This window comes from Klenkia marina (assembly GCF_900101025.1).
Classification (GTDB): Bacteria; Actinomycetota; Actinomycetes; order Mycobacteriales; family Geodermatophilaceae; genus Klenkia; species Klenkia marina.
Genome location: NZ_FMUH01000006.1, coordinates 169,505 through 226,441 on the forward strand (window position 1 = coordinate 169,505; position 56,937 = coordinate 226,441).

55 protein-coding genes (2 of these 55 only partly in view) are annotated in these 56,937 nt (G+C 75.2%); 31 read left to right on the forward strand and 24 right to left on the reverse strand.

Translation table 11 applies throughout. From position 1 onward, the window contains the following. The 5 genes from BLP29_RS17140 to BLP29_RS17160 all read left to right on the forward strand — a co-directional run. Positions 1 to 1,031, forward strand: the 3' portion of a protein-coding gene (locus BLP29_RS17140) for an amidohydrolase family protein (protein WP_092806765.1). The gene continues 67 nt to the left of window position 1, outside the view; only the last 1,031 of its 1,098 coding nucleotides appear in the window; its start codon lies off the left edge, out of view; the stop codon is at positions 1,029 to 1,031. A 62-nt stretch (positions 1,032 to 1,093) separates the two neighbouring features. Then, positions 1,094 to 2,296 (forward strand): M20 metallopeptidase family protein, encoded by a 1,203-nt coding sequence (locus BLP29_RS17145; RefSeq protein ID WP_092806767.1) that lies wholly within the window; start codon positions 1,094 to 1,096, stop codon positions 2,294 to 2,296. 10 nt (positions 2,297 to 2,306) lie between these two features. Then, on the forward strand, positions 2,307 to 3,560 hold the full coding sequence (locus tag BLP29_RS17150; protein WP_243470053.1) for a YibE/F family protein: 1,254 nt from the start codon (positions 2,307 to 2,309) through the stop codon (positions 3,558 to 3,560). Then, positions 3,557 to 4,177, forward strand: a complete 621-nt coding sequence (locus tag BLP29_RS17155; RefSeq protein ID WP_243470054.1) for a class I SAM-dependent methyltransferase — start codon at positions 3,557 to 3,559, stop codon at positions 4,175 to 4,177. Before BLP29_RS17150 ends, BLP29_RS17155 begins: the two co-directional genes overlap by 4 nt. A 21-nt stretch (positions 4,178 to 4,198) precedes the next feature. Next, positions 4,199 to 4,531, forward strand: a complete 333-nt coding sequence (locus tag BLP29_RS17160; RefSeq protein WP_092806769.1) for a TraR/DksA family transcriptional regulator — start codon at positions 4,199 to 4,201, stop codon at positions 4,529 to 4,531. A gap of 2 nt (positions 4,532 to 4,533) precedes the next feature. On the opposite strand, the gene BLP29_RS17165 is transcribed toward BLP29_RS17160, so the two are convergent. The 4 genes from BLP29_RS17165 to BLP29_RS17180 are packed head-to-tail and all read right to left on the reverse strand — an operon-like array spanning position 4,534 to position 7,794. Further along, a complete protein-coding gene (locus tag BLP29_RS17165; protein WP_207798565.1) occupies positions 4,534 to 4,833 on the reverse strand; it encodes a hypothetical protein in 300 nt (99 codons plus the stop codon). Then, the gene (locus BLP29_RS17170) at positions 4,830 to 5,858 is read right to left on the reverse strand and encodes a prenyltransferase (RefSeq protein WP_243470055.1); all 1,029 of its coding nucleotides are present in this window, start codon (positions 5,856 to 5,858) and stop codon (positions 4,830 to 4,832) included. Before BLP29_RS17170 ends, BLP29_RS17165 begins: the two co-directional genes overlap by 4 nt. Beyond that, a complete protein-coding gene (locus BLP29_RS17175) occupies positions 5,855 to 6,565 on the reverse strand; it encodes a class I SAM-dependent methyltransferase (protein ID WP_092806771.1) in 711 nt (236 codons plus the stop codon). The genes BLP29_RS17170 and BLP29_RS17175 overlap by 4 nt, the downstream gene beginning before the upstream one ends. Next, the gene (locus tag BLP29_RS17180) at positions 6,559 to 7,794 is read right to left on the reverse strand and encodes a glycosyltransferase family 4 protein (RefSeq protein WP_092806773.1); all 1,236 of its coding nucleotides are present in this window, start codon (positions 7,792 to 7,794) and stop codon (positions 6,559 to 6,561) included. The genes BLP29_RS17175 and BLP29_RS17180 overlap by 7 nt, the downstream gene beginning before the upstream one ends. A 57-nt stretch (positions 7,795 to 7,851) precedes the next feature. Here BLP29_RS17180 and BLP29_RS17185 point away from each other — a divergent pair, with 57 nt between their 5' ends. The 3 genes from BLP29_RS17185 (at position 7,852) to BLP29_RS17195 (ending at position 10,648) form a co-directional block, all read left to right on the forward strand. Further along, on the forward strand, positions 7,852 to 8,559 hold the full coding sequence (locus BLP29_RS17185; protein WP_092806775.1) for a hypothetical protein: 708 nt from the start codon (positions 7,852 to 7,854) through the stop codon (positions 8,557 to 8,559). A gap of 58 nt (positions 8,560 to 8,617) precedes the next feature. Next, complete coding sequence (locus BLP29_RS17190) at positions 8,618 to 9,379, forward strand: hypothetical protein (RefSeq protein WP_092806777.1); 762 nt, start codon at positions 8,618 to 8,620, stop codon at positions 9,377 to 9,379. A gap of 117 nt (positions 9,380 to 9,496) precedes the next feature. Then, positions 9,497 to 10,648: a DUF4192 domain-containing protein gene (locus BLP29_RS17195; RefSeq protein ID WP_092806779.1), complete on the forward strand. Its 1,152-nt coding sequence runs from the start codon at positions 9,497 to 9,499 to the stop codon at positions 10,646 to 10,648. Here BLP29_RS17195 and BLP29_RS17200 read toward each other — a convergent pair. Further along, positions 10,628 to 12,724, reverse strand: a complete 2,097-nt coding sequence (locus BLP29_RS17200; protein WP_243470056.1) for a S9 family peptidase — start codon at positions 12,722 to 12,724, stop codon at positions 10,628 to 10,630. The two genes, BLP29_RS17195 and BLP29_RS17200, sit on opposite strands and share 21 nt — an antisense overlap. A gap of 54 nt (positions 12,725 to 12,778) precedes the next feature. After that, on the reverse strand, positions 12,779 to 13,468 hold the full coding sequence (locus tag BLP29_RS17205) for an iron-dependent transcriptional repressor DtxR (RefSeq protein WP_092806782.1): 690 nt from the start codon (positions 13,466 to 13,468) through the stop codon (positions 12,779 to 12,781). A 133-nt stretch (positions 13,469 to 13,601) separates the two neighbouring features. Between BLP29_RS17205 and BLP29_RS17210 the strand changes: the two genes are divergently transcribed. Beyond that, positions 13,602 to 14,786 (forward strand): acetoin utilization protein AcuC, encoded by a 1,185-nt coding sequence (locus tag BLP29_RS17210; protein WP_092806784.1) that lies wholly within the window; start codon positions 13,602 to 13,604, stop codon positions 14,784 to 14,786. Further along, complete coding sequence (locus tag BLP29_RS17215) at positions 14,779 to 17,475, forward strand: bifunctional acetate--CoA ligase family protein/GNAT family N-acetyltransferase (protein WP_092806786.1); 2,697 nt, start codon at positions 14,779 to 14,781, stop codon at positions 17,473 to 17,475. The genes BLP29_RS17210 and BLP29_RS17215 overlap by 8 nt, the downstream gene beginning before the upstream one ends. A gap of 1 nt (position 17,476) precedes the next feature. Here BLP29_RS17215 and sigB read toward each other — a convergent pair whose 3' ends face one another. After that, positions 17,477 to 18,460 carry an RNA polymerase sigma factor SigB gene (sigB, locus tag BLP29_RS17220; RefSeq protein ID WP_092806788.1) on the reverse strand — a complete coding sequence of 328 codons (984 nt, stop codon included), beginning with the start codon at positions 18,458 to 18,460 and terminating at the stop codon, positions 17,477 to 17,479. 232 nt (positions 18,461 to 18,692) lie between these two features. Continuing rightward, positions 18,693 to 19,139 (reverse strand): D-aminoacyl-tRNA deacylase, encoded by a 447-nt coding sequence (dtd, locus tag BLP29_RS17225; protein ID WP_092806790.1) that lies wholly within the window; start codon positions 19,137 to 19,139, stop codon positions 18,693 to 18,695. A 76-nt stretch (positions 19,140 to 19,215) separates the two neighbouring features. On the opposite strand from dtd, the gene BLP29_RS17230 reads away from it, so the two are divergent. Genes BLP29_RS17230 through BLP29_RS17240 form a run of 3 tightly spaced genes read left to right on the forward strand, consistent with a single transcriptional unit; the run spans position 19,216 to position 20,415 of the window. After that, entirely contained in the window at positions 19,216 to 19,800 is a 585-nt protein-coding gene (locus BLP29_RS17230; RefSeq protein WP_092806793.1) for an HhH-GPD-type base excision DNA repair protein, read from the forward strand. A gap of 58 nt (positions 19,801 to 19,858) precedes the next feature. Further along, positions 19,859 to 20,194 carry a DUF3099 domain-containing protein gene (locus BLP29_RS17235; RefSeq protein WP_243470057.1) on the forward strand — a complete coding sequence of 112 codons (336 nt, stop codon included), beginning with the start codon at positions 19,859 to 19,861 and terminating at the stop codon, positions 20,192 to 20,194. Next, positions 20,191 to 20,415: a DUF3039 domain-containing protein gene (locus BLP29_RS17240; protein WP_091249592.1), complete on the forward strand. Its 225-nt coding sequence runs from the start codon at positions 20,191 to 20,193 to the stop codon at positions 20,413 to 20,415. Before BLP29_RS17235 ends, BLP29_RS17240 begins: the two co-directional genes overlap by 4 nt. A 1-nt stretch (position 20,416) precedes the next feature. On the opposite strand, the gene BLP29_RS17245 is transcribed toward BLP29_RS17240, so the two are convergent. The 5 genes from BLP29_RS17245 to ppgK all read right to left on the reverse strand — a co-directional run bounded on the left by BLP29_RS17245 (position 20,417) and on the right by ppgK (position 26,919). Beyond that, positions 20,417 to 21,550, reverse strand: a complete 1,134-nt coding sequence (locus BLP29_RS17245) for a YihY/virulence factor BrkB family protein (protein WP_243470058.1) — start codon at positions 21,548 to 21,550, stop codon at positions 20,417 to 20,419. Positions 21,551 to 21,606: 56 nt separating this feature from the next. Then, entirely contained in the window at positions 21,607 to 24,090 is a 2,484-nt protein-coding gene (locus BLP29_RS17250) for a VanW family protein (protein ID WP_092806797.1), read from the reverse strand. Between the two features lie 133 nt (positions 24,091 to 24,223). Beyond that, positions 24,224 to 24,439, reverse strand: a complete 216-nt coding sequence (locus BLP29_RS17255) for a DUF7455 domain-containing protein (RefSeq protein WP_092806799.1) — start codon at positions 24,437 to 24,439, stop codon at positions 24,224 to 24,226. Positions 24,440 to 24,801: 362 nt separating this feature from the next. After that, positions 24,802 to 26,028, reverse strand: a complete 1,227-nt coding sequence (locus BLP29_RS17260) for an RNA polymerase sigma factor (RefSeq protein ID WP_279385463.1) — start codon at positions 26,026 to 26,028, stop codon at positions 24,802 to 24,804. Positions 26,029 to 26,175: 147 nt separating this feature from the next. Further along, complete coding sequence (gene ppgK, locus BLP29_RS17265; protein WP_092806801.1) at positions 26,176 to 26,919, reverse strand: polyphosphate--glucose phosphotransferase; 744 nt, start codon at positions 26,917 to 26,919, stop codon at positions 26,176 to 26,178. A 63-nt stretch (positions 26,920 to 26,982) separates the two neighbouring features. Between ppgK and BLP29_RS17270 the strand changes: the two genes are divergently transcribed. Further along, entirely contained in the window at positions 26,983 to 27,804 is an 822-nt protein-coding gene (locus tag BLP29_RS17270; protein ID WP_092806803.1) for an inositol monophosphatase family protein, read from the forward strand. A gap of 34 nt (positions 27,805 to 27,838) precedes the next feature. Here BLP29_RS17270 and BLP29_RS17275 read toward each other — a convergent pair whose 3' ends face one another. Both BLP29_RS17275 and BLP29_RS17280 read right to left on the reverse strand, forming a co-directional pair. Beyond that, complete coding sequence (locus BLP29_RS17275) at positions 27,839 to 28,375, reverse strand: LytR C-terminal domain-containing protein (RefSeq protein ID WP_092806805.1); 537 nt, start codon at positions 28,373 to 28,375, stop codon at positions 27,839 to 27,841. A 73-nt stretch (positions 28,376 to 28,448) separates the two neighbouring features. After that, positions 28,449 to 29,495, reverse strand: coding sequence for a phosphotransferase family protein (locus BLP29_RS17280; RefSeq protein ID WP_092806807.1), 1,047 nt, complete (start codon positions 29,493 to 29,495; stop codon positions 28,449 to 28,451). A 275-nt stretch (positions 29,496 to 29,770) separates the two neighbouring features. Here BLP29_RS17280 and BLP29_RS17285 point away from each other — a divergent pair, with 275 nt between their 5' ends. The 6 genes from BLP29_RS17285 to BLP29_RS17310 are packed head-to-tail and all read left to right on the forward strand — an operon-like array spanning position 29,771 to position 33,367. Next, positions 29,771 to 30,070, forward strand: a complete 300-nt coding sequence (locus BLP29_RS17285; protein ID WP_092806809.1) for a DUF4193 domain-containing protein — start codon at positions 29,771 to 29,773, stop codon at positions 30,068 to 30,070. Between the two features lie 19 nt (positions 30,071 to 30,089). Next, entirely contained in the window at positions 30,090 to 31,001 is a 912-nt protein-coding gene (locus BLP29_RS17290) for a hypothetical protein (RefSeq protein ID WP_092806811.1), read from the forward strand. A 9-nt stretch (positions 31,002 to 31,010) separates the two neighbouring features. After that, the gene (dut, locus tag BLP29_RS17295) at positions 31,011 to 31,499 is read left to right on the forward strand and encodes a dUTP diphosphatase (RefSeq protein ID WP_092806813.1); all 489 of its coding nucleotides are present in this window, start codon (positions 31,011 to 31,013) and stop codon (positions 31,497 to 31,499) included. A gap of 1 nt (position 31,500) precedes the next feature. After that, the gene (locus BLP29_RS17300) at positions 31,501 to 32,211 is read left to right on the forward strand and encodes a DUF3710 domain-containing protein (RefSeq protein ID WP_092806815.1); all 711 of its coding nucleotides are present in this window, start codon (positions 31,501 to 31,503) and stop codon (positions 32,209 to 32,211) included. Next, positions 32,208 to 32,585, forward strand: coding sequence for an OB-fold nucleic acid binding domain-containing protein (locus BLP29_RS17305; RefSeq protein ID WP_092806817.1), 378 nt, complete (start codon positions 32,208 to 32,210; stop codon positions 32,583 to 32,585). Before BLP29_RS17300 ends, BLP29_RS17305 begins: the two co-directional genes overlap by 4 nt. Continuing rightward, positions 32,582 to 33,367 carry a DUF3159 domain-containing protein gene (locus BLP29_RS17310; protein WP_243470059.1) on the forward strand — a complete coding sequence of 262 codons (786 nt, stop codon included), beginning with the start codon at positions 32,582 to 32,584 and terminating at the stop codon, positions 33,365 to 33,367. Before BLP29_RS17305 ends, BLP29_RS17310 begins: the two co-directional genes overlap by 4 nt. 93 nt (positions 33,368 to 33,460) lie before the next feature. Here BLP29_RS17310 and BLP29_RS17315 read toward each other — a convergent pair whose 3' ends face one another. Together BLP29_RS17315 and BLP29_RS17320 are read right to left on the reverse strand one after the other, a co-directional pair. After that, entirely contained in the window at positions 33,461 to 34,126 is a 666-nt protein-coding gene (locus BLP29_RS17315) for a potassium channel family protein (protein ID WP_092806819.1), read from the reverse strand. After that, on the reverse strand, positions 34,126 to 34,794 hold the full coding sequence (locus BLP29_RS17320) for a potassium channel family protein (RefSeq protein WP_092806821.1): 669 nt from the start codon (positions 34,792 to 34,794) through the stop codon (positions 34,126 to 34,128). The genes BLP29_RS17315 and BLP29_RS17320 overlap by 1 nt, the downstream gene beginning before the upstream one ends. Positions 34,795 to 34,918: 124 nt before the next feature. On the opposite strand from BLP29_RS17320, the gene BLP29_RS17325 reads away from it, so the two are divergent. Then, a complete protein-coding gene (locus tag BLP29_RS17325; protein WP_092806823.1) occupies positions 34,919 to 36,943 on the forward strand; it encodes an APC family permease in 2,025 nt (674 codons plus the stop codon). Next, positions 36,933 to 38,180 carry a class I SAM-dependent RNA methyltransferase gene (locus tag BLP29_RS17330; RefSeq protein WP_243470060.1) on the forward strand — a complete coding sequence of 416 codons (1,248 nt, stop codon included), beginning with the start codon at positions 36,933 to 36,935 and terminating at the stop codon, positions 38,178 to 38,180. Before BLP29_RS17325 ends, BLP29_RS17330 begins: the two co-directional genes overlap by 11 nt. Here the strand turns inward: BLP29_RS17330 and BLP29_RS17335 are convergent. Beyond that, on the reverse strand, positions 38,177 to 39,991 hold the full coding sequence (locus tag BLP29_RS17335) for a glycosyltransferase family 39 protein (protein WP_092806825.1): 1,815 nt from the start codon (positions 39,989 to 39,991) through the stop codon (positions 38,177 to 38,179). The genes BLP29_RS17330 and BLP29_RS17335 overlap by 4 nt on opposite strands. A gap of 163 nt (positions 39,992 to 40,154) precedes the next feature. Between BLP29_RS17335 and BLP29_RS17340 the strand changes: the two genes are divergently transcribed. From BLP29_RS17340 to BLP29_RS17365, 6 genes are all read left to right on the forward strand, one after another. After that, positions 40,155 to 41,459, forward strand: a complete 1,305-nt coding sequence (locus BLP29_RS17340) for an alpha/beta hydrolase (protein WP_092806827.1) — start codon at positions 40,155 to 40,157, stop codon at positions 41,457 to 41,459. Continuing rightward, the gene (locus BLP29_RS17345; protein ID WP_092806829.1) at positions 41,456 to 44,008 is read left to right on the forward strand and encodes a bifunctional lysylphosphatidylglycerol flippase/synthetase MprF; all 2,553 of its coding nucleotides are present in this window, start codon (positions 41,456 to 41,458) and stop codon (positions 44,006 to 44,008) included. The genes BLP29_RS17340 and BLP29_RS17345 overlap by 4 nt, the downstream gene beginning before the upstream one ends. Beyond that, a complete protein-coding gene (locus tag BLP29_RS17350) occupies positions 44,005 to 44,757 on the forward strand; it encodes an SGNH/GDSL hydrolase family protein (protein WP_092806831.1) in 753 nt (250 codons plus the stop codon). Before BLP29_RS17345 ends, BLP29_RS17350 begins: the two co-directional genes overlap by 4 nt. A 1-nt stretch (position 44,758) precedes the next feature. Beyond that, positions 44,759 to 45,190, forward strand: coding sequence for a hypothetical protein (locus BLP29_RS17355; RefSeq protein ID WP_243470061.1), 432 nt, complete (start codon positions 44,759 to 44,761; stop codon positions 45,188 to 45,190). 61 nt (positions 45,191 to 45,251) lie between these two features. Then, complete coding sequence (gene dxs / locus BLP29_RS17360) at positions 45,252 to 47,162, forward strand: 1-deoxy-D-xylulose-5-phosphate synthase (RefSeq protein ID WP_092806833.1); 1,911 nt, start codon at positions 45,252 to 45,254, stop codon at positions 47,160 to 47,162. Beyond that, positions 47,149 to 47,430, forward strand: coding sequence for a thiamine-binding protein (locus tag BLP29_RS17365; RefSeq protein WP_207798566.1), 282 nt, complete (start codon positions 47,149 to 47,151; stop codon positions 47,428 to 47,430). Before dxs ends, BLP29_RS17365 begins: the two co-directional genes overlap by 14 nt. A gap of 91 nt (positions 47,431 to 47,521) precedes the next feature. Here the strand turns inward: BLP29_RS17365 and BLP29_RS17370 are convergent, their stop codons facing one another. From BLP29_RS17370 to BLP29_RS17395, 6 genes are all read right to left on the reverse strand, one after another. Next, the gene (locus BLP29_RS17370) at positions 47,522 to 47,797 is read right to left on the reverse strand and encodes a hypothetical protein (RefSeq protein ID WP_092806835.1); all 276 of its coding nucleotides are present in this window, start codon (positions 47,795 to 47,797) and stop codon (positions 47,522 to 47,524) included. A gap of 108 nt (positions 47,798 to 47,905) precedes the next feature. After that, complete coding sequence (locus BLP29_RS17375; protein WP_092806837.1) at positions 47,906 to 49,921, reverse strand: 3-hydroxyacyl-CoA dehydrogenase NAD-binding domain-containing protein; 2,016 nt, start codon at positions 49,919 to 49,921, stop codon at positions 47,906 to 47,908. After that, entirely contained in the window at positions 49,918 to 51,120 is a 1,203-nt protein-coding gene (locus BLP29_RS17380; RefSeq protein ID WP_092806839.1) for a thiolase family protein, read from the reverse strand. The genes BLP29_RS17375 and BLP29_RS17380 overlap by 4 nt, the downstream gene beginning before the upstream one ends. A gap of 234 nt (positions 51,121 to 51,354) precedes the next feature. Beyond that, a complete protein-coding gene (locus tag BLP29_RS17385) occupies positions 51,355 to 52,602 on the reverse strand; it encodes a ribonuclease D (protein ID WP_207798567.1) in 1,248 nt (415 codons plus the stop codon). After that, positions 52,599 to 53,267, reverse strand: a complete 669-nt coding sequence (locus tag BLP29_RS17390) for a LuxR C-terminal-related transcriptional regulator (protein WP_243470062.1) — start codon at positions 53,265 to 53,267, stop codon at positions 52,599 to 52,601. The genes BLP29_RS17385 and BLP29_RS17390 overlap by 4 nt, the downstream gene beginning before the upstream one ends. 120 nt (positions 53,268 to 53,387) lie before the next feature. Next, on the reverse strand, positions 53,388 to 54,035 hold the full coding sequence (locus BLP29_RS17395) for a DUF3000 domain-containing protein (protein WP_165839425.1): 648 nt from the start codon (positions 54,033 to 54,035) through the stop codon (positions 53,388 to 53,390). Positions 54,036 to 54,186: 151 nt separating this feature from the next. Between BLP29_RS17395 and hemE the strand changes: the two genes are divergently transcribed. The 3 genes in view from hemE to hemQ are tightly spaced (at most 32 nt apart) and all read left to right on the forward strand, a layout consistent with a single transcriptional unit that may run on beyond the window. Continuing rightward, positions 54,187 to 55,272 carry a uroporphyrinogen decarboxylase gene (gene hemE / locus BLP29_RS17400; RefSeq protein ID WP_092806845.1) on the forward strand — a complete coding sequence of 362 codons (1,086 nt, stop codon included), beginning with the start codon at positions 54,187 to 54,189 and terminating at the stop codon, positions 55,270 to 55,272. Then, positions 55,269 to 56,639 (forward strand): protoporphyrinogen oxidase, encoded by a 1,371-nt coding sequence (hemG, locus tag BLP29_RS17405; protein ID WP_092806847.1) that lies wholly within the window; start codon positions 55,269 to 55,271, stop codon positions 56,637 to 56,639. The genes hemE and hemG overlap by 4 nt, the downstream gene beginning before the upstream one ends. 32 nt (positions 56,640 to 56,671) lie before the next feature. After that, on the forward strand, positions 56,672 to 56,937 hold the 5' end (the start) of the coding sequence (hemQ, locus tag BLP29_RS17410; protein WP_092806849.1) for a hydrogen peroxide-dependent heme synthase. 451 nt of this gene lie beyond the right edge of the window; 266 of the gene's 717 nt are visible here — the first part of the coding sequence; it begins with the start codon at positions 56,672 to 56,674; its stop codon lies beyond the right edge, outside the window.

The window sequence follows — 56,937 nt, forward strand, 5'->3', positions numbered from 1 at the left end:
GGCCGGAGTTCGAGTCGCTCATGACCGAGGCCGCCGCGCCGAGCGCGCTGGGTGGGTCGCTGTTCGACTCCCAGATCGGGTTCGCGCTGCGCCGGTTCTGCCCGCCGGTGCTCGACCTCGAGCCGCACGCCGACCCCGACGCCTACCTCGCCCGCCGCGCCGAGCTGGGCGCTACCGAGGTCAACCGCCGGATGATGGCGGCCGCCGGCACGCAGACCTTCCTGGTCGACACCGGCTACCTGCCCGAGCCGATCACCACCCCGACCGAGCTGGCCGCGCTGACCGGCGGGCGCGGGCACGAGGTCGTGCGTCTCGAGCTGGTCGCCGCCGAGGTGCTCGAGGACGGTGCCGGGTCGTTCCCGGAGCGGTTCCGCACCGAGCTGGCCCGCCGCTGCGCCACGGCCGTCGGGGTCAAGTCGATCGCCGCCTACCGGGCCGGGCTGTCCCTGGGCGGGCAGCGCCCCACCGACGTCCAGGTCGTGGCCGCGGCCGACCGGTTGCTGCGGTCGGGCAGCACCCGGGTGGCCGACCCGGTGCTGCACGAGTTCCTCGTCTGGTCGGGCATCGACCTGCAGATGCCGGTCCAGTTCCACATCGGGTACGGCGACGCCGACACCGACCTGCACCGCGGCGACCCGCTGCTCATGACCGACCTGCTGCGGGCCACCGAGCCGCACGGCGTGCCGATCATGCTGCTGCACACCTACCCGTTCCACCGCAACGCCGGCTTCCTGGCCCAGGTGTTCGGCCACGTCTTCGTCGACGTCGGCCTGGCCACCCACAACCTGGGCGCCCGCTCGGCCGCGCTGATCCCCGAGCTGCTGGAGCTGGCGCCCTTCGGCAAGGTGCTGTTCTCCTCCGACGCCTTCGGCCTCGCCGAGCTGTACCTGCTCGGCACGGAGCTCTTCCGCCGCGGACTGGCCGGGTACCTGCAGCAGGGCACGGACGACGGCGCCTGGACGGCGGCAGACGCCCACCGGGTCGCCCGGCTGGTCGGCGCCGAGAACGCCCGCCGGGCCTACCGCCTGTGACGCCCCGCCCGTGACCCCCCGCCCGTGACGCCCGCGCACCGGGCCACCGGCACCATGGCGGGGTGACCGACCTCGACAGCTGGTACGACCGCCTGCACGCCGCCGTCCTCGAGGAGCTGCCGGCCGCGGTCGACCTGCGGCACGCCCTGCACGCCGACCCCCGCCGCTCCGGCGACGAGGCCGACACCGCCGCCGCCGTGGTCGCGGCGCTGGGGCAGGGCGAGGGCCGCGAGGTCGCCGGCACCGGTCGCCTGGTGCGCATCCGGCCAGCCGGCGGCACCGCCTCCGGGCCCACCGTCGCGCTCCGCGCCGAGCTCGACGGGCTCGCCGTGCAGGAGCGGACCGGCATCGACTGGGCGTCCACCGGCGGGGTCATGCACGCCTGCGGCCACGACGCCCACCTCGCCGGGCTGGTCGCGGTGTGCCGGGCGGTGGCCCGGGTCGGGGGGCCCGCGCCGCTGCTGGCGCTGCTGCAGCCGCGCGAGGAGTCCGCGCCGTCGGGCGCCCGGGACGTCGTGGGGTCCGGGCTGCTCGCGCAGGAGCAGGTCACCGCCGTCGTCGCCGCGCACGTGCAGCCGGCGCTGGCCGCCGGCGTGGTCAACGCCACGCCCGGCCCGGTCAACGCCGCCACCGACGAGTTCACGATCACCGTCACCGGGCACGGCGGCCACGGCGGCTACCCGCACACCACGCACGACCCGGTGCTCGCCCTGGCCGCGGTCGTGGTGAACCTGCAGCAGCTGGTGAGCCGGCGGGTGGACCCGACCGTCGGCGCCGTCTTGGCCGTGACGCAGCTGGACGCCGGGAGCAGCTTCAACGTCGTCCCCGTCACCGCCCGCGCCCGCGGGGGCCTGCGGGTCATGCGCGAGAGCGACCGGACGGCGCTGCTCACCGCGCTGAGCGAGGTCGCCGAGCACACCGCGGCGGCGTACGGCTGCACGGCGGAGGTGCACACCGAGAGCAACGAGCCGGTGCTGGAGAACGACGCCGAGCTGGCCCGTGCGGCGCTGCCGTGGCTCGAGCGGGCCGGGGTGGCCGTCGACGACACCTGGCGCTCGTTCGGCGCCGACGACTTCAGCCACTACTGCGCCGACGCGCGCGGGCTGATGCTCTTCCTCGGGGTCGACGGCGGACCGGCCGACGACCGCGGTCGCCGTCCGGGCCTGCACTCGCCCCGGTTCCTGCCCGGCGACGACGCCGTGGGCCAGGTGGCCACGGCGCTGCTGGCCGGGTACCTCGCGGGTGCCGAGCTGATCGGCACCTAGCCTGACCGACGTGCCGGCCCACTCCCACTCGCACGTCCACGACGACGAGACCCCGCCGACCCCCGAGATCCTCACCCGCCGCCGCCGGGCCACCTGGCTGATGCTGCTGGTGCTCGTCCCGATCGCGCTGGCGACGGTCGTGGGGTTGATCGCGCTGTGGCCCTCGGGCGACGCCTCGCGTGCCCAGCAGGCCGCCGAGTCGTTCCAGCCGCCGGGCACCACCTACCCCGACGCCACGGTGCAGTCGCTGCAGACCTACGACTGCTCCGACGGATCGGCCTCGGGCCAGCAGCTGACCTGCGGCACCGCGGTGGTCGAGGTGACCGAGGGCGACGGCGAGGGCGACTTCGTGTCGGTCGACCTGCCGGCCGAGGTGGTGGCCACCGACGTCGAGCAGGGCGACGGGTTCGTGCTGACCCGCACGATCGACACCACGACCGGCGACGCCAGCTACCAGTTCTCGGACTTCCAGCGCGACACCCCGATCATCACGCTGGCGCTGGCCTTCGTGCTGGTGGTCGCGGCCGTGGCCCGGCTGCGCGGCATCGCGGCCCTGGTCGGGCTGGGCGTCGCGTTCGTCGTCCTGCTGCAGTTCATCCTGCCCGGGATCCTGACCGAGGAGTCGCCGACCCTGGTCACGCTGGTGGGCAGCGCGGCGATCATGTTCGTCGTCCTGTACCTGGCGCACGGGTTCAGCGCCCGGACGACGACCGCGCTCATCGGCACGCTGTTCGGGCTGATCCTGGTCGCCGTGCTGGGCGCGGTGTCGGTGTCGGCGGCCAAGCTGCTCGGGTTCAGCAGCGAGGAGACCGTCCAGCTGCTCACCTACGACCCGACGCTCGACTTCTCCGGTCTGCTGCTGGCCGGCATCACGGTCGCCGGGCTCGGCGTGCTCAACGACGTGACCATCACGCAGGCGTCGGCGATCTGGCAGCTGCACGAGGTCGACCCCACGATGACCGCCCGGCAGCTGTTCGCCCGGGGCATGACGGTGGGCCGCGACCACATCGCCTCGACCATCTACACGATCGTCTTCGCCTACGCGGGCGCCTCGCTGCCCGTGCTGCTGCTCATCGAGATCTACGACCGGCCGCTGTGGACCGTGCTCACCGGCACCCAGGTGGGCGAGGAGGTCATCCGCACGCTGGTCGGCGCCATCGCGCTGGTGCTCGCCGTCCCGGTGACGACGGCGGCCGGCGCGTTCTTCGCCAAGGCCGCCGGCGACAAGCCGGCGCCGAAGCTGCTGGCGAGGTTGGGCCGGTGAGCCGGGCCGACGAGCTGCTCGCCGCGGCTGCTGCCGCCCCGGGCTTCATGCCGCCCGACGAGGGCCGGGCGCTGCACGAGGCCGCCCTGGCCGTCGGGGTGCCCGGACCGCTGCTGGAGATCGGCAGCTGGATGGGCAAGTCCGCGCTGTACCTGGCCGCGGCGGCCGTGCAGACCGGCCGCACGGTGGTCACCGTCGACCACCACCGCGGTTCCGAGGAGCACCAGCCCGGCTGGGAGTACCACCAGCCCGAGCTGGTCGACCCGGGCACGGGGCTGCTGGACACGCTGCCGTCGTTCCGGCGCACGGTGCACCCCGCCGAGGGCGTCGTCGTCGCGGTCGTCGCCCGCTCCGAAGTCCTCGCCCCCCTCTGGACGACGCCGCTCGCGCTGCTGTTCCTCGACGGGTCGCACACCGAGGAGAGCGCCCGCCGCGACCAGGACGCCTGGGTCGGGAAGCTCGCCGTCGGCGGCACCCTGGCGATCCACGACGTGTTCCCCGACCCCGCCGACGGCGGCCAGGCACCGTTCGGGGTCCACCAGCGGGCGATGGCCACGGGGGAGTTCACCGAGCTGCCGGGCACCGGTTCGCTGCGCCTGCTGCGCCGCGACCGCTGAGCAGGCGGGCACGATGGGGCGATGACCGCCCCCGAGGAGCTGCTGTGCCGGGCCCGCGCCGAGACCCGCGAGCAGATCGCCGCGCTCACGGCCGACTACGCCTCCGTCGTCGAGGCGTCCCGGGGGTCCAACGCCGACGACGAGCACGACCCCGAGGGCCAGACCATCGGGTTCGAGCGGGCCCAGCTGGCCTCGGTGCTCGACCAGGCCCGCACCCGGCTGGCCGAGCTCGACGCCGCGGTCTCCCGGGTCGCCGACGGCAGCTACGGCCGCTGCGAGGTCTGCGGCGCCCCGATCGGCGAGGCCCGCCTGCAGGCCCGTCCCGCCGCCCGCACCTGCATCGCCCACGCCTGACCTCAGCGGGTCGGCAGGCCCACCGCCGTGGAGACCAGCACCACCGCGCCGAGCCCGCGCCGGAACGGGTTGACCCCGCGCAGCAGCTCGTCGCCGGCCCACCACACCAGCGCGACACGGGTGCCGACGAACACCGCGGTGCCCCACGGCCCCTCGTCGGCCACCTGCTGCAGCAGGGTCAGGGCCAGGAACGCCCAGGCCGCGGCGTTGGGCCACTGCGCGACCGTCCACCGCCGGTCGGCCCGCGTCCGGTCGGCGAGCGACCAGTCCAGCGCCCGCCGCAGCCCGCCCGGGTCGCTCACCGGGGTTCGGCGGCCAGGAACGCGGGGTCGGTGAACAGGGCCGCACCGGGGGTCGCGCCGGCCAGCGCGTCGGCGGCCAGGACGACGGCGGCCGCCGTCCAGGTGGTGCGCTCGACCGGCCAGACGGCGTCGTCGGCGAAGACGTAGCCGGTCCAGTAGCCGCCGTCGTCGTGGCGCAGGTGCTGCATCGCGGCCAGCTGCTCGGTCGCCGCGTCGGGCTGGCCCGCCGCCGCCAGGGCCATCGCGAGCTCGCAGGTCTCGGCGCCGGTGACCCACGGCCGGTCGGCCACGCAGCGCACCCCCAGCCCGGGGACGACGAACGCGTCCCAGGAGGCGGCCAGGCGCGCGAGCGCGGCGGGCCCGGTCAGCGCGCCGCCGAGCACGGGGTAGTACCAGTCCATCGAGAACCGGGCGCGGTCGGCGAACGCCGCGGGTCGGTCGGCCACCGCGTCCTGCAGCCGGGCCGCGGTCGCCGTCCAGTGCGGGCGGTGCTCGCCGACCCGGGCGGCCAGGGCGAGCCCGCAGCGCAGCGCCTGCAGCAGCGAGGACGAGCCGGTGAGCAGGGCGGTGTCGTCGGGGGTGCCGTCGGGGCGCAGCGCCCAGCCGATGCCACCGGTGGGCAGCTGCATGCCGCAGACGAGGTCCAGTGCCCGGGACACCGGGGTCCACCACCGGGTGCCGGAGGTGCCCGTCACGAGGGCGTGGTGCAGGGCGCCGACGGCCAGGTAGCCGGCGTGGTTGGCCTCGACGCCCGGGGCGGTCACCGCGCCGTCCCGCCACTGGGAGGGGAAACCGCCCGAGGGCAGCTGCCGGGCGCCGAGCCAGTCGAGCGCGGCGGCGGCCTCCTCGACCCGGCCGCCGACCGTCAGGGCCATCGCGGCCTCGACGGCGTCCCAGGCGTCGAGCTGGCCACCGCGCCACCACGGCAGCATGCCGTCGGGGGCCTGCTCCGCGGCGATCGCGGCGACCGTGGCGGCCACCTGGTCCCCGGACAGCACGCCGGGCACCTCGGGCAGCAGGGTCACCAGGGCTTGGTCGCGTAGACGACGAGGCTCTTGCCGATGACCGGGTCGAGCACCGTCTCGGCGGCCCGGGTCGCCCAGGGCCGGTGCACCAGGTCCCAGACCAGCAGGCGGTGGTAGGCGCGCACGGGCGCGACGTCGCGGTCGACGCCGACCGCGCACTTGAGCCACCAGTACGGCGCGTGCAGCGCGTGGGCGTGGTGGCTCGAGCCCGGCACGAGGCCGGCCGCGGCCAACCGCTCGCGCACCTCGGTCTGCCGGTAGATGCGGATGTGCCCGCCCTCGTTGGCGTGGTAGGCGTCCGACAGGGCCCAGCACACGCGCTCGGGGCCGTACCGCGGCACGGTCACCGCCACGCGGCCGCCGGGCTTGAGCACCCGGGCGATCTCGGCGAAGGCGGTCGCGTCGTCGGGGATGTGCTCGAGCACCTCGGAGGCGATCACCCGGTCGACCGAGCCCGTGGGCACCGGGAGGTGCAGCAGGTCGCCGCGCACGGCGGTCGCGGAGGCCCCGACCGGCGCCTCGCCCGCCGCCCCGATCGCCCCCAGCCAGTGCTGGGTGGTGGCGACCTCGTCGCGCCCCCAGTCCAGGGCGACCACCCGGGCGCCGCGCCGGTAGGCCTCGAAGGCGTGCCGGCCCTCGCCGCAGCCCAGGTCGAGCACGGTGTGCCCGGCTCGGACGTCGAGCCGGTCGTAGTCGACGGTCAGCACGGCACCGGACTCCCGGCCAGCACCCGCTCGTACCAGGCGGCGGTGCGCTCGGCGGTGGAGCGCCAGGTGAAGTGCTCGAGCACCCGGGCCCGCCCGGCCCGGCCCAGCTGCTCCTGCAACCGGGGCTGGTCGAGCACGAGGCCCAGGGCGCCGGCCAGGCGGTCGACGTCGCCGGCGGGCACCTGCACGGCCGCGTGCGACCCGACCACCTCGGGCAGGGCCCCGGCGTCGGTGGTCACCAGCGGCGTCGCGCAGGCCATGGCCTCGACCGCGGGCAGGGAGAAGCCCTCGTACAACGACGGGACGACGGCGACGGTCGCCCGCTGCAGCAACCCGACCAGCTCGGACTGCGGCAGCGGACCGGTGAACCGCACCGCGTCGGCCAGCGACAGCCGCTCGACGGTCGAGGCGGCCGGCCCACCCGGGCGCGCCGAGCCGACGACGGTCAGCCGCACCTCACGCTCGGTGCGCAGCTTGGCGAGGGCCTCGAGCAGCGGCACCAGCCCCTTGAGCGGGACGTCGGCCGAGGTGGTCACCACGACGTGGTCGGCGTCGCGCGGCCCGTCGGCGGGGGAGAAGACCCCGGGGTCGATGCCCACCGGGATGACCTCGGTGCGGGCCGCCGGCACCCCCATCAGCCGCTCGATGTCGCGCTGCGAGCTGGCCGACACGGTGGTGATCGCCGGCAGCCGGCGGGCGACGCGGGCCTGCATGCGGGTGAAGGCGTACCAGCGGCGCAGCGTGATCGAGCGGCGGAACCCGGCGGCGGCCAGCTCGAGGTCGCGGTCGACGGCGACGGGGTGGTGGACGGTGGCCACGGTGGGCAGCCCGGTGCGCAGCAGGCCGTACCCCAGGCACTGGTTGTCGTGGACGACGTCGAACTCCCCCCGGCGCGCGCGCAGCATGCCGGCGGCCCGCAGCGAGAAGGTGAGCGGCTCGGGGAACGCCGCGGTGCACATGGCGGCGTACTCGGCGACGTCGACCCAGTCGCGGAACTCGCTGCGGTGCGGGCGCCGGAACGGGTCGGGCTCGCGGTAGAGGTCGAGGCTGGGCAGCCGGGTGAGCGGGACGCCGGGGTCGAGCTCGGGGTAGGGCTGGCCGCTGACCACCTCGACCCGGTGACCCAGCTCGCGCAGCTCACGGGACAGCGCCCGCACGTAGACGCCCTGGCCCCCGCTGTGCGGCTTGGAGCGGTAGGACAGCAGTGCGATGCGCAGCGACCGTCCCATGCCGCGGACTGTAGCCAGCGCGTGCGACAGCTCTGCGCGAGCGCCTACCGTGGGGTGATGCGCCGCACCCCGCTCCTCGTCGCCACCGCCTCCGCGTCGTTGCTGCTGGCCGGGTGCGGCGCCGCCGACACCGCGGTCACCCCGGCCGCCGCCACCCAGGAGGCCGTGCCGCTGGCCGACGGGCTGCTGCCGGCCGCGCAGTTCGCCCCCGGCGGCGGCGCGGTCACGCAGGTGACCCCCGGCGATGTCACCGCCGCTCTGGGCCACGACCACCAGGTGGACCCCGCGCAGTACACCGTGACCCCGACCGCGTGCACCGACGCCCTCGAGGTGGCCCGCACCGCCCTCGGCGACCCGGCCGACGTCGACGACGCCGCGGGGCAGTACACCCGCAGCGGTCTCGGCGGCACCGCCGAGCTCCTGGGCACCGGCGGGCCGGCCGCCACCGTCGTGGGCACCCTGACCGACGCGGTGGCGGCCTGCCCCACGGCGACGGTCGACGGCCCGCAGGGCCAGGCCGTGGTCACGTTCGGCGCCGTCACCGAGCCGGCCCTCGGCGACGCCGCGGCCGTCGTCCCCGTGACCGTGTCGGTGACCCGCGGCGAGGGTCCGCCCCTCACCGGCGCGGCGCTGGTCGGCGTGGTCTCCGACGGCGAGCGCATGCTCGCCCTGGGGACCGCGGGGCTGGGCACCGCGCCCGACCGGGCTGCGTTCGAGGCGCTGCTGGCCCAGGCGCACCAGCACGCCGCGGACACGCTGGACTGACGCGCCCGCGGGGCGGGCACTGCGGGCGGGCCGCGGGCATCCGTGGTCGGATGGCCCGGTGAAGCCGATCCGCCGCGCCCCGTTCGCCCTCGCCGCCGCCGGTCTCCTCCTCGCCGGGTGCAGCTCCACCGTCGAGGGCACGGCGTCGCCGTCCCCGACCGGCGAGGGCGGTTCGTCCTCGTCGAGCAGCAGCTCGTCCGCGCCGAGCTCGTCGGGCGGGTCGAGCGGGTCGGGTGACCTGAGCGCGGGGTTGCTCCCGGAGGACGCCTTCGGGGCCGGCGCCACGGTGGCCCCGGTGACCGAGGCGGACGTCGCCGCCGGCAGCGCGGCCGGGAGCCTGGACGGTGCCACCGTCACCCCGGAGGCGTGCGCGGCGGCGGTGCAGAAGAGCCAGCCCTCCGTCGAGGACCTCGACGGCTTCGCGGCGCAGGCCGCCACCACCGGCACCACCGGCACGACCATCACCGTGCAGGTGATCACCGAGGGTGCCCCGGGTGACCCCGCGGCGGACCTGGCGTCGGCGGTGCAGAGCTGCCCGCAGGCCACGGTCACCTCGCCCGAGATCGGCACCGCCACGATCACCTTCGCCGTGCTCGACGTGCCCGACATCGGCGACGGCTCGGCAGCGCTGAGCTACACCACCACCGTGACCGGGCCGGACGGCACGCAGCTGGCCATCCCGGCGCAGGTGGGCGTGGTGCGGGACGGCGACCGCGCGGTCACCCTGCTCAGCACCACCGTGGGCGGCACGCTCGACCCCGCGTCCTTCGCCGCGCTGCTGCAGCAGGCCTACGACTACCAGGCCGAGCAGCTCGACTGACGGCGGCCTAGCAGGCGGCACCGACATCCCGCTCGCCGTCGTCCACATCGGGGGGCCCGATCCACAGGCGGTGCCCGAGCGGATCCGCGGCGCCGTACCGCGCGGCATCGTGCCGGCATGGCTCCCCACGCGTCCCCGGACGACCTCCCCATCACCCTCGCCGGCGGTGCCGAGCTGGCCGCGGCGCTGCCGTACCTCATCGGCTTCGTCCCGCACGAGTCCCTGGTGCTGGTCGCGCTGACCGGCGACCACGAGGCGCGGGTCGGCGTCACCCTGCGGGTCGACCTGCCCGCGCCCGGCCCGGCCGCCGACGTGGTCGCCGAGGCCGTCGCCCGGCTGGGTCCGAGCCGGCCGGCCGCAGTCGCGGCACTGGTGGTCACCGAGGCCGACGACGTCCCCGCACCGGTCGAGGCGGGGGCGGACCTGCTCGACCGCCGGGTCGACGAGCTGGACGCCGTCGAGCTCCGGGCGCTGCGCACGAGCACCGACCTGCCGGGCCGTGCCGTCGTGGGCGAGGTGGCCCGGGTGCTGGCCGGCGCGGGGGTCCCGCTGCTGCACACGCTGCTGGTGCGCGCCGGACGCTGCTGGGACTACGACTGCCCCGACGCCTGCTGCGACCCCGGCGCAGGGGAGGTGCTGCCCGGTGGCACCAGCCGACTGGCGGCGGCCACCGTGCTGGATGGACGGGCCGTGGCCGCCGACCGCGACGAGGTGGTCACCCGCCTGGCCCCGCCCACCGGGGCCGCCCTGCTGGCCATGGGCCGGGCCTGCGCCCAGGTGGGCGTCGAGCAGGCCGACGACCTGCGCCGGCTGGGCTGGGACCGGCTGGCCGAGCGGTCCTGGCGACGGGTGCTGGAGGCCGTCGCCCGGCACCGGCCGGGCACGACGGCGGCGCTCACCGACGTCGAGGTCGCCCGGCTGGGGTGGGCGGTGACCGCGATCGAGGTGCGCGACCGGGCACTGAGGCTCTCGGCCGGACCCTCGGCGTCGGCCGCCGAGGCCGTGTGGACCGAGCTGGTCCGGCGGCTGCCGGTGCCCCTGGACGCCACGCCGGCCACGCTGCTGGCCGCCGCCGCGCACGTCCGCGGGGACGGCGCCACGGCCGCCATCGCGCTGTCCCGGGCGCTGGACAGCCAACCCGCCTGCACGCTGGCCCGGCTGCTGGAGCGGGCCCTGCACACCGGCTTCCCGCCGTCGGCCCTGCGCGGCCTGCTCACCCGGGCCGGCGAGCAGGCCGGCGCGGGAGCCTCAGAGCAGCTCGGGGCGTGACCAGCCCTGCCCGAGCACGTGCTCGGAGAGGAAGGCCAGCACCGTTTCGTACCAGACCACCGCGTTGCCGGGGGAGAGCACCCAGTGGTTCTCGTCGGGGAAGTAGAGGAACTTCGAGGGCACCCCGCGCTTCTGCAGGTCGTACCAGAGCCGCAGGCCCTCGCCGATCGGCACGCGGTAGTCCTTGTCGCCGTGGATCACCAGCACCGGCGTGGTGATGGCGTCGGCGAAGCGGTGCGGCGAGTTCTGCTCGTAGCGCGCCGGCGAGGTCAGCGGGTCGCCGAACTCCTTCTCCCAGTAGTAGGCCGCGTCCGTCGCGCCGATGAACCCGTCGAGGTGCCACAGGCTGGCGTGGGTCACGATCGCGTCGAAACGGTCGGTCTGGGTGGCCACCCAGTTGGCCATGTAGCCGCCGAACGAACCACCCATCGCCGCCGTGCGGGTGCCGTCGACCTCCGGCAGCTCGACCGCGGCGTCGGTGGCGGCCATGAGGTCGGTGTAGGGCGCCCCGCCCCAGCTGCCCCAGCCACGGCGGACGAAGTCCTGCCCGAAGCCCTGCGACAGGGCCGGGTTGGGCAGCAGCACCGCGTAGCCCTGGGCGGCCATGACCCACGGCAGCCACCGCCACGACCAGGAGTTCCAGCTCATGAGCGGGCCACCGTGGATCCACAGCAGCAGCGGAGCCGGCGAGGTGGCGGATGCCCCGGAGGGCAGCACCAGCCACGACTGCACCTCGACGCCGTCGGGCGCGGTGGCCCGCAGCTCGCGCAGGGTGCCGGGCAGCTCGGGCACCGTGCCCGGGTTGGGCAACGGGTCGGGCTGCTGGTCGGTGGCCCGCGGGTCCAGGCGCACCGGGGCCGACGGGTGGTCGAAGGCCGACCGCAGCGCGTAGAGGGCCGAGCCGTCGCGGGCGACCTGCAGGTCGGAGTAGGCGCCGTCGCGGGTCAGCCGCACCGGGGCCTGGCCCGGCACGACCCGGAACACCGCGTGCCGGCCGTCGTCGTCGGCCAGGAAGTACACGGCCTCCCCGTCGGCGGCGAACTGCGGGGCCGACGGCCAGCGGTCGAACCCGGCGGTGAGGTCGCTGCTGGAGCCGGCGGCGACGTCGACCAGCAGGAGCGTGTAGTCCGGCGGTTCGGCCTGCGTGGTGGTGGACTCGCGGACGCACACCACCTGCGTCGAGTCCGGCGACCAGGCCGGCGAACCGAGGTCGGCGGCCCCGTCGTCCACGAGCACCCGGGTCTCCCCGGTGGCGGTGTCGGTGACCACCAGCCGGTTGCGCCACGAGGCCGGGCCGTCGGGCACCTCCTCGGCGCGGGCCAGCCACCGGCCGTCGGGGGAGAGCGCGACGTCGGAGCCCGAGCCGTTCGGCGGACCGGCGTCGGGGGTGAGGTCACGCCAGGTGCCCTCGGCCCCCTCGGCGGGGAGCTGCCCGACGAACAGGGCGTGCGGCACGGCCGGGCCCAGGTCGTGGTCCCAGTACCGCACCGGGTAGCTCTCGTGCAGGATCGCCGTCACGCCGGCGTCCTTGCGGGCGCTGCGCCGGGCGGCGTCGGCCTCGTCGTCGGCCGCGCCCGGCGTGGTCGAGGCCACCACCACGACGTCGCCGGTGTCTGCGGCGACGGACACGCCGGCGATGCCGTGCCGGCGGCGGAGCACCAGCCGCGCCTCGCCGCCGGCGGCGTCCAGCGCCCAGAGCGCCGGCGTGGGCTCGCCGGCGTCCTTGCCGGCGTCGGGGTCGGGCCGGGCGGAGGTGAACAGCAGGCTGCCGTCGGGGGCGAAGACGGGGGAGGACTCACCGGGGCTGCTGCGCGTCAGGCGCCGTGCGTCGCGCCGGCCGGTCGGGTCGAGCTCCCACAGCGCCGTCCGCCACGCGGTGCGGTCGGGCGAGAGCGTCGCCACGGACGTCACCAGCCGGGTGCCGTCGGCCGACAGCGCCAGCCCGGACAGGCGGGGCACCGCCATGACGTCGGCCAGCCGGCCGAACGGGGTGCCGGCGTCCAGCGGTTGGGCGGTGATCTCGTCGACCATGCCCACGGGGGCGTCGACCGGTGCGTCCTGCGGTGGCTGCGTCACGCAGCCGAGCCTAGTGCCGAGATCGTGAGCCGGGCGAAGGATTCCGCCCAGGGCTCAGCCGACCGGCACCGTCTCCTCCGCGGGGGCGACGAACACGTGCTGCGCGACCCCGGTCGGCAGCACCGTGCCGTCGATGCTCACCGAGCCGTTCACCAGGGTGGCCCGCACGGTCGTGCCCGGCCGCACGCCCTGGTCGGCCAGCGAGCGCAGCAGGTCCTGGTGCTCCTGCAGCTGCTCGCTGATGCGGCGCACCACGACCGGGGCGCCCTCGGGGGTTGCGGCGGTCGAGAGCAGCTGCAGGGCGTCGGGCTGCGAGGTGGTGGTCGCGCCGAGCTCGGCCAGGCCGGGGATCGGGTTCCCGAACGGGGACACCTGCGGGTTGCCGAGCAGGGTGAGCAGCTTGCGCTCGACGGCCTCGCTCATCACGTGCTCCCAGCGGCAGGCCTCCTCGTGCACGTCGGCGTAGTCCAGCCCGATGACGTCGACGAGCAGGCACTCGGCCAGCCGGTGCTTGCGCATGACCGCGGTGGCCAGGGCCCGACCCTCCTCCGACAGCGCGAGGTGCCGGTCGCCCTCGACCGAGAGCAGGCCGTCGCGCTCCATGCGGGCCACGGTCTGGCTGACGGTGGGGCCGCTCTGGTGCAGGCGCTCGGCGATGCGGGCGCGCAGGGGCGTGATGCCCTCCTCCTCCAGCTCGAAGATCGTCCGCAGGTACATCTCGGTGGTGTCGATGAGGTCGTTCACGCCAGGCTCCTCCGTGCAGGGGTCTGCCACGAGCGTACGGGCACCGCGCCACCGGACCGGGCGCGGCGAACCGCGCCGGGCGGTAGCGTCGCGGGGGTGATCAGGCGATGAGGCCGGCTCCGCAGGGCGCACCATGAGCGATGCCGTCAGCGTCGTCTGGGACGACGCCTACCTCGGCTACACGTGGGGCGGGGACCACCCCATGCACCCGGTGCGGCTGGACCTCACGATGCGGCTGGCCGACACGCTCGGCGTGCTGTCGGGTCCGCGCATCGAGGTGGTGCGGCCCGAGACGGCGGGGGAGGACCTCCTCACCCTGGTCCACGACCCGGCCTACCTCGACGCCGTCCGCCGGGCGCCGGGCGACCCCACCGGCGTCGGGCACGGGCTGGGCACCACCGACAACCCGGTCTTCGACGGCATCTACGAGTCCTCCGCGCTCATCGCCGGCGGCTCGGTCACCGCGGCCCGGTTGATCCACGAGGGCAAGGCGCAGCACGCGGTGAACATCGCCGGCGGCATGCACCACGCCATGCGTGACGCCGCCAGCGGGTTCTGCGTCTTCAACGACGCGGCCATCGCCATCGCCTGGCTGCTGGGCCAGGGCTACGAGCGCATCGCCTACGTCGACCTCGACGTGCACCACGGCGACGGCGTCCAGGCCGCGTTCTGGAGCGACCCCCGGGTGCTGACCGTGAGCATCCACCAGACCCCGCTCACCCTGTTCCCGGGCACCGGGTACGCCGAGGAGACCGGTGACCCCGAGAAGGCGCCCGGCTCGGCCGTCAACCTGGCGCTGCCCAACGGCACCGACGACTCCGGGTGGCTGCGCGCCTTCCACGCCGTCGTGCCGGGGGTGGTGCGCGCCTTCGCCCCGCAGATCCTGGTCACCCAGTGCGGCTGCGACACCCACCACGAGGACCCGATGGCCGACCTCGGCCTCACCGTCGACGGCCAGCGCGCGGCCTACAAGGCCATGCACGAACTCGCCCACGAGGTGAGCGAGGGCAGGTGGCTCACCCTGGGCGGGGGCGGCTACGGGCTCGTGCGGTGCGTGCCCCGGGCCTGGACCCACCTCATCGCCGAGGCCGCCGGCACGCCGGTGCCGCCGAGCACGCCGATCCCCGACTCGTGGGCTCGCGACGTGCTGTCCCAGGGCCTGCGCATCGAACCCCCGGGCTCCATGACCGAGGGGGGCTGGACCGGTTTCCAGCACTGGGACCCCTTCACCGAGAACCGTGTCGACCGGGCGATCTCGCGCACCCGCACCGCTGCCTACCCCCTCTTCGGCCTCGACCCGGACGATCCCCGTGACTGACGCCGAGGACACCGCCCCGGACACGTCCGCCGCCCCGGCGCCCCCGCCCGGGTGGGAGGCCGACGTCGTGGCCGCCGACGGCGGCACCGTGCACCTGCGCCCGATCACCCCCGCGGACGCCGACGGCCTGCAGGGGCTCATGGAGCGCAGCTCCGACCAGACCCGCTACTACCGCTTCTTCGGGCCGATGAAGCGGCTCAGCGACAAGGACCTGCACCGCTTCACCCACGTGGACCACGTCGACCGGGTGGCCTTCGTCGTCCTGCTGGGCGACGTGCTCATCGGGGTCGGGCGCTACGACCGCTACCCCGACACCTCCGACGCCGAGGTCGCCTTCCTCGTCGAGGACGCCCACCAGCGGCGCGGTCTGGGCTCGGTGCTCCTCGAGCACCTGGCCGCCGCCGCCCGCGAGCGCGGCATCACCCGGTTCGTCGCCGAGGTGCTCAGCCAGAACTCCGGCATGGTGCGGGTCTTCCTCGACGCCGGCTACGAGGCCCGCCGCTCCTACGAGGACGGCGTCGTCCACCTCACCTTCCCGATCGCGCCCACCGAGCAGGCCCTCGCGGTCACCTACGAGCGCGAGCAGCGCAGCGAGTCCCGCTCCATCGGCCGGCTGCTCAACCCCACCTCGGTCGCGGTCGTCGGCGCCAGCAACGACCGCAGCAAGATCGGGCACGCCGTGCTGCGGCACCTGCTCGACCAGGGGTTCGCCGGGCCGATCTACCCGGTCAACCCCGCCGTGCGGCACGTCGCGGGCGTGCCCGCGCACGCCACCATCGAGGACATCCCCGACGACGTCGACCTCGCGGTGCTCGCCGTCCCGGCCACCGAGGTGCCCGGGGTGGTGGAGGCCTGCCGGCGCAAGCAGGTCAAGGGCCTGGTGGTCATCTCCGGCGGGTTCGGCGAGACCGGGCCCGAGGGCCGGGCCGCCGAGCGCGAGTTCGTCGCAGCCGCCCGCGCGTCGGGCATGCGCGTGGTGGGTCCCAACTGCCTGGGCCTGGTGAACACCGACCCCTCGGTCAATCTCAACGCCAGCCTCGCCCCGCGGGTGCCGGGCCGGGGCCGCATGGGGTTCTTCGCCCAGTCCGGGGCGCTGGGCGTGATGCTGCTCGAGCGGGCCAGCAACCGCGGCATCGGCCTCTCGAGCTTCGTGTCGGCCGGCAACCGCGCCGACGTCAGCGGCAACGACATGCTGCAGTACTGGGCCACCGACCCCGGCACCGAGGTCGTGCTGCTGCACCTGGAGAGCTTCGGCAACCCGCGCAAGTTCGCCCGGCTGGCCCGCCGGGTCGGCCGCGACAAGCCGGTGGTCGCGGTCAAGAGCGGGCGGCACGTCGGCATGACCGCCGGGCTGGCCGGCACCAGCGTCACCGTGCCCGAGGAGTCCGTCGCCGCGCTGTTCGCCTCGGCGGGGGTGATCCGCGTGCAGACGTTGGCCGAGCTGTTCGACGTCGGCACCCTGCTCGCCCACCAGCCGCTGCCCGCCGGTCCCCGTGTCGCGGTCGTGGGCAACTCGACGGCGGTCGGCGTCCTGGTGGCCGACGCCGTCCTGGAGCAGGGCCTCGAGCTGGCGCACGAGCGCCCGGTCGACATCGGCACCTCGGCGCCGCCCGAGGAGTTCCGTGCGGCGCTCGAGGCGGCCCTGGCCGACGAGCAGGTCGACGCCGTCGTGGCGGTCTACCTGCCGGCCCTGGCCCACGACACCGAGCCCTTCGGCCGGGTGCTGCGCGAGGTGTCCGCCGGGGCGGAGAAGCCGCTGGTCGCCAACTTCCTGTCCACCGACGGCATCCCCGACGTCCTGGTGGTGCGGGGCGAGGACGGCATGCCCGCCCGCGGCTCCGTGCCGTCGTTCTCCACCCCCGAGCGGGCGGTGATCGCCCTCTCGCGGGTGTCGGAGTACGCGGCCTGGCGGCGGCGTCCGGCCGGCACGGTGCCCGAGCTGGAGCACGTCGACGAAGCCGCCGCCCGTGACGTCGTGGAGCCGGCTCTGGCCGACGGCGGGCGCGAGCTCACCGACGACGAGGTCATCGCCCTGCTGGGCGCCTACGGCGTGCCGCTGCTGCGCACCCGACGGGCCGACGACGCCGAGGCGGCCGTGGCCGCCGCCGAGGAGGTCGGCTACCCGGTCGTGCTGAAGTCCACCGCCCCGTGGCTGCGGCACCGGGCCGACCTGGGTGGCACCCGGCTCGACCTGCGCGACGCCGACGACGTGCGCGCCGGGTTCGCGGCCATCCCCGCCGACGACCCGGTCATCGTGCAGGAGATGGCCGCTCCCGGGGTGACCGTGGTGGTCGAGGTGCTCGACGACCCGTCGTTCGGTGCCCTGGTCAGCTTCGGGGTCGGCGGGTTCGCCAGCGACCTGCTGGGCGACCGGGCGCTGCGCACGCTGCCGGTCACCGACACCGACGCCCGCGAAATGGTCCGCGAGATCCGGGCGTGGCCGCTGCTCGACGGCTACCGCGGCGCCGAGCGGGTCGACGTCGAGGCGGTCGAGCAGTTGCTGCTGCGGGTCGCCCGGCTGGCCGACGACCTGCCCGAGGTGCTCTCGCTGTCGCTGGAGCCGGTGATCGTCGGCCCGCCCAACCCGTGGCACGGCGGCCGGTCGCTCGTGGTGGCCGGCGCCGCCGTGCGCGTGGGCCCGCCGACGGCCCGGGTCGACCCCGGGCCTCGGCGGATGTTCACCGCGTGAGCTACGCCAGGTAGTCGCGCAGGGCGTCGGCGCGCTCGGGGGAGCGGAGCTTGCTCATCGTCTCGCGCTCGATCTGGCGCACCCGCTCGCGCGACAGGCCGAACTGCTTGCCGATCTGCTCCAGCGTGCGGGGCTGGTTGCCGTCGAGACCGAACCGCATGACCACGACGTCGCGCTCGCGGTCCTCCAGCGTGCCGAGCACCGTGCGGACGTCGCCCTTCATCATCTGGAAGGCGACGGCGTCCTCGGCGACGGCGGCGTCGGTGTCCTCGATGAAGTCTCCGAGCCGGGACTCCTCGTCGGCACCGACGGTCTGGTCGAGCGACACCAGGTCGCGGCTGTACTCCAGCAGCTCGGTGATCCGCTCGGGGGTCATGTCGAGCTCGAGGCCGAGCTCCTCGGCGGTGGGCTCGCGCTCGAGCTCCTGGTGGATGCGGCGGCGGGTGCGCACCACCTTGTTGACCTGCTCGGCCAGGTGGACGGGCAGCCGGATCGTGCGGCCGCTGTCGGCCATGGCCCGGGTGATCGCCTGGCGGATCCACCACGTGGCGTACGTGGAGAACTTGAAGCCCTTGGTGTAGTCGAACTTCTCCACCGCACGGATCAGGCCGACGTTGCCCTCCTGGATGAGGTCCAGGAACGTCATGCCGTGACCGGTGTAGCGCTTGGCGACCGAGACCACGAGGCGGAGGTTGGCCTCCAGCAGGTGCTGCTTGGCGGCCTTGCCGTCGGCGGCGAGCAGCCCGTAGTCGCGCTTCACCGCGGGGGTGAGCTTCTTCTCGGCCAGCAGCCGGCCGGCGTACAGCCCCGCCTCGATGCGCTTGGCGAGCTCGACCTCCTGCTCGGCGGTCAGCAGCGCGGTCTTGCCGATGGTGTTGAGGTAGACGCGCACCAGGTCGGTGGACACCAGGCCGCTGGTGTCGGCGGCGCGACGGGGCGCACGCACGCTCAGGGTGTCGGTGGGGGAGGACTGCAGCAGCGTCACGGTGAGTCTTCGTCCTTGCCTCGGGAGTCGGATGGCCGCCGGTCGTGCTGGCCGGTCACCCGGGCGTCGTCGGAGCGGAACACGCCGGGATCGCCGGTCTGCCCCGTCCGCGGGATCCGTGATCCCGTGTGGTACGTCCTGCACAACGGCCGACACCACCTCCGGTGTTCCTGACCGATCCGTCACACAGCGATTCGACAGGTGCAGCGGTACCCGCGAGGTGCGTGCCGAATCACACCGGTGTGGTTCCGACCTCCAGCAGCAGCGTGAACGGACCGTCGTTGACGCTCGCCACCTGCATCGAGGCGCCGAACACCCCGGTGGCCACCTCGGCCCCGCGCTCGCGCAGTGCGGCCACCACCGCGTCCACCAGCGGCTCGGCCACCGGGCCGGGCGCTGCCGCCGCCCACGAGGGGCGGCGTCCCTTGCGCGTGTCGCCGTACAGGGTGAACTGGCTGACCACCAGGATCGGCGCGCCGAGGTCGGACGCCGACCGCTCACCGTCCGGGCCCGGGAAGATGCGCAGCTCGTGGATCTTGCGGGCCAGCTCGCGGGCATCGGCCGGGGTGTCGGCGTGCGTGACGCCGACCAGGGCCAGCAGCCCGGCGCCGATCTCGCCGACGACGGACCCCTCGACCTCCACCGACGCACTGGCCACCCGGCTCACGACTGCTCGCACGCCCCGATCCTCCCGCCGGGGCCGCGACGCCGGACCGCCGGGCCGGGAGGTCGGCGCGGTCGGGCAGACTGCCGGCGTGCCGACCATCCGGATCGCCCAGGAATCGACCGCCGACGACCTGCTCGGTCGGGATCCCCTGGCGCTGCTGCTGGGCATGCTGTTCGACCAGCAGTTCCCGATGGAGCGCGCCTTCGCCGGGCCGGCGCTGCTCGCCGAGCGGCTCGGGGTCGACACCCTGTCGGCGACGGCCATCGCCGACGCCGACCCCGACGTCCTCAAGGCCGCCTTCACCGGGCCGCCGGCGGTGCACCGCTACCCCGGGTCGATGGCCGAGCGCGCACAGGCGGTCTGCCGGCTGCTGGTCGAGCGCTACGACGGCCGGGCCGAGCAGTTGTGGGCCGACGCGCCCGACGGGGCGACGCTGCTCAAGCGCATCGGCGAACTGCCCGGGTTCGGGGCGCAGAAGGCCAAGATCATGGTCGCGCTGCTCGGCAAGCAGTACGGCGTGCGGCCGCAGGGGTGGCGCGAGGCCGCAGGGGACTACGGCACCGACGGTGCTCGCCGCTCGGTGGCCGACGTGGTCGACCCGACCAGCCTGGCCGAGGTGCGGGCGTTCAAGCAGGCCGCGAAGGCTGCCGCGAAGGCCGACAAGACCAGCTGAAACGAGATTTCCCGCCACGCCCGGCGGCAGGACGCCAACCGGTGGCACGATGGGCCGTGTGACGTCGAGCCGCGAGACCAGCAACGAGCCGGTGCTCATCACGGAGGCCCAGCCGAGCCTGGGTGACCAGCACGCGGCGCGCAAGAAGCGCTACGTGATCACGATGGGGATCCGCATCGTGAGCGTGGTGCTGGCCGCGGCTTTCTACCAGACGGTGTGGCTGATGGCGGTGTTCGCCGTCCTGGGCACGATCCTGCCGTGGATCGCGGTGGTCATGGCCAACGACCGTCCGCCGAAGAAGAAGCTCGACGTGAACCGGTACCGGGTGCCCGCTCCCGACCGCATCCTCGAGGCCCGGCCCAGCAGCGGACGGGTCATAGACTCCGAGCCGTGAGCACCGAGACCCTGGAACGCCCTGACGTCCGCGAAGACACTACCTCGCAGCCGCCCGAGGTCTTCCACTACGTCAAGAAGAACCAGATCGCCGAGAGCGCGGTCATGGGCACGATGGTCGAGGCCCTGTGCGGTGAGGTTTTCCCCGTGACCAAGAGCCCCAAGCCCGGCAGCCCGGTCTGCGAGCCGTGCAAGGAGGTCTACGCCCAGCTCAAGAAGTGAGCTAGCGCAGACCCAGCTTGCGGGCCTCGAGCTCGATCTTGGCGGCCCGGCGGCGCCGGCGGCGGCGGTCGTGCCGCCGCTGGCCGCTGGGCCAGCGGGCCTCGACGGTGGCGTTGAGCTCGGCGCCGAGCAGGATCGCCATGCCGAGGAAGAAGCAGAACAGCAGCGCGGCGATGGGTGCGGCCAGCGCCCCGTAGGGCAGCGCGGTGGTCAGCACGTCGGCCACGTAGGTGCGCAGCACCAGCGCCGCGCTCAGGAAGAACCCCGCCGCGAACGCTGCACCCAGCAGGTGCCGCAGCCACGGCAGCCGGCGGGGCAGCGTCACGTGGTAGAAGCTCGTCAGCGCCAGCACGAGGACGACGAGCACCAGCGGCCAGTAGACCGCGTTGACCAGCACGGTGGCGGTGCCCTGGAAGTCGGTGGGCAGCAGCGCCACCAGCGAGGTGCGGCCCAGCACCAGCAGCGGCAGCGACAGCACCGCCACCACCAGGGCGACCACGAACAGGCCCAGCGCCATGAGCCGGGTGCGGATCGGCCCGCGCACGTCGCGCTGGTCGTAGGCGATCACGATCGTGTTCATGAAGGTCGCCGTCGCCGAGGACCCGGCCCACAGCGACACCAGGAACCCGACGCTGACCACGTCGAGCCGGCCCGACCCCAGGATGTCGGTCAGGGTGGGCTGCACCAGGGTGTCGACCACGGTGGGGGTCAGGGCCTCGGAGGCCAGCTGCACCAGCCGGGCCTCGATCTCGCTGACCGAGCGCTGGCCGATGAACGACCCCAGGTAGCCCAGCGACCCCAACAGCCCGATCAGCAGCGGCGGGACGGACAGCACCTGCCAGAACGACGCCTCGGCCGACAGGCCCAGGATGCGGTCCTGCCAGGCCTTCGCCACCGTGCGGCCGAGCACCTGCAGCGGGACCCGCACGGGCGCGGGGGAGCGGGCCACGAGATCGGCCGGTCGCCAGCTGCGGCGGGGCGGTGCCGGGTCGACGTCCCGGGCGGGGTCGTCGTCGGCCACGGGCGTGGCGTCACCGACCGCCGGTTCGTCGTCCCTGGTGGGGTCGTCGTCGCCGGAACCCGCTCCGGCACCGTCGGCCGCGGCCGGCGTGCGCGGGGGGACGACGGTGGCCACCCGCCCAGTGTGCCGGAGCGCCCGGGTGGGCGTGTCGACACGCCCACCCGGAGGGGTCAGGTCCCGACCGGTCGGGGGGCCGAGCGCGGGCGCCGTCCGGTGGGCTGGGCCGGCGCGCCCGGCGCCGTGCCCGGCGGGGCCTGCTCGGGCACGGGGATGCAGCGGATGACCGGTTCGGCGGCGTACCGGGTGTTGAACTGCTCGGTGCGCAGCTGGGCGCCGGTGGTCGGGTCCTCGAAGATGCGGGTGACGGTGATGTCGAACCCGTTGGCGCCGCCCTGCGGGTTGCAGTTGCCGTCGTCGGGCTTCTCCTGCACCACCGGGGTGCGCACGTTGAACCGCTCGCTGCTCACCGACTCGATCTCGTAGCGTTTGGTGCCCCAGAACGTCACGGTGATCGACCCCCCGGCGACCCACTGGGTCTGCACGTAGATGCCGGTCTCGCTGTCGTTGCGCCACTTCAGGTCGATGGAGTCGTAGTAGACCGTGGCCTCGCGGCCGGCCGGGTACCGGCTGATGTAGTAGCTGTGCGGCTTGTGGTAGACGTCCTCGAGCCCGGCGAAGAACACGGCGTTGAACATCGTGGTGGCGAACTGGCTGATCCCGCCGCCCACGGCCTGGGTGAACTCGCCGTTGTTGATGACGCCGGCGGGCACGTAGCCCTGCGCCTCGCCGCGCGGCCCGGTGTAGCCGTTCAGGCTGAACGTCTCGCCCGGCAGCACCACGGCGCCGTCGACGAACTCGGCGACCACCCGGATGTTCGTGCCGCTGGCGCCGTTGGTGAAGTTGGTCGTGAACGAGCTGACCGGCTCGACGATGCCCAGCGCGTTCGCCTCGTCGGTGGTGAAGTCGGCCGGAACGGCGCCCAGGCTGGCGGTGACCTCGCGGGGCGCGGGCTGGGTCAGCACCGGCCGCAGCGACGTCGCGAGGGCGGCCGGGTCGATGCCCGTGCCGTCGACCGAGGGCACCACCGCGATCGCGTCGCCGGTGATCTGGAAGCGGGCGTCCTGCGCGGGGGTGCCGAACTCGCCGAGCTGGTCGCCCAGCGCGGTCCGCAGCGCCGCCGGGTCGAGCGTCACCTCGAGGGCGCCGTCCGTGCCGGGGGCGAACCGCAGGGCCGACGCGATGCCCGCGACGTCGAGCTCGGCGGTGGTGCCGTCGTCGCCGCGCACGGTGACCGGCGCGGACAGCGCCGGGGTGACCACGTCGTCGAGGGCCTGCTGCGCGTCCTGCTCGTCGACCTGCACGTCGGTGGTGTCCACGGGCAGCTCGATGGGTGTGCTGGGGTCGCCGCCGGACGCCAGTGCGTCGGTGACGGCGTCCCCGGCGCCGTCGCGGTCGAGCTGGCGGCCGGTGACCGGGGGGACCACGGATGCGTCGGTGCCCTCGACGGCGATCGTGGCGTCGGCCGGGGCACGGTCGACGGTCTCGGCGAAGGCGTCGATCTGGGCGGCGAGGGCCGTCTCCTCGCCGGTGATGACCGGCTCGACCGTGCGCTCGGTGAACAGCGACACCAGCCGGGTCCACGGGTTCAGCGGCTGCCCGGAGGCGGCGTCGACGGTGGCGTCGACGTCGAGGGTGATGCCGGCGGTGGCCGGGGACAGCACGCCCTCGACGTCGTCGGCGACGATCACGTGGTCCGCGGTGACCCGGGGGGCGAGCTCGGTCGAGAGGGTCTCGGCCGCGGCGGCGGGGGACAGCCCGCCGATCTCGACGCCGGCCACGACCGTGTTGCGGGGGACGTCGTCGCCGGCCAGCGCCAGGTCGGCGCCCCAGACCACGCCCAGCAGCGCGAGGACGCCGAGCGGCACCAGGACGGCCGGACGGCGCCAGCGGCTGCGCCCGTGCTCCGACGGCCCGACCAGGTGTCCCGAACCGGTGCGGGGCGGCTCGTCGTCCTCGGCGGAGGCGGGGCTGCGCCGGTCGGCCGGCGGGAACTCGTCGGGCTCGGCGGTGCGCACGACGGTGGGCTCGTCGAAGACGTCGGCCGGCACGACGACGGCGGGCACGGCGGCGGTGGGCGCGTCCGAGTCGTGCTCCGCGGCGTCGTCCTGCGATGCGTCGCCGTCCGGGACGTCGGGCTCGGCCGCGTCCTGCTCGGCCGCGTCCTGCTCGGCCGCGTCCTGCTCGGCCGGGGCATCGGGGGCCGGTCGCTCGTCGACGGGCTGCCCGTGGACGGACTGCTCGACCACGGGCTGCTGGACGGCGGGCTCGGCCCCGTCGACGGGAGCGGTGGACGGGCCGACCGGGGTCGCCGTCGCGCGGCTGATCCGGCCGGTGGGGGCGTCGTCGTCGGCGACCGGCGGCGGGGTCGCCTCGTCGGCCGCCCGGCGGCGCGGGTTGACCGGCAGCGGCTGGCCGGGCGGGACCACCGGCTCAGGGGTCTGACCACCCCATCCGGCGGCCTGGGGCTGCGGACGGGACACCCCACCGGGGGCGGCGGGGCGCCCGGACCCGATGGTGCCGTCGGGCTCGAGACGGGCGGTCCGGTCGGGCTCCGGGGCCTGGTCGGGCTCGGGCCGGTTCGTCTCGTCGCTCATCGGGAGGTCACGCTCGCTGTCGGTCGGGCGGGGCGTCCTGCCCCGCGCACGACGACGCCGCCGGGACCCGGGTGGGCGCCGGCGGCGTCGTCATGTACTCGCTTCATCGCTGAGCGCGACGATAGCGTCTCGATCAGGCGGGGACGGGCTGCTCGCGCTCGGTGTCGATGATGTCGACGGCGATGTCGCGCAGCTTGGCGTCGTACTCGCGGGCGTGGTGCCCGCAGAACACGAGGTCGCTACCGCTCGCCAGCACGACCCGGACCTTGGCCAGCGCGCCGCAACGGTCGCAGTGGAAGGGAACGACCAGGTCATCGGTGGCGGGGCTCGTCGTCAGGGTCTGGCTCATCTGGTCATCACTCGCTCTCCGTCGCACGGACCCGCGTTCGCGGGTCGGCCTCCTGCACAGCGCCAGGATGACCCCCGGTGTTCCCGTTCCGGTCCAGATGACCCTCGACGCGCCGCGGACGGTGCGCCGGGGAATTCCTGGACCTGGTGGAGCGGGTGAGCAGGGATCGCACTGGGTCGAACGGTGGTACGTGGTTCCGCTGCTCTCTGGACGGCTCCACGCTACAACCGATGCCCGCGCGCTGCCGCCGTCAACCCCGCACGACCAGATCCCACAGCCACATGTGATGACTTCGTGACCCCGGCCCCCTCGCAGGGGCCCACCGCGAGCCCGCGAGCGGTCGGGGGGAGGGGGTCCTTCTGTCAGTCGAGGTAGTCGCGCAGGACCTGCGAGCGCGACGGGTGGCGCAGCTTGCTCATGGTCTTGGACTCGATCTGGCGGATGCGCTCGCGGGTCACGCCGTAGACCTGGCCGATCTCGTCGAGCGTGCGCGGCTGGCCGTCGGTGAGCCCGAAGCGCAGCCGCACGACGCCGGCCTCGCGCTCGGACAGCGTCTGCAGGACCGAGGTCAGCTGGTCCTGCATGAGCGTGAAGCTCACCGCGTCGACGGCGACGACGGCTTCGGAGTCCTCGATGAAGTCGCCGAGCTGGCTGTCGCCCTCGTCGCCGATGTTCTGGTCGAGGCTGATCGGCTCCCGGGCGTACTGCTGGATCTCCAGCACCTTCTCGGGGGTGATGTCCATCTCCTTGGCCAGCTCCTCCGGGGTGGCCTCGCGGCCCAGGTCCTGGAGCAGCTCGCGCTGGATGCGGCCGAGCTTGTTGATGACCTCGACCATGTGCACCGGGATGCGGATGGTGCGCGCCTGGTCGGCCATGGCCCGGGTGATGGCCTGGCGGATCCACCAGGTGGCGTAGGTGGAGAACTTGTAGCCCTTGGTGTAGTCGAACTTCTCCACCGCACGGATCAGGCCCAGGTTGCCCTCCTGGATCAGGTCCAGGAAGGCCATGCCGCGCCCGGTGTACCGCTTGGCCAGGGAGACGACCAGGCGCAGGTTGGCCTCGAGCAGGTGGTTCTTGGCCCGCTCGCCGTCGCGCACGATCCAGTTCAGGTCCCGGCGCACCTGGGTGCTCGGCTTGCTGCCGGCCTCGGCCAGCTGGCGCAGCCGCTCGGCGGCGTAGAGACCGGCCTCGATGCGCTTGGCGAGGTCGACCTCCTCCTCCGCGTTGAGCAGCGCGACCTTGCCGATCTGCTTGAGGTAGGCCCGCACCGAGTCCGCCGAGGCGGTGAGCTCGGCGTCCTTGCGCGCCTTGCGCAGGGCCTCGGACTCCTCCTCGTCCTCCCACTCGTCCTCCGCGGCGGGGGCGGCGGCGTCGTCGTCCTTGTCATCGCCGGCCACCTCGGGGCCGTCGGTCCCGACGACGGCTGATTCGTCGAGGGTCAGGCCCTCCTTGCCACCGACGACGGCGACCGTGGCGCCCTCGGAGGCGACGGCGGTGAGGACGGTGCCCTCGGTCGGCTCCTGGCCGGGGGAGGGGGAGATGGTCGGCTTGGTCGTGCTGGACCGTGTGCGGGGCTTGGCGGCGGGCACTGGCGTTCCTTCCCGGGCTGCGACGCGATCCCCGGGCTGGCGCCGGTCCGGCCGGCGACGCGAGGAGCGCCGCCAGTGTAGCGAGCATCACGTCGCGGACGACCGCGATCCGGGACGGCCCCGCTCCGCAAGCTGGACCCGGACGGGCTACTGCCCGATGCGCTGCTCCGCCGCGAGCGCCGCGCCGACGATGCCGGCGTCGTTGAGCAGCTCGGCGGGCACCACCCGGGTGCGCGTCGACAGCAGCGGCACCCACTTGTGCGCCTTCTTGCTCACCCCGCCGCCGACCACGATGAGGTCGGGCCACAGGCCCCGCTCGAGGGTGTCGAGGTAGCGGTCGACCCGCTTGGCCCAGTCGGGGTAGGAGAGGTCCTCGCGCTCGCGGGCGGCGGCGGAGGCGGCCTTCTCGCCGTCCTTGCCGTCGACCTCGATGTGCCCGAACTCGGTGTTGGGCACGAGCCGGCCGTCGATGAACAGCGCGCTGCCGATGCCCGTGCCGAAGGTCAGCATGAGCACCAGCCCGCGCTGGCCCTTGCCGGCGCCGTAGGCCATCTCGGCCAGCCCGGCGGCGTCGGCGTCGTTGAGCGTCTGCACCGTGCCGGGCACCCGGGCCTCGACGGCCTTGGCCATGTCGGTGCCGATCCAGGAGGAGTCCATGTTGGCGGCGGTGTAGGCCACGCCGCTCTTCATGACGCCGGGGTAGGTCACCCCGACCCGGCCCTGGTAGCCGAACTGGCCGACGACCTCGCCGATGACGTCGCACACCGCATCGGGCATCGCCGGCTGCGGGGTGGGGATGCGCACCCGTTCGCCGACCAGCTCACCCCGATCCAGATCGACCAGGCATCCCTTGATGCCGCTGCCGCCGACGTCCACTCCGAAGCCCTGCACGGGGACAGGCTAGTGACACTCGTCGCCCTCCAGCGCGGGGGCGGTGCGGCAGGATCCCCCGATGTGACCACCCGCGACGCCCACCCCCTCGCCGACGAGCTGCTCGCGCTGGCCCTGGAGACGGCCGGGGCGGCCGCCGAGCTCGTCCGGGCCGGCCGCGCCGGTGCCGCCGACCAGGTCGACACCAAGAGCAACCCGGTCGACGTCGTGACGGCCGTGGACCGTGCCTGCGAGGAGCTCGTCGTCTCCCGGCTGCTGGGAGCCCGACCCGACGACGGCGTGCTGGGCGAGGAGGGCGCCTCGCGCACGGGCACCAGCGGGGTGAGGTGGGTGGTGGACCCGATCGACGGCACCGTCAACTTCCTCTACGGGCTGGACTCCTTCGCCGTCTGCATCGCCGCCGAGGTCGACGGCACAACCGAGGTGGGCGTCGTCGTCGACGTGCCGACCGGCGAGGTGTTCGCGGCCGTGCGCGGGCGAGGTGCCTGGTCGACCCGGGACGGCGTCCGCACCCCGCTGCGGGCGTCGGCGCCGCCGTCGGTCGAGCAGACGCTGCTGGCCACCGGTTTCGCCTACGACGCGGGCATCCGGGCTCGTCAGGGCCGGGTGCTGGCCGGGTTGCTGCCGCACGTGCGCGACGTGCGCCGGTTCGGGTCGGCGGCGGTGGAGCTGTGCCTGGCCGCGGCCGGGCGGGTCGACGGGTACTACCAGCTCGACCTCAAGCCCTGGGACTGGACGGCGGCCGCGCTGGTCGCCGCCGAGGCCGGGCTGCAGGTGCGGGTGCGCACCGGGTACGGCCCGGCCGACCCGCTCGTGCAGGCCTTCCCGCCCGGGGTGGCCGAGGAGCTGGACGCGCTGCTGGTCGAGCTGCACGCCGCCGGCTGAGCCGGGCCGGCCGGCCCGACCCGCGGCGCGGGGCTCAGCAGCCGGCGGTGGCGCTCGCGACGGGGGCGAGGGTGGCCGCGACGGCCTCGGCGGGGGCCAGCTCGGTGAACTGCGGCCCCACGACGACGTCGACGGTCGCGTCGGCGCGGGTGTCCTCGTAGTCGGTGGCGCCCACCAGGAACAGGCCCATGTAGCGGGCGGCCTGCTCGCCGCGGGGCCCGTAGCGCAGCTCGCCGACGCCGGTGACCTCGCGGCCGGAGCGGTCGTTGGCGATCTCGGTGACCACGAAGCCGCGCGACTGCAGCGTGGTGGCCACGGTCTGCGCGAGCCCGGCGGTGTCGGTGCCGTTGAGCACGCGCAGCTCGAGGCTGCTGGGGTCCAGGGAGGGCGGGGCCTGCCCGGCGCTCGTGCACGCCGCGGCGGCGTCCCGGTCGGCCGCGGCGGCGTCGCGGAAGACGTTCCACCACACGCCCAGCGCGACCACGGCCAGCACCAGGAGGAACACCAGCGGGAGGAGGGGCCTGCGGTCGCGCCGCGGGCGCACCGGCCGGCGCTCGGTGGTCTCGCTCAACGGGGCTCCGCTCGGCTGCGCTCCACCCGGTGGTGGATCGGGATCGCCGAGAGCCTAGTGGCGCGGTGCCGGCTCAGACCGCACCGTCCTCGAGCGCGGCGCGTCCCAGCTCGACGCAGGGGTCGATCTTGTCGGCGTAGCCGCTGGCGTCCTTGCCGGCCATGGCTCCGGCAGCCGAGCGGGCGACGATGCCGGCGATGATCGCGGCGAACTTGAAGTAGGCGAACCCGACGTACCAGTTCAGCTCACCCAGGTCGGTGCCGGTGCGCGCGGCGTAGCGCTCGGCGACCTGCGCGCGGGTCGGGAAGCCCGGCAGGGTGGTGACTGCCGAGAGGGCGACCCCGCGGTCCTCGCCGGCCTGCGGCCAGTAGACGAAGAGCATGCCCAGGTCGGTGAGGGGGTCGCCGAGCGTGGACATCTCCCAGTCGAGCACCGCCCGCACCCGGCCGGGGGTGTGCGGGTCGAGCAGGCAGTTGTCCATGCGGTAGTCGCCGTGGACGATGCCCGAGCGCTGGGTCTGCGGCACCGTCTCGGCCAACCGGGCCGCGAGCGCGTCGAGGCCGGGGCGGTCGGTGTCCCGGGTGGCCTCCCACTGGGTGGTCCAGCGGCGCACCTGGCGGGCGAGGAAGCCCTCGGGGCGGCCGAAGTCGCCCAGCCCGACCGCGTCGGGGTCGACGGTGTGCAGGTCGGCCAGGACGTCGACCAGGCCGTCGCCCAGCGCCCGCCGCTCGGGCTCGGTGTCGGCGTAGCCCGGGGGGAGGGCGTCGACGACGTGGACCCCCTCGACCCGCTCCATCACGTAGAAGGGCGCACCCAGCACCTCGGTGTCGGTGCACAGGTGCAGGGTGCGGGGGACCGGCACCGGCGTGCCGGCCAGCCCGCTGATCACCTTGTGCTCGCGGGCCATGTCGTGCGCGGTGGCCAGGACGGCCCCGGTGGGCGGGCGCCGCAGGATGACCGCGTCGGCCGGCCCGCCCCCGGCCGGGGTGACCGTGTAGGTGAGGTTCGACATGCCCGCGGCGATCAGGTCGACCTGCACCTGACGCCATCGGTCGTCGTGCAGGACGGTGGCCAGGTAGGGGCCGACGACCCCTGGATCAGCACCCACGGTGGCGGTCATCGGCGCAGGGTAACCTCTGCCGCCCCTGCCCCGGGCGCCCCTGCTCTGAGGTTGTGGGACGGTACGCACCGATCAAGTTCCGATGCGGTGTGTGACCGTCGGCCCACCGGGCACAAACGCGGGGCCCGCCGCGTTGGGGGGCCTGCCGGAGTACCCCACGGCACATCTCCGCGGGGGGCTCCCCCGGCCGGCCCGAGACCGTGGCGGCCGGGGGCAGCGGCACACAGCACACGGGCCCCACGAGGGCCCGCACGACGAAGGAAGAGGGGCACACCATGGCCACCGACTACGACGCCCCACGCCGCAACGAGGCCGACGAGCTCGGCGAGGACTCGCTCGAGGAGCTCAAGGCCCGCCGGGCCGAGGCGCAGTCCTCCTCGGTCGACGTCGACGAGACCGACTTCAACGAGGCCCTCGAGCTCCCCGGCGCGGACCTCTCCAACGAGGAGCTCACCGTCCGGGTGCTGCCGAAGCAGGAGGACGAGTTCACCTGCTCCAGCTGCTTCCTGGTGCACCACCGCAGCCGGCTGGCCAGCACCAAGGGCGACCGGCTCGTCTGCCGCGACTGCGCCTGAGCGCGGTCCGGGCACGGTGATGGCCGAGGAACCCCGCACCGCACCGGCCCGGGACGTCCCGCGTCCCCGGCCGGTCGGCGCCGACCCCGACGAGCCCGGGCACCCGCTGGCGCGGGCCGCCCGGGTGGTGGCCGACGCCGTCGGGGGTCTGCTCGGTGACCGGCCCGACGACGACGACGGCGGCACCGCACCCGCGGGCAAGGGCGGCCGGGCCGGGGCGGTGCTGCGCGACGTGGTCACCGCCGTCGGCGGGGCCGCCCGCGCCGGCCGGCCCGCCGGGGGCCGCGACGGCGCATCCGCCGGCGACCCCGACGACGGCGCGGGCTGGCGCCCCGTCGGCGTCCTCACCGACCTGCTGCACGCCGCCGCCCCGCGCCTGCCGATCCGCGACCGCGACCGGCTGCGCGCGGCCCACCCGGGCCTGGACGACGCGGCGATCGCCGACGCCCTGGTCACCCGGTACTCCCGCATCACCGCCGGGATCGGCGCGGCCACCGGCGGGCTGACCGCCGCGCAGTGGTTCGCCCCGCCCTCCATGATCGCCCTGCCGCTCGAGCTCGGCGCCGAGACGGTGCTGGTCGCCGCGGTCGAGGTGGTGCTGATCGGCGAGCTGCACGAGCTGCACGGCCGGCCCGCGCCGGGCGACGCGGCCGCCCGGGCCGGTGCCTACCTGACCAGCTGGACCCGGCAGCGGGCCGTGGAGTCCGGCCCCGGCGGCGGCGGTCTCGTGGCCACCCTCGGCAGCGCCGGGGTCAACGCGCTCCGTCGCCGGGTCACCCGCCGGCTGGCCCGCAACGTCTCCTCGGCGGCCCCGCTGCTGCTCGGCGCCGGGCTGGCCGCCCGCAGCAACCGCAAGGCCACCGCGCAGCTGGCGCAGGCCGTGCTCGCCGACCTCCGCGCACCCGGGCACCGCGCACCCGGCCGGCACTAGCCTTCGGCCGTGTCGTCCTCACCCGCACCGCTGGAGGTCCCCGTCGTCCTGGCCGCGGGGGCCGCGCTGCCGGCCTACGCCCGGCCGGGTGACGCCGGCGCCGACCTCGCGGTGACCGAGGACGTCGAGCTCGCCCCGCACCAGCGCGCGCTGGTGGGCACCGGGGTGTCGGTGGCGATCCCCGAGGGCTACGCGGGCTTCGTGCACCCCCGGTCGGGGCTGGCGCACCGGCACGGCCTGGGCATGGTCAACGCGCCGGGCACCATCGACGCGGGCTACCGGGGCGAGATCAAGGTCAACCTGGTCAACACCGACCCGACCACGACGATCCGGCTCCGCCGGGGCGACCGGGTCGCGCAGCTGGTGGTCCAGCCGGTGGTCCGGGCGGTGTTCACGCCGGTGGCCGCGCTGCCGGCCAGCGAGCGCGGTGCCGAGGGCCACGGCTCGACCGGCGGGTTCGGCGCGGCCACCACATCCACGACAGAGGGGCAGGACTGAGATGCCGTTCGGACGCCGGCGCAACCGGATCGAGCGCAGCGTGCGCGAGCGGGGGGTGCCGCCCGAGCCGCAGGTGCGCGAGCGCGACCAGGAGGAGACCACCGGTCCCTTCGACGCCGCCGACGCCCCCGAGGACGGCGTGCCCCGCATCGACCTCGGTGCGCTGCGCATCCCCGCGGTGCCCGGCCTCGAGCTGCGGGTCGACGTCAACGCCCAGCAGAAGGTGGTCGGGGCCAGCCTGCGGGCCGGGGACTCGCTGCTGCAGGTGTCGGCCTTCGCCGCGCCGCGGGCCGGGGGCATCTGGGAGGGCGTCCGCGCCGACCTGGCCACCAGCGCCAGCGGCCAGGGCGGGTCGCTGACCGAGCGCGAGGGCCCCTTCGGTCCCGAGCTGTTCGGGTTCGTCCAGGCCTCCCCGCCGCCGCAGCCGGGGCAGACCGCCCCGGCCGCGCCGGTGCGCCGGGCGGCCCGGTTCGTCGGCGTCGACGGCCCCCGGTGGTTCCTGCGCGGGATGATCAGCGGCCCGGCGGCCGAGACCCCCGAGGCGGGTGCCGCGCTCGAGGCGGCGTTCCGCCGCATCGTCGTCGCCCGCGGCACCGAGCCCATGCCGGTGCGGGAGCAGCTGCCCATGACCTTGCCGGCCCAGGCGGCCGAGCAGGTCGCCGCCCAGCAGGCCGCCGCCCGCCAGCGCAGCGGTCCTACCCTGGACGCGTGACCGAGACCCGTCCCCAGGGCTGGCTGGCCAAGCGGCTGGCCAAGCTCACCGCCGACGACGCGACCATCGACGCCCAGGAGCTGCAGAGCGGGGTGGTCAGCTCCGGCTGCGAGCCGGTCAGCAGCTGCCAGAAGGGCAAGGTCGTCTCGGTGACCGGCCGGCTGCGGTCGGTCGTCTACACCCCCCGGGAGACCGTGCCCACGCTGGAGGCCGAGCTGTTCGACGGGTCGGGGTCGGTCACGCTGGTGTGGCTGGGGCGTCGGCGCATCCCGGGCATCGAGCCCGGTCGCACGCTGACCGCCCGCGGGCGGTTCGCCTCTTTCGAGGGGCGCAAGGTCGTCTACAACCCCTGGTACGAGCTGGGCCTCGGGTGAGCTCGTCGTCCGGCCGCTCGTCCGTGGCCTTCGACCGGGCCCTCGTGCTGGACTCGCTCGGCGGGTGGCGCGGCATGGTCGACGTGTCGCTGCCGACCATCGCGTTCGTGGTGGCCAACTCCCTCGGTGGCCTCACGGCCGGCATCTGGGCCGCGCTGGGGGCCGCCGTCCTGGTGTTCGGGCTGCGCCTGGTCCGCAAGGAGACCGTCCAGCAGGCCGTGAGCGGGTTGATCGGCGTCGCCATCGCGGTGGCCATCGCCCGGGCGTCGGGTGAGGCACGCGACTTCTTCGTGCTGGGTCTGGTGCGCAACGCCGGCCTGGGCGTCGTCCTGCTGGGCTCGGTGCTGGTGCGCTGGCCGCTGGTCGGCGTGGCCGCCGAGTTCCTGGCGCCCAGCCACCTGGGGTCGATGGCCGACCACAGCCTCACGGGCAAGCTGGCCGGGCGCATGCGCTCCCGGGGCGCCGCGGTGCTGCAGGCCGCCGAGCGGGCCGAGGAGCGCGGGGCGGAGACGGGTGCGGACGACGCCGAGCCCACCCCCGATGCCCCCGCCGAGCGGCACTGGCGCACCGACCGCCGCATGCTGCGGGCCTACACCTGGCTGACGGTGCTGTGGGCGGGCACCTTCCTGGTGCGCGCGGCCGTGCAGGGGTTCCTGTACTGGCGCGACGAGGTGGCGCTGCTGGGCACCTCGTCGCTGGTGCTGGGTCTGCCGGTGACCGGCCTGGCCCTGGTGGTCACCCTCTGGGTGGTCGCCCGCCTGCACCGCCACCGCACCGCATAGCTCAGACCCGCTTGCCGGACGGGACTTCCTGCAGGTGAAGGACCCCGTCCTCCTCACCCCTCGCGAGCTCGGGGCGAGCCTCGGGACGGGGCATCAGACCCGCTTGCCGGACAGGACCTCCTGCAGATCTTCCTCGACGTCGCCGTGCATGACGAACAGGAGCTCGTCGCCGGCCTCGAGCGGTTCGTCGGGGGAGGGGGTGATGACCCGCTCGCCGCGCAGGATCGCCGTCAGCACGGTCTCCCGCGGCAGGGGCACCTCGCGCACCGGGCGGCCGACCCACGGGGTGTCCTCGGCCAGGGTGATCTCGGTGAGGTTCGCCGCACCTTTCCGGAAGCTCATCAGGCGGACGACGTCGCCGACGGTCACGGCCTCCTCGACCAGCGCCGCGAGCACCCGCGGGGTCGAGACGGCGACGTCGACCCCCCACGCCTCGGTGTAGAGCCACTCGTTGCGCGGGTCCTTGACCCGGGCGACCACCCGGTTGACCGCGAACTCGGTCTTGGCCAGCAGCGAGACGACCAGGTTGGCCTTGTCGTCGCCGGTCGCGGCGATCACGACGTCGCACGAGGCGAGGTGGGCCTCCTCGAGCGCGGTGACCTCGCACGCGTCGGCCTGTACCCACTCCGCGCCCGGCACCGCCTTGGTGCGCACCTTGGCGCCGTTCTTCTCGATGAGCATGACGGCGTGGCCGTTGCCCAGCAGCTCCCCGGCGATCGAGCGGCCCACGGCCCCGGCGCCCACGATGGCGACGCGCATCAGTGCTGCCCTCCCACGGGGGTGTTCTCGACCACGTCGTGCACCGCGCCGGCGATCTCGTCGGTGGCGGCGACGACCAGGTGGTCGCCGGACTGCAGCACCGTGCCCGGCCGCGGCAGCTGCGCCTCGCCGAAGCGCACCAGCCACGCCGCGCGCGCGCCGGAGGCCTTCTCCAGGTCGGCCAGCGGCCGGCCCACCCAGCCGTCGGTGACGGTGACCCGCATGAGCAGCACCTTGCCGGTGGGCTCGCGCCAGATCTCGGTGACCTTGACGCTGAGCAGCTCGCGCATGAGGCGGCTCACCGTCCAGGGCACCGTGGCCACGCTGGGGATGCCCATGCGCTCGTAGACCTCGGCCCGCTTGGAGTCGTAGATGCGGGCCACGACGTGCTGGACGCCGAAGGTCTCGCGGGCCACCCGGGCGCTGATGATGTTGGAGTTGTCGCCGCTGCTGACCGCGGCGAAGGCGCCGGCTGCGTCGATGCCGGCGTCCAGCAGGGTCTGCCGGTCGAAGCCGAGCCCGGTGACCTGCCGCCCGGTGAACTCCGGACCCAGCCGGCGGAAGGCCTCGGCGTTCTGGTCGATGACCGCGACGCTGTGCCCGATCTCCTCCAGGCGGCGGGCGATGGCCGATCCGACCCGGCCGCAGCCCATGACGACCACGTGCACGTGCGCTCCCGAGGGGATCTCCGCGCCCGGGCGTGGACCGCCCGGGCGTACCGCGGGCGAAGTTACACCGGCGCGGTGACGCCGCCGGGGCGGGCCGGGCCCCTCCCGTCCGTACCATCGCCGCGTGCCTTCGCTGTCCGACCTCGGACAACTCCCCAAGCGCCTCGTCCTCGGCCGCCCCGTGCGCAGCGACAGGGCGGGCGAGTCGTTGCTCCCCAAGCGTCTGGCGCTGCCGATCTTCGCCAGCGACCCGCTCTCCTCCGTGGCCTACGCCACCCAGGAGATCCTCATCGTGCTGACCCTCGCCGGGTCGGCCTTCCTGTTCCTCGCCCCGTGGCTGGCCGTCGCCGTCGTCCTGCTCCTGGTGGTGGTGGTGCTGTCCTACCGCCAGGTGGTGCACGCCTACCCCTCCGGGGGCGGGGACTACGAGGTGGCCGCGAAGAACCACGGCCGGTTCGCCTCGCTGGTGGTGGCCAGCGCGCTGCTCACCGACTACGTCATGACGGTGGCGGTCTCGGTCGCCTCGGGCACCGACAACATCATCTCGGCGTTCCCGCAGCTGGCCGAGCACCGCGTGCTCATCGCTGTGGGGCTGGTGGCGTTCCTGGCCGCGGCCAACCTGCGCGGGGTGCGCGAGTCGGGCAAGAGCTTCGCCGTCCCGACGTACCTGTTCGTGGCCGGCATCCTGGTGATGGTCGTCACCGGGTTCATCAAGTACTTCTTCACCGACGCCTCGCTGGTGGCCCAGAGCGCGGCGTACACGATCACGCCCGAGCCGGAGTACTCGAACCTGGCCGGCGTCGCACTGATCTTCTTCGTGCTGCGGGCCTTCGCCTCGGGCTGCACCGCGCTGACCGGGGTCGAGGCGATCGCCAACGGGGTGCCCGCCTTCCGCCCGCCGAAGTCGCGCAACGCGGCCACCACGCTGGCGCTCATGGGCGGCATCGCCGCCGCCATGTTCGCCGGGGTCACCGCGCTGGCGTTGTTCGCGGACGTGAAGTACGCCGAGTTCCCCTGCGACCTCGAGGGCTTCGCGAACTGCGACACCCAGCCGCAGCTGACCGTCATCGCCCAGGTGTCCCAGGCGGTGTTCGGCGACGGCTCGATCGGGTTCTTCTACATCCAGGCCGCCACCGCGCTGGTGCTCATCCTGGCCGCCAACACCGCGTTCAACGGCTTCCCGCTGCTGGGCTCGGTGCTGGCCCAGGACCGGTACATGCCCAAGCAGCTGCACACCCGCGGCGACAAGCTCGTGTACAGCAACGGGATCCTGCTGCTGGCCGGCTTCGCGGTCGTCATGATCGTGGCCTTCGAGGCCGACTCGACCCGGTTGATCCAGCTCTACATCGTGGGCGTGTTCACCAGCTTCACCATCGGCCAGTGGGGCATGGTGCGGCACTGGAAGCGCGAGATGAAGCTGGTCGAGGGCGCCGAACGGGCCCGCATGCGGCGCTCGCAGGTGATCAACGCCCTCGGCGGCTCGATCACCACGATCGTGCTGGTCATCATCGTGCTGACCAAGTTCACCCGCGGCGCGTGGATCGTCATCGTCGCGATGCCCTTCATCTACCTGCTGATGCGCCAGATCAACCGGCACTACACCCAGGTGGCCGAGCAGCTGGTGCCCAGCGGCGACTCCCGCACGCTGCCGTCGAAGGTGCACGCCGTCGTCCTGGTCAGCAAGGTGCACAAGCCCACGCTGCGGGCGCTGGCCTTCGCCCGGGCCACCCGGCCCGACCAGCTCACCGCGCTCACCGTCAACGTCGACGACGCCGACACCCGTGCCCTGCAGGCCGACTGGGACCGCTACGACATCCCGGTGCCGCTCACGGTGCTCGAGTCGCCCTACCGGGAGATCACCCGGCCGGTGCTCGAGTTCGTCAAGGACATCCGCCGCGACAGCCCGCGCGAGCTGGTGGTCGTCTTCGTGCCGCAGTACGTGGTGGGGCACTGGTTCGAGAACGTGCTGCACAACCAGAGCGCACTGCGCCTGCGCGCCCGCCTGCAGTTCCAGCCCGGCGTGATGATCACGACGGTGCCCTGGCAGCTTGAGGGCTCGCGCGACCGCGAGGACACCGAGCGGCCCGGGGTGGCCCCCGGCGACCTGCGCCGCGGCCTGGCCGAGGACCCTGGCGCCCGTGAGCAGTGACGCCGGGACCTGGGCCGGACGACGCATCGAGGTGACCGTCGGGCCGGTGGCGCACGGCGGGCACTGCGTGGCCCGGCACGAGGGCCGCGTCGTCTTCGTGCGGCACGCACTGCCCGGCGAGCGCGTCGTCGCCGTGGTCACCGAGGACCGGCACCGCGGCTACTGCCGCGCCGACGCCGTCGAGGTGCTCGACGCCTCGCCCGACCGCGTCGAGCGGCCTTGCCCTGCCTCGGGCCCGGGCCGCTGCGGTGGCTGCGACTGGCAGCACGTCGACCCCGCGGCGCAGCGCCGGCTCAAGGGCGACGTCGTCACCGAGCAGTTCGCCCGGCTGGCCGGCATGCACGTCTCCCTCGACGTCGAGGAGCTGCCCGGCGGGCCGCTGCGCTGGCGCTCGCGGGCGCGGTTCGCCGTCGACCGGTCGGGACGGCCCGGGCTGCGCCCGCACCGCTCGCGCGAGGTGGTCGTCCTCGACGACTGCCCGATCACCGTCGAGCCAGCCGTGGCGGCCGTCCTGGGACGACGGTGGGACGGCGCCGGCGCGGTCGACGTCGCTGTGGACTCCGTCGGCGGGGTGACCACCACGACCCTCGACCGCCGCGGGCACCCGCAGGCCACCAAGGTCGTGCGGGCCACCGGCGCCACCGCCAGCGGCACGCGGGCCGAGCGCAAGGCGTGGCACCGCGACTGGCAGGTCGAGGGCACCGGTTTCTGGCAGGTGCACCCGGCCGCCGCCGACGCCCTCGTCGGCGCGGTCGCCGGGTTCGCCGCCGTGGCGCCGGGGGAGCGGGTGCTCGACCTCTACGCCGGGGCGGGGCTGTTCGGCGGGTCGTTGGCCGCCGGGGTGGGCCCGGAGGGCCAGGTCGTCTGCGTCGAGGGCGACCCCGGGGCGTGCGCGGCGGCCGCGGACAACCTGGCCGACCTGCCGCAGGCCGAGGTCTGGCAGGGCGACGTCGACGCCGAGGGCCTGACCGAGCTGCTGGCCGAGCTCGACGGCCCGCCCGACGTCGTCGTCCTGGACCCGCCGCGGTCCGGTGCCGGCCGCGAGGTCAGCGCCGTGCTGGCCGACGCCGGGGCCCGGGCCGTCGTGTACGTGGCCTGCGACCCGGCGTCGCTGGCCCGCGACGTCGCCGTGTTCGCCGAGGCCGGCTGGCGGCTGGCCGGGCTGCGGGCGTACGACGCCTTCCCGATGACCGCCCACGTCGAGTGCGTGGCCCTCCTGGAGCCGCCCGCCCGCTAGCCCCGGGCGGCCAGCCCCGACAGGTCGTACATCTCGGTGTCGCCGACGTCGACCTTCGTGCCGTGCGCCCGCACCCAGTGCAGGATCCGCACCGAGTCCGGTCCACCGCCGGTGCCGGCCACGTAGTAGTGGATGCGGTGCTGCGCGACGTCGTCCTGGAACTGCGGCAGCGTGGTGGTCGGGTCCTGGCCGGAGAAGCCACCGATGTCCATCACCGGTTGCCCCGTGGCCAGCTGCAGGTCCGCGCCGTGGTGGCCGACGGTGGCCGCCGCCCACGTGAAGCCCGCGCCCCCGGTGCGCACGAGGTCTGCGGCGGCCGCGGTGACCCCGGCGCCGTCGGGCCGGCCCACGTGCCAGCCGGCGGCCGTCACCGGCGGCGGGTCGGCGTAGACGTTGCTGCTCTGGTGCTGGCCCGCGGCCGTGCTCACCGACCACAGCGACGGCCCCAGGCACAGCGCGAGGACGGCCGGCACCAGGAAGGCCCGGCGTCGGCCGCGGCGCAGCCCGACCAGTGCGACCACCAGGAGGACCACGAGGACGGCGACCAGTACCGCCGAGGGTGCTGGGTGGTGCCAGTGCAGGGCCGCGGTCGCGCCGGCCGTGGCGACGGCCACCGCGAGGCCTGCGGCCAGCAGCCGGCGACGGCCCGCACGCCACAGCTCGGCGCCCCCGAGGGCGACCAGCGCTGCGACGGCCGGGGCCAGCTGCACGGCGTAGTAGCTGTGCTCGATGCCCTTCATCACGCTCAGCACGCCGGCGGTGACGAGCAGCCAGCCGCCCCACAGCAGCGCCGCCCCCCGCACCCGGTCGGTGCGGCCGGCCCGCGCGGTGAGCACGAGCAGGGTCACCAGCGCCAGGACGGCGACCGGCAGCAGCCAGCCGGCCTCGTCGCCCCCGGACCCGACCAGCCGCCAGATGCTCGACGAGGACCGGTGCACCCCGCCCCCGCCGGAGCTCTCGTCGCCGCTGAGCCGGCCCAGCCCGTTGTAGCCGAGGGCCAGGCTCAGCGGGTCGTCGTCGGTGGTGCCGCCGACCCACGGGCGGTCCGCCCGGGGCACGAGCCGCACGACCGCGATCCACCAGCCCGCCGACACCAGCAGCGCCGCGCCGGCGGCCACCAGCTGCAGCAGGCGGCGGGGCGACCGGGGGGGCCCGGCCACGAGGTAGGCACCGGCCAGCCCGGGCAGCACGAGGAACGCCTGCAGCGACTTGGTCAGGAAGGCCAGGCCGACCACCGCCCCGGCCAGCACCAGCCAGCGGGTGCGGCCGTCGGCCAGCGCACGCCCCACGGCCCAGGCGGCCAGCACGCACAGCAGCGTGAGCAGGGCGTCGGGGTTGTCGTAGCGGAACATGAGGGTGGCCACCGGGGTCAGCGCGAGCAGCAGTCCGGCGAGCACCCCCGGCCACGGGCCCACCGCCCGGCGCACGGTGGCCGCCAGCAGGGCCACGGCCAGCACGCCCATCGCGGCCTGGGGCAGCAGCACCGACCACGGCGACACCCCGAAGACGCGGGCCGACAGGCCCATCACCCACAGCGCGGCAGGGGGCTTGTCCACCGTGACCGAGCCCGGCGCGTCGGAGGCACCGTAGAACCAGGCCGACCAGCTGCTGGACCCGGCCTGCGCGGCGCCGGCGTAGAAGGCGTTGCCCCAGCCGGACCGAGCGAGGCCGATGGAGTACAGCGCTGCGGCACCGGCCAGCACGGCGGCGAGGGCCAGCTGGTCCGGGCGGGGCCGGCGGGCGGACCGGGCCCGGTCCGGGGCCTTCTCCGGGGGCGCGGGGGCGGTGGGGGCTGCGTCGAGCACGGTCACGGCTGGGGATCGTGTCCGCGCCGACTGGACGCGGCCTCCCGACCGGCTGTGGGTTCCCCGACCACCGGCTGTCCCCCCGATGTGCAGGAGGCTCACAGGGATCCCCGGGTGATCATGCAGGCCGCTCCTGGACGGTGACCGCCGTCGACCTGGGAGGGCGGAAGTGTTCGCGGAGCTGTGGCGGTCGTTCGTCGCGCTGAAGCTGGTGTCCGGCCCGTTGTACGTGGGCCTGCTGGCCGCGCTGTTCGTGGGGCTGGCCGTGCTGCTGGTCGCCCACCGGGACCGGCGCTGGTTCACCCGGCGGGTCCCGCTGGCGCTGGTGGCCGCTGCCGTGCTGCTCGGGGTGGCCCAGCTGCTCCTGGTGATCACCAAGCCGTTCCCCGACGGCCTGCCGTGGCTGGTGCCCTTCTGGATCGGCCTGGGCCTGCTGGGCACCACCCTCGCGGTGGTCGGCTGGTCGGGCCAGCGCTGGTGGCGCCGGGTGCTCACCGTGGTGGCGCTGGTCGGCGTCGTCCTCGGCGCTGCCGACGCCGTCAACCAGGTCTACCAGCCGTTCCCCACCGTGGCCGCCGCCCTCCAGCTGCCGCCCTACGACCAGGTCGACGCCGCCGACGTGCTGACCGACACGACCGTCTCCACCGCCTCGCTCGCGGACTGGACCCCGCCGGCGGACATGCCCACCACCGGCGCGCTGTCGGAGGTGACCATCCCGGCGACGCGGTCGGGCTTCGCGGCCCGGCCGGCCTGGGTCTACCTGCCCCCGGCGTACCTGGTGCAGGACCGCCCGGCGCTGCCGGTGTGGGTGATGCTGGGAGGGCAGCCGGGCAGCCCCCGCGACTGGATCGACGGCGGGCAGATCGCCCAGCGCCTGGACGCCTGGGCCGACGCCCACCACGGGCTCGCCCCGGTCGTCGTCATGCCCGACGACCTGGGCGGGGAGGCCAGCAACCCGCTGTGCATGGACTCCGCGCTGGGCAAGGCCGACACCTACCTGGCCGTCGACGTCCCCGCCTGGATCTCGGCGAACCTCCAGGTGGACACCGACCACGCCGACTGGGCCGTCGGGGGCTTCTCCTACGGCGGCACCTGCGCCCTCCAGTTGGCCACCAACCACCCCGACCTGTTCTCGACCGCGTTCATCGCCTCGGGCCAGCGCGCCCCGACGCTCGGTGACGACACCACGACCCTGCAGGCCACGTTCGGCGGTGATGCGGCCGCCTTCGACGCCGTGGACCCGCTGCACCTGCTCGCCGCCCACCGCTACCCGGACCTGGGCGCCTACGTGGTGGTCGGGGACGGTGACCACGACTACCGGCCCCAGGCCGACGAGGTGGTCGCCGCGCTGAAGAAGGCGGGGGCGAGCGTGACCAGCACCCGGGTGCCCGGCGGGCACTCCTGGGACGTCTGGGGTCCGGGCTTCCAGGGCGCGCTGCCCTGGCTGGCCCTGCGGACGGGGCTCCCCTCGTGAGCGGCACCGTCGGCACCGCGGCCCGGCTGCTCCGCCGCGTGCCGTTCACCGCGGGCCTGCTCGTCGTCCTCGTCGCCTCCGCATTCGTGGCCGACCGCACCCGGTGGGGCACCGGCGTGCACCCGCTGGGTGAGGGGCGGTGGTGGACCCTGCTCACCTCCGGCCTCGTGACGTCGGGGCCGCGCGAGGCGGTCGTGGGGGTGCTGCTGGTCGCCGCGCTGATGGCCCCGGTGGAGCACCGCCGGGGCAGCCGCTGGACCGCCGGCACGTGGGTGGCCGGGCAGGCCGCCGCCGGCCTCCTGGCCACCCTGGCCGCGGGCATCCTGCAGGACACGAGCGCCTGGTGGGGCCGGTTCCTCGTCCAGGCCGTCGTCAGCGGCCCGCTGCCCGGTGTGCTGGTGGTCGTGGGGGCCGCCACCGCCACGGCCACCCCGCTGCTGCGCCGACGCACCCGGGTCGTCCTGGGCGTCGTCCTGGTGATGCAGGTGCTCTACTCCGGCACCGCCGGGGACCTGCACCGCCTCGCCGGGTGGCTGCTGGGCCTGACCGGCGGGGTCCTCGCCGCCCGCTGGCGGGCCCGCCGCACCGGCGTGCGGCCCGAGCGCGGCCCGGTGAGCCGCCGCGAGTCCCGAGCGCTGGTGGCCCTCGTGGTCGCCGCGGCCGCGGTCGGACCCCTCGTCGCCGCGCTGTCGCGCACCCCCGAGGGGCCGTGGGCCGTCGTGAGCCACCTGTTCGTCTCCGGGCGGCCCGGCGCCGACCTGGTCCGGCAGATCTGCGTCGACGGCGACGCCGCGACGTGCCGGGTCCTGCTCGAGCGCGCCCGCCTCGGCGGCGCGGGCCCGGCGTTGCTCTCGGTGCTGCCCGTGCTGCTCCAGCTGGTGCTCGCCGAGGGGCTGCGCCGCGGCCGCCGGGCGGCGTGGACCGGCGCCGTGGTGTTCAGCGGTGTGCTGACGCTGGTCGGTGCGGTGGTCGTCGCGGTCGTGCTGCGGCACCCCGACGCCGCGGTCGTGGTGCTGCACACCGCCCGGGCCGGGCTGCCCGCGGTGGCGCTGTGGTCGCCGGTGGCCGCACCCGGTGCCGTCCTCGTGCTCCTGCTGGCCACCCGCCACCGGTTCCCGGTGCCCGCGGCCCCCGGCTCGGTCCGTCGCTGGGTCACGCTGGCCGCGGCCGGTCTCGGCGTCGTCGTGCTGGTCTACGTCGGCGCCGGCGTGCTGCTGCGCAGCGACTGGGCGCAGCCGCCGACGGTGGCCCGGCTGCTCGCCGACCTGCCTGCGCGCATGCTCCCGCCGGGCTGGTTGGGCGAGGTGCTGCCCCAGGTCGCCCCGCTGCGCGGCGCCGCACGCGTGCTGGCCAACTGGACCGGGGTGCTCTGCTGGGCGGTGCTGGTCGGCACGGCGTGGGCCGTCGTCCGGCCGGCCGTGCCGCAGGGCGACGCCGCCCGGGCCCGCGCCCTGGTCGACCGGCACGGCGAGGGCGCGTTGTCGTTCATGACCACCTGGACGGGCAACCGCTGGTGGTTCACCGCCGACGGCCGGGCCGTGGTGGCCTTCCGCGTGGTCGGCGGGGTCGCCCTGACCACCGGCGACCCGATCGGGCCGTCGGACGCGCGCGCCGCGGCCGTCCCGGAGTTCACCGCCTGGTGCCTGGCCCGGGGCTGGACACCCTGCTGGTACTCCGTCACCGACGAGGTGGCCCGGGCCCTGCCCGGCGGGCGCCGGCTGCAGGTGGCCAGCGAGACCTGGCTGCCGCTGGGCGAGCTGGCCTACACCGGCAAGAAGTGGCAGGACGTGAGGACGGCGATCAACCGCGCGGCCCGCGACGGCGTGGAGGCCGTGTGGCTGCGCTGGGACGAGGCGCCGCTGGCCCTGCGCGAGCAGGTCGCCCGCTCGTCGGAGGAGTGGCTGGCCGGCAAGGGGCTGCCCGAGATGGGCTTCACCCTCGGGGGCCTCGACGAGCTGGCGGACCCCGCCGTCCGCTGCCTGCTCTCGGTGGGGGTCGACGGCCGCGTGCACGGCATCACCAGCTGGCTGCCGGCCACTCGCGACGGCGTGCGGGTCGGCTGGACCCTGGACCTCATGCGGCGCAGCCCCGGCTGCCCGCCGGGGACCATGGAGTTCCTGGTGGGCACCGCGGCGCTGACCTTCCAGGAGGAGGGCTGCGAGTTCGTCAGCCTGTCCGGTGCCCCGCTCGCCTTCCCGGACGGCGACGGCGACGCCGACGCCCTCGCCCGGCTGCTGGAGGCCACCGGCCGGCTCATGGAGCCCGTCTACGGGTTCCGCTCGCTGCTGTCGTTCAAGGCCAAGTTCCAACCCCGGCACCGGCCGCTGTGGTTGGTGCACCTGGACCCGGCCGACCTGCCCCGGATCGCACGCGCGGTGTCGCTGGCCTACCTGCCGCACCTGTCGGTGGGGGAGGCCGTGCGGCTGGGTCGGGCCCTGCTGGCCGGGCGTCGCAGGCCCCCGCGGCCCGCGACGCCGGCGAGGACCGTCCCGGCCGGCCCCACCCCGTCGACCGAGGCGGCCCCGCTCGTCGAGGCGGGCAGCCGGTGACCCGGTCCGGGCGGTGGGCGGGGACGGCCCTGCTGGTGCCGCTGCTGGCCGCCGGCTGCGGGGCCGCCGCCCCGCACGCGACCGCGGCGACCACCGCCGGCGGCACGCCGGGCCCCGCCGAGGTGCGCGTGGTGGCGGTGGGGGACTCGATCACCGAGATGGACAGCCCCGACTTCGACGCCGGTGACGTCGACCAGAGCTCGTGGGCGTGGTGGGCGGCCGGCAACGGGGTCGACGTGCTGGGCGGGTGGGCGCACTCCGGGGCCACCACCGCCGACGCCCTGGCCGAGGTGCAGCCGATGCAGGCCGACGCCGTGGTGGTCATGCTCGGCAACAACGACATCGACTGGACCGTGCCCACGAGGACCGTGCTCGACCACCTCGTGGCCATCGCCGACGTGGTCGGGGTGCCCCGGGTGGTGCTGTCGGCGGTGGCGCCCGAGGACGGCCTGGGCCCCGAGGTCGCCGACCTCAACGACGCGCTGGCCGGGCTGGCCGCCCGGCAGGGCTGGCAGTTCGTCGACCCGATGACCGACGTGCGCGACCAGGACGGCGACTACCGGGCCGGCACCACCCTCGACGGCGTGCACCCCACCGAGGAGGCCTCGGCGCGCATCGGCGTGGCCCTGCACGAGGCGGTGCTGGACCCCGACGACGTCTCCGTGCCGGCGCCCTCCCCGGTCCCGGGCCCGGCCACGGACCGGCCCGACGACGCCGCCGATGTCGGACCCCCGGAGCAGACTGCCTGACGTGCCTCCCCCCGGCCGTGGTGCTGCCCGTGACGCCGCTCGTGACCCCGAGCGCGGTGCGGGTCGCGACGGCACCGCCCCGCCCGGGTGGCCCGACCCGGTGCGCCCGCCCGGTGCCCCCGACTGGGAGCGCACCGCCATCGCCTGGCTCTACGACCTGGTGCCCCCCGAGTACCGCTCGCACGAGGTGCTGCGCCGGTACCCGGTGCTGCTGGCCCGCTTCGCCGCCGACCACGTGGGTGCCGGGCTCGAGGCCGCCCGGGCCGGGTGGCGCACGGTGCGGGTCGAGCTCGCCGACGAGCTGCCGCCCGAGGCCATGGAGGCCGCCATGGCCGCCTACGAGCGCGAGGGTGCCCGGCTGGCCGCAGCCGCCCGCGGCGTCGAGGTCGTGGGCGGGGCGCTGCGGGGCGAGCGCTGGGCCCCGCGGTTGTGACCTCGGGCCCGACCTCGGCCGTGACCCGAGGCCGACCATGATCCGCGGCTACCATCGGGCGGTGTCGTTGCTGCGTTCGCTGACCGGCCCCGCCGACCTGCGGGAGCTCGCGCCCGACCAGCTGCCCACCCTGGCGGCCGAGATCCGCGACGCCCTGGTCACCAGCGTCGCCAAGACCGGCGGCCACCTCGGGCCCAACCTCGGCGCGGTCGAGCTCACCATCGCGATCCACCGGGTCTTCGACTCCCCGCGCGAGCCCGTGGTGTTCGACACCGGCCACCAGTCCTACGTGCACAAGCTGCTCACCGGCCGGCTCGAGGGCTTCACCGGCCTGCGCCAGCGCGGCGGCCTGTCGGGCTACCCCTCGCGCGCCGAGAGCGAGCACGACTGGGTCGAGAACAGCCACGCCTCCACCTCGCTGTCCTACGCCGACGGGCTGGCCAAGGCGTTCGCCGTGCGCGGCGACGTCCGTCCGGTGGTGGCGGTCATCGGCGACGGTGCGCTGACCGGCGGCATGGCCTGGGAGGCGCTGAACAACATCGCCGCCGCGCAGGACCGCCCCGTGGTCATCGTGGTCAACGACAACGGCCGCTCGTACTCGCCGACCATCGGCGGGGTCGCCGACGCCCTGGCCACCCTGCGGCTGCGCCCGGGCTACGAGCAGGCCCTGCTGGCCGTGCGCCAGTCGGTCACCCGCACCCCGGTGGTGGGCACCGCGCTGTACGAGGCGCTGCACGCGATCAAGAAGGGCCTCAAGGACGTCCTGTCCCCGCAGGGCATGTTCGAGGACCTCGGCATGAAGTACGTCGGCCCGGTCGACGGCCACGACGTCGCGGGCATGGAGTCCGCGCTGCGCCGGGCCCGGGCCTTCGGCGGGCCGGTGATCGTGCACGCTGTCACGGTCAAGGGCTTCGGGTACGCCCCGGCCGAGAGCGACACCATCGACGCCTGGCACGCCACCGGCGTCTTCGACCCCGACAGCGGCGTCAGCTCGGCCTCGGCCGGCCGCGACTGGACGACGGCGTTCTCCGACGAGCTGGTGGCCGTCGGCGGTGAGCGCAGCGACGTCGTGGCGATCACCGCCGCGATGCTGCACCCCACCGGGCTGGCCGCCTTCGCCGAGCAGTACCCCGAGCGCACCTTCGACGTCGGCATCGCCGAGCAGCACGCGCTCACCTCGGCCGCGGGTCTGGCCATGGCCGGGCTGCACCCCGTGGTCGCGGTCTACTCCACCTTCCTCAACCGCGCCTTCGACCAGCTGCTCATGGACGTCGCGCTGCACCGCCAGCCGGTCACCGTCGTCCTCGACCGGGCCGGCGTCACCGGCACCGACGGCGCCTCGCACAACGGCATGTGGGACACCTCGATCTGCGCCGTCGTCCCGGGCCTGCGCATGGCCATGCCGCGCGACGAGGAGACGCTGAAGGAGGAGCTGCGCGAAGCGCTGACGGTCACCGACGGCCCCACCGTGCTGCGCTTCCCGAAGGGCTCGGTGCTGGCCTCGGTGCCGGCGGTCGAGCGGGTCGGCCCGGTCGACGTGCTGCACCGCGGTGCCACCCCCGAGGTCCTGCTGGTCGCCTGCGGCTCGCTGGTGCCCGCCGGACTGGCCGCCGCCCAGCGGGCCGCGCAGCACGGCATCGAGGTCACCGTCGTCGACCCCCGCTGGGTGCTGCCCGCCTCGGCCGAGCTGGTCGAGATGTGCGCCGGGCACAAGCTGGTCGTCACCCTCGAGGACGGTGGGCGGTCGGGCGGTGTCGGCGAGACGCTGGCCGCCGCGCTGCGCGACGCCGAGGTCGACGTCCCGGTGCGCTGCCTGGGCCTGCCCCAGGTGTTCCTCGACCACGCCACCCGCGCCGAGGTGCTGGCCGAGCACGGCCTCACCGAGCAGGACGTCGCCCGTCGCATCATCGAGTGGGCCGCCCGCATCGCCGACCGCACCGCCCAGCCCGAGGAGAACCGTGCTGATCGCTGAGATCCAGGTCGCGCCGTCGCCGCCCGGCACGCCCGACGACGCCTACGCCCACGTCAAGGCCGCCATCGCGGTCATCCAGGCGTCCGGGCTCAGCTACGAGGTCGGCGCGCTGGGCACCACGCTCGAGGGCGAGGCCGACCAGGTGTGGGCCACCCTGCGCGGCGTGCACGAGGCGATGCTGGCCGCCGGCGCCACGGCGGGCATCAGCCACATCAAGGTCGCCGAGGTCAACCGCACCATGGACTCCCTCACCGACCGCTTCCGCTGACCCCGCCCGCGCCGCACCTCGTTCTCGATCATGCAGAACGACAACGGCGGCGCGCCGGTGTGCGGCGTGTCGGCGTCGCCGTTCTGCATGATCAACGACCGGCGGCTGCCCAGAGCTCGGCGGCGCGGGCGGCGGCGGCCTGGACCAGCTCGGTGAGCTCGGGGCGGTCGGGCACCGGGAACGACACGTAGGCACCCCGCCCGCCCGCGGTGGGCCGGCCGTACGCCTTGGCGGCGGGTGTCCCCTCGGGCAGCAGCCGCACGGTGAGCGTCTGCAGCGTGAACTCCTCGCCCCGCCGGACGTCGGTCCACCGCAGGTGCGCAGGGATCGTCACGTTCAGCGCCAGCGCGTTCACCTCGACGTCCACCCGTCGATGATGGCGTGCTGCTCAAGCGGGCGGGGCGCCGGAGGTCGCCCGCCTGGGCAGTACGCCCGTCCGCACCCCGGCCCCGGGATGCGGACGGACGCACCGGGCCTACAGCGCGCCGATGCGCTTCAGGTAGGGGCTGATGCCGCCGAGCCAGAACGGCCAGCCGGCGCCGAGCAGCATGGCGAGGTCGATGTCCTCCACCGCCTGCACGACGCCCTCGTCGAGCATCAGCCGGATCTCCTCCGCCAGCGCCCGCTCGGCGTTCACCCGCAGCTCCTCGGCGTCCGGGCCCCCGGTGCCGGCCCCGAACGCGTCGGCCAGCTCGGGGTCGACGACGCCGGGCTCGCTGAACACGCTGGTCTTGCGCAGCTCCACCATCCGGCGCAGCCCGGTGCCCACGCCGAACCGGTCGGGGAACGCCTCGTGCATGCGCTCGGCCACGTGCAGCGCGACCGCCGGGCCGACCAGCGACAGCAGCTCGAACGGCGTCATCGGCAGGCCCAGGGGGTCCAGCGCCCGCTCGGCGACGTCGACCGGCGTGCCGGCGTCGACGGCCGCGGTGACCTCGCCGAGGAACCGGGTGAGCAGCCGGTTGACCACGAACGCCGGGGCATCGGCGACCAGCACGCACGACTTCTTGAGCTGCTTGCCGACGGCGAAGGCGGTGGCCAGCGTGGCGTCGTCGGTCCGCCCGGCCCGCACCACCTCCAGCAGCGGCAGGACGGCGACCGGGTTGAAGAAGTGCATGCCCACGACCCGCTCGGGGTGCTGCAGGTCCGCGGCCATCTCGGTGATCGACAGCGCCGAGGTGTTGGTGGCCAGCACGCACGTGTCGGACACGACCGCCTCGACCTCGGCGAACACCTGCTTCTTCACCGACAGCTCCTCGAACACCGCCTCGATGACCAGGTCGGCGTCGGCGAACGCGCTCTTCTCCAGCGACCCGGAGACCAGGCCCTTGAGCCGGTTCAGTGCGTCGGGGGACAGCCGCCCCTTGCCGGCGAACTTGTCCAGCTCGCCGTGCACCCAGCCCACGCCCTTGTCCACCCGCGCCTGGTCGACGTCGGTGAGGACGACGGGCACCTCGAGGCGGCGCAGGAACAGCAGCGCCAGCTGAGAGGCCATCAGCCCGGCCCCCACGACCCCGACCTTGGTGACCTTCCGGGCCAGCGCCTTGTCCGGTGCACCGGCCGGTCGCTTGGCCCGCTTCTGCGTCAGGTCGAAGGCGTAGAGCGAGCTGCGCAGCTCGGGCGTCATGATCAGGTCGGCCAGCGCCTCGTCCTCGGCGGCGGTGCCGTCGGCGAACGACGCGGTGCGGGCGAGCTCGAGCAGGTCCACGGCCCGGACGGCGGCCGGCGACGCGTTGCGGGTCCGCGCAGCCACCACCTGGCGGGCGCGGGCGACCGCGTCGTGCCAGGTGGCCGCGTCGACGTCCGGGCGGTCGACGGTGACCGCACCGGTCAGGACGCCGGCGGCCCACTCGAGCGAGCGCTCCAGGAAGTCGGCGGGCTCGAAGAGCGCGTCGGCGATGCCGAGCTTCGCCGCCCGCGGACCCGACGTCATGCGGTTCTGCGCCAGCGCGTTCTCCACGATCACCGACACCGCGGCGTCGATGCCGATCAACCGCGGCAGCAGCTGCGTGCCGCCCCAGCCCGGTACCAGGCCGAGGAAGACCTCGGGGAAGGCCACGAACGCCCCGGCCGAGATGGTGCGGTGCTGCGCGTGCAGGGCCAGCTCCAGGCCGCCGCCGAGCGCCGCGCCGTTGACGAACGCGAAGGTGGGGACGTCGGCGTCGCGCAGCTTCGCGAACACCCGGTGCCCCTGCCGGGCGATCTCCAGTGCCTCGTCGCGGCCGGCGATCCTCGGCACGCCGGACAGGTCGGCGCCGACGGCGAAGACGAACGGTTTGCCGGTGACCGCGATGCCCGAGACGTCGGCGGCCAGCGCCTCGTCGAGGGCGGCGTCGAGGGAGTCCAGGCCGCCGGGGCCGAAGGTCGAGGGCCGGGTGTGGTCGTGCCCGTTGTCCAGCGTGATCAGCGCCAGCGGCTTGTCCACCCCGGGCAGGGCGACCAGCCGGGTCAGGGCGCTGGTGACGACCTCGTCGGGGAACTGCTCGCTCACTTCTCGCCCTCCCAGTTCGGGTTCTCCCAGATGACCGTCCCGCCCATGCCGATGCCCACGCACATGGCGGTGAGCCCGTACCGCACGTCGGGGCGCTCGGCGAACTGCCGCGACAGCTGGGTCATCAGCCGCACGCCCGAGGACGCCAGCGGGTGGCCCACCGCGATCGCGCCGCCCCACGGGTTGACCCGCGGGTCGTCGTCGGCGATGCCGAAGTGGTCGAGGAAGGCCAGCACCTGGACGGCGAAGGCCTCGTTGAGCTCGAACAGCCCGATGTCCTCGATGGTGAGCCCGGTCGAGGCCAGCGCCTTGAGCGTGGAGGGCACCGGGCCGACGCCCATCACCTCGGGCTCGACGCCGGCGAAGCCGAAGCCCACCAGCCGCATGCCGACCTTCAGGCCGAGCTCGGTGGCGACGTCCTCGGCGGCCAGCAGGCACCCGGTGGCCCCGTCGTTCAGGCCGGCGGCGTTCCCGGCGGTGACGTGCCCGTGCGGGCGGAACGGGGTCTTCAGGCCGGCCAGGCCCTCGACGGTGGTGCCCGGGCGCGGCGGCTCGTCGGCGGTGGCCAGGCCCCAGCCCTGCTCGGCCGAGCGGGTGGCGACGGTGACCAGCTCGGGACCGATCTTGCCGGCGGCGAGCGCGGCGGCGTACTTGTCCTGGCTGCCGACGGCGAAGGCGTCGGCGCGCTGCTTGGTCAGGTGCGGGAAGCGGTCGTGCAGGTTCTCCGCGGTCGAACCCATCACCAGCGCCGAGGAGTCGACGATCTTCTCGCTGACGAACCGCGGATTGGGGTCGACGCCCTCGCCCATCGGGTGGTGGCCCATGTGCTCGACCCCGCCGGCGATGGCGACGTCGTAGGCGCCGAAGGCGATGCCCGAGGCGGTGGTGGTCACGGCGGTCATCGCCCCGGCGCACATGCGGTCGATCGCGAAGCCCGGGACGCTCGTCGGCAGCCCGGCCAGCAGGGCGGCGGTGCGGCCGATGGTCAGGCCCTGGTCGCCGATCTGCGTGGTGGCCGCGATGGCGACCTCGTCGACGCGCTCGGGCGGCAGCTCGGGGTTGCGGCGCATCAGCTCGCGGATGCAGCGCACGACCAGGTCGTCGGCGCGGGTCTCGGCGTACATGCCCTTCGGGCCGGCCTTGCCGAACGGGGTGCGCACGCCGTCGACGAAGACGACCTCGCGCAGGGAGCGGGACACGGGACCTCCGGGGGTTCGCGGCCGCGGCCGTGGTGTCGGACCGCGTCGCGCCCCAAGTTACCGGTCGGTAACCAGGTGCCCGGCCCCACCCCGTCCCGGGCAGGCAGGGGAGCCCTTCCACCACGACCGGGCCGGTTGCGTGGGGAAAGGGCTCCTTGCTTCCGCTGGCCGGGGGCCGGGGGCCGGAGCCGGGGGCCGGGCCTGGCCGGGGCCGGGGGCGGGGGGCGCGGGCGGTCAGGCGGTGGTGGCCGCCTCGGTGAGCAGGTCGCGGGTGAGGTCGACCTGCCACGGTCGCGCCCCGCCGTCGCGGAGGAACCCGGCCACCGACTCCGGCGAGACCTCGGCCGGCGGCGACCACATCAGCCGGCGCACGAGGTCGGGGGAGAGCAGGTTCTCCACCGGCACCGACCACTGCTCGCCCAGCGCGGCCAGACCGGACCGAGCGACCTGCAGCCGCTGGGCGGCCTCGGGGTCGCGGTCGGCCCAGCGGTTCACCGGCGGCGGACCGTCCCCGGGCAGGCTGTGCGCGGGCAGCTGCTCGTCGGGCAGGGCGCGGCCCTTCTGGATCGCCGAGAACCAGGTGCCGGCGATCTTGCGGTTGGCCCGCCCGCGGAACACCGGCAGGTCGGCCAGCGCCTCGACCGTCGCCGGGTCCGCGGCGACGGCCGCCACCATCGCCGAGTCCGGCAGCACCCGGCCCGGGGCGACGTCGCGGCGGCGGGCGAGCAGGTCACGGGCCTCCCACAGCGACCGCAGGACGGCGAGCTGCCGCCGGCTGCGCAGGCCGTGCATGCCCGATGTGCGCCGCCACGGGTCGACGCGGGGGGCCGGCGGACCGGCGGCCACGATGGCGGCGAACTCCTGGCGGGCCCACTCGGTCTTGCCCTGCTCGTCGAGCAGCGCGGCCAGGGCGTCGCGCAGCTCGACCAGCACCTCGACGTCGAGGGCGGCGTAGACCAGCCAGTCGGTGGGCAGCGGGCGGGTCGACCAGTCGGCGGCCGAGTGGCCCTTCTGCAGGGTGAGACCCAGCAGCGACTCGACCACGGCCCCCAGCCCGACCCGGGGCAGCCCGGCCAGCCGGGCGGCGAGCTCGGTGTCGAAGAGCGTCGTGGGCACCAGACCGATCTCGGCCAGGCAGGGGAGGTCCTGGTTGGCCGCGTGCAGGACCCACTCGACGTCGCCGATCGCGTCCTGCACCGGGCCCATGTCGGGCAGCGGGACCGGGTCGATGAGCCCGGTGCCGCTGCCGGCCCGGCGCATCTGCACGAGGTAGGCCTTCTGCCCGTAGCGGTAGCCCGACGCGCGCTCGGCGTCGACGGCGACCGGTCCGCTGCCTCCGCGCAGCGCGGCGGCGTAGTCGACCAGGGCCGTGGAGGTCTCGATGACCGGCGGCAACCCGTCGCGGGGGGCGAGCAGCGGGGTCGCCGGGCTCTCGGGCGCGGCGCCGTCGGGGACCGTGCTCTCGGGGGAGGGGGTGGTCACGAGATCACCCCGCTGCGGATGCCCAGGGCCACCATGTGGGCCCGGTCGCCGGTGCCCAGCTTGCGGGCGATGCGCGCCAGGTGGCTCTTCACCGTCAGCGCGGACAGGTCCACCACGTCACCGATCTCCTTGTTCGTGTGTCCCTCGGCGACCAGCCGCAGGATGTCGACCTCGCGGGCCGAGAGGGTGGCGGGGCCGTGGTCGACCGCGCCGCGGAGCAGCCCGACCGCCAGGCTCCCAGCGATGCCGGGGTCGGCGTAGACGTCGCCGCCGGACAGCGCCGCCCGCAGACCCTCGGTGAGGACGGCGAGCGGTGAGGACTTGAGCAAGTACCCGCGGACCCCTGCCAGGAAGGCGGCGCGGACGACGGCGGGGTCGGTGACCGCGGTCAGCACCACGGTGACCGGCCAGCCGTCGGCCTTGAGCACCGGGAGCAGCTCGAGGCCACGGGCCGGGTCGTGCGCGGGCAGGGTGGGGTCGGGGAGGTCGACGTCGAGCACGCAGAGCGCGCGGGGGCCGGAGACGTGCGCCCGCACGCGGGCCTCCTCGAGCCCGGCGGCCTCCTCGACGTCGCGTGCACCCAGGGCCCGCAGCCGCGTCCCCAGTGCCTCGCGGACGAGGGGGGCGGTGTCGACGACGAGCGCACTGGCGTCGGGGGGGAGCACGGTCGACTCGCCCCGCCCGTGCACCGACGTCACCGCTGACCGCTCCCGCACTCGGGCCCCGCAGCGAACCGCCGCGATCGGCCCATCCGACGTTGCTCCGGATGGAGCAACGCACCCACTCTAGGAGCCGGCGCTGCCGGTCGCCCGGCCGTTGCCCACCGAGCCCAGCAGGTGCACGCCCGGCGGCGGGAGCCCCGCGGCGTTGCCGAGGACCTCGAGCCAGGCCGTGAGGTGCCGGTCGAGGTCGGTGTCGCCCGCGGTCCACGACGCCCGGATCTCGACGTCGACGGAGTGCTCGGGACCGGCGATGTCGCCGTAGCGGGTGGAGGCGGTGCGGGTGACCGTGCCGCCGAGGGAATGGTGCGCGGCGCCGGCGTCGGCGAGCGCCTCGACCAGCCAGCTCCAGGCGACCTCGGAGAACATGGTGTCGTCGACCATCGACTCGTCGGTGACCGCCGAGACGTAGCCCACGCAGCGGGTGGTGCCGTCCCAGGCGTCGTGGCCGGCGGGGTCGTGCAGCACGATGAAACGGCCGCTGGCCACCTCGACGTCGTCCTCGCCGGGCAGCTCGGCGGGCTCGGCCACCCGGGCCCCGATGGCGTGCGACCACGGCGCCAGTCGCTGGGGCGCGGGGATGTGCTCCAGGACGACCTCGGCGCGGGCACGGACCGTGGCGAGGGAGTCGAGGGCGGCCTGGAACTCGGCCGGCGGCGGGGGACGTTCGGCGTCACCTGCCGGGGCGCGACCAGGCCTGCGCTGCGGATCCACGTCCGAAGGGTAGGTCGCTGTACCGACACACCGCCTGTGCGACGCGCCAACTACCCCAGCACGGAGAGTCACCGAGGCCGGCGTGTCGACCCAGGCGGGTCGACCGGAGCCCGCCGGTGGGTTCCGCCGCCGTCTGGGAGGATGGCTGGTCGTGGGTACCCCAGCGACAGCCGACACCAGCAGCCCGACGCCGCCGGCCGACTCCGACCTCGTCCGTGCCGCCCTCGGGCGGCCGGTCGACCGCACGCCGGTGTGGTTCATGCGGCAGGCCGGCCGGTCGCTGCCCGAGTACCGGGCCCTGCGCGCCGGCACCGCGATGCTGCAGGCCTGCCAGGACCCCGACCTGGTCACCGAGATCACCCTGCAGCCGGTCCGTCGGCACGGGGTCGACGCGGCCATCCTGTTCTCCGACATCGTGCTGCCGCTCGTGGTCGCCGGCGTGGACATCGAGATCAAGCCGGGGGTGGGTCCGGTCGTCGCCGAGCCGGTGCGCACCGTGGCCGACGTCGACGCCCTGCCCGACCTGCACCCCGACCAGCTCGGCTTCCTGGTGACCGCCGTGCGCCGGCTGGTCGCCGAGCTCGGCCCGACACCGCTCATCGGGTTCGCCGGGGCGCCGTTCACCCTGGCCACCTACCTCATCGAGGGCGGCCCCTCCAAGGAGCACGCCCGCACCAAGGCGTTCATGTACGCCGAGCCCGAGGCCTGGCAGCGCCTGCTCACCAAGCTGTCGGTGTCGGCGGCGGTCTTCCTGCGCACCCAGGTCGACGCCGGGGCCTCCGCCGTCCAGCTGTTCGACTCCTGGGCCGGCGTGCTGTCGGCGACCGACTACGCCGCCCGCGTGCTGCCGCACTCCCGGGCCGTGCTCGACGGCCTCGGCGACCGGGCCGCCGGCGAGCGCGACGTGCCGCGCATCCACTTCGGGGTGGGCACCGGCGAGCTGCTGCCGCTCATCGGGTCCGCCGGCGCCGACGTGGTCGGCGTCGACTGGCGGGTCCCCCTCGACGAGGCCGCCCGCCGGGTCGGCCCCGGCTACTCGCTGCAGGGCAACCTCGACCCCGCCGTCCTGCTGGCCGACCGGGACACCCTGGACGCCGAGGTGCGCCGCGTGGTCGAGCAGGGCCGAGCCGCCCGCGGCCACGTCTTCAACCTGGGCCACGGGGTGCTCCCCGACACCGACCCGGGGGCGATCACCCACGTCGTCGAGCTGGTGCACGAGCTGACCTCCCGCGCATGAGCCGCTGCGTCGTGGTGGGGGCCGGCATCACCGGTCTCACGGCGGCGTACGCCTGGCACCGGGAGCACCCCGGCGACGAGGTCGTCGTCCTGGAGGCCGGCGACCGGGTCGGCGGGAAGCTGGGTCGGGTGCAGCTGTCCGGCACCTGGTACGACACCGGCGCCGAGGCCGTGCTGGCCCGGGTGCCGCACGCCGTCGACCTCATGGCCGAGCTGGGGCTGACCCAGCTGGCCCCGCGCACGACGTCGGCCTCGGTCGTGCTGCCCTCGGGCCGGCACCCGTTGCCCGCCGGGACGCTGCTGGGCGTCCCCACCTCCGCCGACGGCCTGGACGGCCTGCTGTCGCCGGACGGGGTGGAGCGGGTCCGGGCCGAGGCGTCGCTGCCGCCGCTGCGGTTCACCACCGACCGCACGGTCGGCGACCTGCTGCGCGAGCGGCTGGGCGACGAGGTCGTCGACCGGCTGGTCGAGCCCCTGCTCGGCGGGGTCTACGCCGGCCAGGCCGACCGGTTGTCGGTCACCGCGACGATGCCCGCCCTGGCCGCGCAGCTGCCGCACCACGGCACGGTCCTGGCCGCCGCGGCCGCCGCCCGGGACGCCGGGGCGCGCAGCCGCGAGGCCGCCGCCGGCACCCCCGACGGTCCGGTGTTCGTGACCCTGCCCGGGGGCGTGGGCTCGCTGCCCGACACCCTGGCCGCCGCGCTCCCGCCCGGCTCGGTCCGGCTGCGCACCCCGGCGCACACGCTGTCCCGCACGGCGGGCGGCCTCGAGCTCACCGTCGGGGCCGGGCACGAGCCGCTCACCGCCGACGCCGTCGTCCTGACCGCCCCGGCGGGGAAGGCCGCCCGGTTGCTGGCCGAGGTCGCCCCGGGCGCCGTCGAGCCCCTGCAGGGCATCCCGTACGCCTCGATGGCGGTCGTCGCGATGGCCTTCCGCGGCCAGCCGCTCGCACCGGGGTCCGGGCTGCTCGTGCCGCCGGTGACCGGCCGGCTGGTCAAGGGCGTCACGATCTCGTCGCAGAAGTGGCCGCACCTGGACGGCGACGGCCTGCTGCGGGTGCGCTCGTCGGTGGGCCGGTACCTCGAGGAGGACCAGCTGCAGCGCCCGGACGACGAGCTGGTGGCCGCGGTGGTGGCCGACGTCGTCGACCTGCTGGCGCTCACCGACCCCGAGCCGGTCGAGACCCGCCTGGTGCGCTGGGGTGGTGGGCTGCCGCAGTACCTGGTCGGCCACGTCGAGCGGGTGGCCGCCGTCCGGGCCGCCGTCGCCGAGGTCCCCGGACTCGTCGTCGCGGGTGCGGCCTACGACGGCGTCGGGGTGCCGGCCTGCATCGCGAGTGCCCGTCGGGCCGTGGCCACCCTCACCTGACCGGCCGCGCGCCACGGGGGAGAATGGCGGGCATGACCGACCAGCCCGAGCAGAAGAGCACCGGCAAGCGGGCCAACGAGCTCAACGCCACCATCCGCTACACGATGTGGTCGGTGTTCCGGCTCGCCCGCCCCTTCGGCGACGAGCCCCGCCAGCAGGCCGCCGACGAGCTCGGCTCGTTGGTCGACGAGCTGGCCGGCAGGGACGTCGTCGTCCGCGGGCTCTACGACGTCGCGGGCCTGCGGGCCGACGCCGACCTCATGGTCTGGTGGCACGCCGAGACCCCCGAGGCGCTGCA

What these genes read in the sequence shown, in the direction of transcription:
- BLP29_RS17160 (WP_092806769.1), top strand. Translation starts at nt 4,199, where the DNA reads ATGACCGCCCCCGAGGAGCTGCTGTGCCGGGCCCGCGCCGAGACCCGC.
- BLP29_RS17180 (WP_092806773.1), bottom strand. Translation starts at nt 7,794, where the DNA reads ATGGGACGGTCGCTGCGCATCGCACTGCTGTCCTACCGCTCCAAGCCG.
- BLP29_RS17185 (WP_092806775.1), top strand. Translation starts at nt 7,852, where the DNA reads ATGCGCCGCACCCCGCTCCTCGTCGCCACCGCCTCCGCGTCGTTGCTG.
- BLP29_RS17195 (WP_092806779.1), top strand. Translation starts at nt 9,497, where the DNA reads ATGGCTCCCCACGCGTCCCCGGACGACCTCCCCATCACCCTCGCCGGC.
- BLP29_RS17210 (WP_092806784.1), top strand. Translation starts at nt 13,602, where the DNA reads ATGAGCGATGCCGTCAGCGTCGTCTGGGACGACGCCTACCTCGGCTAC.
- BLP29_RS17250 (WP_092806797.1), bottom strand. Translation starts at nt 24,090, where the DNA reads ATGAGCGACGAGACGAACCGGCCCGAGCCCGACCAGGCCCCGGAGCCC.
- BLP29_RS17255 (WP_092806799.1), bottom strand. Translation starts at nt 24,439, where the DNA reads ATGAGCCAGACCCTGACGACGAGCCCCGCCACCGATGACCTGGTCGTT.
- BLP29_RS17280 (WP_092806807.1), bottom strand. Translation starts at nt 29,495, where the DNA reads ATGACCGCCACCGTGGGTGCTGATCCAGGGGTCGTCGGCCCCTACCTG.
- BLP29_RS17285 (WP_092806809.1), top strand. Translation starts at nt 29,771, where the DNA reads ATGGCCACCGACTACGACGCCCCACGCCGCAACGAGGCCGACGAGCTC.
- BLP29_RS17290 (WP_092806811.1), top strand. Translation starts at nt 30,090, where the DNA reads ATGGCCGAGGAACCCCGCACCGCACCGGCCCGGGACGTCCCGCGTCCC.
- BLP29_RS17300 (WP_092806815.1), top strand. Translation starts at nt 31,501, where the DNA reads ATGCCGTTCGGACGCCGGCGCAACCGGATCGAGCGCAGCGTGCGCGAG.
- BLP29_RS17315 (WP_092806819.1), bottom strand. Translation starts at nt 34,126, where the DNA reads ATGCGCGTCGCCATCGTGGGCGCCGGGGCCGTGGGCCGCTCGATCGCC.
- hemG (WP_092806847.1), top strand. Translation starts at nt 55,269, where the DNA reads ATGAGCCGCTGCGTCGTGGTGGGGGCCGGCATCACCGGTCTCACGGCG.